A 45,759-nucleotide genomic window follows, 5' to 3' on the forward strand; every position below is an offset into this window, starting at 1 on the left:
GGTCTCACCTCGGTCCTCTATCTCTTCTCCGGTTTCAACCGAGGCGGATGTCGGGCTGTCTTGCAACGTGCGATCCTGCAATTCGCCTTGTAGAACAAGTGTTCCGAGATCGAACGGATCATCTGCCGCTTGCGCAAGCGCACCGGCGGCCAGGAATGCCAATGAAGAGACGGAAACTGAGAGAGTGATGAGAGAGCGCATATCTGACTTGCCAAAAAGTTCGTGGGTTTGGCTGGTCTTGGAAACCTCATGTTGAGGGTTTTTCACTAGCTCGTTGTTATGTGATACAGGTCTGGTTGGAATGCAAGCGACCCCGCCGATGGCAGTTGGTGGCGGAAAGTGACGTTGGTGCGCCTGACCAGACTATTCAGAATGACTTGGCATAACTCTGACTGGTGATCTTCTCCCCGGTGGGCTATGCATTAGCCAGCACGCGGAACAGCAAGCCACAGACCCTAAGAAAAGACGACGGCGTGATCTGGTGCATTTTCAACCTATCGAATTGCGTTTTCAGACAGTGACGGGTGTAGCGGTGGCACCTGCGCGCGCATCATCTCAAATCAACTTATTCTGAGGATCGGCCATGAAAGTGAGCACTGAAATAGACGGATTAGCCTTTGCGGCGATGCATGGTATGATGCTGCATGAGGCGCAAGAACACGGTTTGCCGGTACTGGAACAGACCGACAGCCACCTAAAAATCCAATCCGACTATGGTGCATTTGCAATTACTGATTTGGCTAAGAACGGTTTGCGACTTGAGGTTGAAGCAACGCGCACCAATGACTTACACGTTCTGCGCGATAGCCTGGTCGAACATATCGCACATTACCTGCCCGAAATCGCGACAAAGATAGCATGGTCCGATACGATCACCGATGGTGCCACACCACCAAATTTTCAGTTTGCCGAGGTGCTTTCTTCATTCCAGTTAAGCGCATGTTTTCAACGCCTGACATTGCGGTTGGAAACGGCAGAGCATTTTGATGATCGCGGCATTCACTTTCGATTTATCTTACCAGATCCAGCCAACACAAAGCCTGAATGGCCAAAGTTGGCTGCCAATGGCGCAACCCGCTGGCCGGTTGGCGATAAGGAGCTGCATCGGCCAATCTACACGGTCCGGGCGCAACGCGATGCGGAGATTGATGTTGATGTCTTTCAGCACAAAGGCGGTCTGGCATCTGAGTGGTCCAGAAACGTGAAGCGCGGTGAAAAGGTCGCGCTGATCGGACCCGGCGGTGGTGGTGTACTGACACAGAGCGTTGTTGTCCTGGCGGGTGATGAAACAGCCTATCCGGCGATATCGCGTATTTTGGACAGCCTGGATCAGGATGCCACTGCCAATGTCGTGTTGTTGTCGCAGCAAGGCTATAACGACTATCCGATACCCGAACGACCCAACACAATGCTGCGTTGGGTGGCACCTATTAGCTTTGTCAGACATGTGGAGCAGGCGATTACCGCAGCACCGGATTGCTATGCCTGGATTGCAGCGGAAAGTAATCCCGTAACGCAGATTCGCGAAAGCGAGGCCTTTCGCAGCCTGCCGAAAACCCATCGTTTGGCTGCCGTCTACTGGACGGCCGGGAAGGGGTCGCCATAGATCGTCGCTGGTGAAAATCCAAAGTCTGCCAACTCTTTCCCTTGCTCTGCAGCGATATGGATTCTCCGCTAGTATTCGGCGCGTTCGCTGCCATGTACCTCAAACAAAACAATTTTCTTCCTGATAAGTGTTTTCAGTTTTACCCATCATGAAATAGTGGTACCCGCAACGTGCCAGGTTCAGAGCACCGCCCAGCTTTCACAATAATTCTTTTTGGGAGCTGCCGATGCATACCTTTCGTGCGCGCCTTTTGTGCGCGACGTCCCTTTTTGCGTTAAACAGTTTTGCAACACTGACGTTTGCGCAAACAGCGGACGAAGATACAACCTTCCTCGGGACCTTGATCTTTGGTGAATTACTGACCCGCACGACGCAGGACAGCCCAACATCCGCAATTGTAGAGACCGGCGAAGACCTCGAAGAGCGCGGTGATGTTGATCTTTATAATGCAATCGAACGGGCCCCGAATGTTAGCACGACTTTTGGCAATAAAGGATTTGTGCTTCGCGGAATCCAGGCAAATGGCGCTGTCAGCAATGTGCAGTTGAACGGGACGCTTGTGTCAGTTCAGGTGGATGGTGTTGCACTGAACAATTACCAATCCACGTTCTTTGGTCCTTATTCTACGTGGGATCTTGACCAGTACGAAATCCTGCGCGGGCCACAATCGACCCAACAGGGCCGCAATGCGCTTGCAGGCGCCATTATCATTGAAACCCGCGACCCGGCATTCTTTCCCGAATACCGTTTGCGTGTTGAAGGCGGATCGCGCGACACCCAACGCCTTGCTCTGGCACTAAACCAACCATTAGGGGATACGGTTGCCGTCCGGGTGACGGGTGAGACGAAGGCGACAGATGGCTATGTGACAAGTAGGCCACTTGATGACGATGAATATGACGCTCGTGAATACGAGGCATATCGCGCCAAACTGCGGTGGCAACCATCTGAAAATTTTGACTCCGTAATTGAATACAGTTTCACCGACTCAAGCGGAGGCGAGGATTATGTTCTTGATAGCGAATTCCCCGATCAGCGTGTGACCGATCAGACAGCGGATGCCTTCGAAGGCTCAGTGCATCAATCCTTGGGATTTTCAACGACCTATCAGATTGGCGCTGGCTTGACGCTTGAGACTGAAACATCGCTTTACGAACAGGATTATGAACGGGTTGAGGGGTTTGCCCTTCCACTGGGTGCTGGAGAATCGCTGATTGAGATCGACGGCGGCAGCGAAACTTTTGAGCAGGACATTCAGCTGAAGTTTGAAAGTGGCCGATATCAGGGTGTCGTGGGGCTGTTCTACACCGAAACCAGCGACCGCCGACCGGTGTTTAGCACATTCGATCTGGGTGGTTTGAACCCGATGCTTGCGGGCGTATCTGATACAGTTGACGATCAGTTTGATACTGAGGTTACGAACATTGCCATCTATGGAGAAACTGATGTCGACATCGGCAGCATCGCCTCCGGTTTTACGATCACCGCAGGCGTACGTCTGGATGCAGAAGAGTTTACGTATACCCAAGCGGTGGATTTCGGACCTACCTTAAATACGGTCGCCATGATCCCGGATGTGCCTGAAAACAGCGACAGTGAGCAGTTTCGCGCTTTCCTGCCAAAACTGGGCGTGACCTATGACTTTACCGAAGATCAAGCTGTGAGCGCCACCGTCCAGCGCGGCTACCGCGCGGGTGGCGTGTCTTCAAATTTTGTCACCGCGGAGCTATCGGAATATGATCCTGAATTCGCAACGAACTACGAAGTTGCCTATCGTGGATCATTTCAAAATGATCGCGTCAGCATCGCCGGGAATGTTTTCTTCACACAATGGGAGGACATGCAGATCTCGGTGCCTGGGACGCCAACAGGAACGGCGCTGGACCCACTTTTCAATTTTGATACCGCCAATGCCGCCGAGTCAGAGCTTTATGGTTTTGAATTGAGCGTCGAGGCTGACCCGAGTGATCGTTTATCTGTCTTTGGCAGTGTTGGTTACACCCAGACGGAGTTCATCACCTTCGTCAGTGGTACGGATGATTTCAGCGGCAACGCGTTTCCTTTCGCGCCTGATTGGTCAGCAACACTTGGTGGGCGCTACACATGGGCAAATGGCTTTGCGTTGGGGTTGGACACCTCTTACAAAGCAGCGTCTTTTCAGGATAATGCAAACAGCTACAAAGATGACGACCGCTGGTTGGTGAATGTCCAGGCGGCATATGATGTGACCGACAGCATCACGGCGGGTGTCTATGTGCGCAACCTTTTTGACGAGGATTATGCCACGTCAAGGTTCGAACAGGCCGGCGCCCCCACGATCATCCGAACTGGAGAACCACAAACGATAGGGGCCTATCTGCAAGCTGAATTCTGATCCGTTCCGCAAGAAAGCTGCGGCGTGATTGGCACCGCAGCTTTCCGTTTCTTCAATCAAACAAAGCTGAACATATCGGCGTCCAGATCAGACACATGCGTTCGGTTGAGCGTGAGGCTATCATCATCTGAGAACTGGAAAACGACATTCCGGCCGTCCTGATTGGCGATTGCCATGAGGTCATCGAAGGTTTCGACACCTGTAACATCAATCGCGATCTGGTCGGAAGGCAGGCTGAAGAACCAGAAGTCAAAACCAGTGTCAAAGTCCTGGATTGTGTCGTTGCCCTCGGCGAAGACAAAAGTATCCACACCGAAGCCGCCACGCATCACGTCATTGCCCGCGCCGCCATCCAGAAGGTCGTTGCCAAAGCCACCGCTTAGCCGATCACTTCCGGCTCCACCCAGTAGATCATCGTTACCGAAGCCACCGCGCAGATGGTCATCTCCACCACCGCCAGAGACGATGTCGTCACCGAAACGTCCACTGATCCGATCATCATCGGCACCGCCACGCAGGAGATCATCGTCGAACGTCCCACGGTAGCGATCCTCCGACGCGGCAGGGTCATCAGCAACCGTGAAATTGAATGTCGATGTATCGCCCTCTGCGAACCCTTCGAAGCCTTGAGCTTCCTGATCCACAAAGGCGCCATCGGAGATTTCAATCGCATAGCGCGCGTCTGGCTCCAGATGCTCCGGTGGTGTGACGATGACGGTGTCCCCATCAAAGCTGACAAGGCGTTCGTCGGTCACATCGATCTGCGTCCGAGCGCCGCTGTCGCGGTTGACGAGTGTGATGAAGCCCTCGCCAGCCTCCACGACTTCGGTGAATGTGAGCGTCAGCGCTGCATCATTGCTCACATCCCGCCCGTTATCCGACGGAACGGCACTTTTGAGGAACGGCGCGGGGTCCGCGTCGAAATTCACCTGCTGCGGGAAATAGACCGACCCGTCAGAGGCATAGCCCAAGCGCCCGTCGGAGTTTGAGCCCCAGGTGAACACCTCGTCCGTATCGGAGACCGCGATGATCGAGTTGGGTCCCGTCTGAATTTCCACGATGTTGATATCGTCGAGTTCAGCGATCTTGGTTGGCAGGAAGCTGATGTCGCTTTCCACTGCCGGATCACCGTCGAGGCCACCGGTTGGCCCCTCATCATTCGGACCCCAGGCATAGACATCGCCGTCTTCGGTCAGGGCAATGGCCCAACGGGCTCCGCCTTTGACATCGATCACGTTGTCGGGCAAGCCCGTCAGTTCGACTGGGGTGGCGACATCTGCTGGATCGGGCGTGAACGTCCCGTCGCCATTGTCGGTCCCTTGCAAAAGTTGCCCCTTGTCGCTTTGGCCCCAGCCAAAGACACGCCCATCTTCGGTGACTGCGAAGGAGGTTTTGCCATCCGCCGTTACGGCGAGGATGTTTTCAGGCAGACCTTCCACAAGCACGGGGTCGATCACCCGGCGGTCATCGGAGGGGCTGACCTGGTTGTCGGTGTTGCTGCCGAAGGCAAAAACCTCCCCATCGGCGGTCAGGGCCAGCGTATGGGAGGTGCCTGAAGACACTGCGACCACGGTTTCATTGGCAAGCGCTTCGACGGCAGTTGGGACAAGACGCTCCTCTTGATCGCCGGTCCCAATCTGCCCGTTGGTATTGCTGCCCCAGGCGTAAAGCGTGCCATCGGCTCCAAGCGCATAGGACACGCCGTTCCCATTCTCGATCCCGATGACTTCAACATCATCCAAGGCGTCGATCTTGACCGCCGATTGGCGGCTTTCCTCATCGCCCAGCCCCAGCGGCCCGCGATTGTTGAAACCAAAGGCGTAGACGTCACCTTCATCCGTCAGGAAAGTCGTGTGCAGCATACCCGCAGAAACGGACGTGATCGTCGCGTCGAAACCCTCCGGCAGTTCAACCGGTAAAGGTGCTTTGACGTCGAACCCGACGCTGCCGTTGCCCAACTGGCTCACGATGTTTTCGCCAGAGCTGTAAAGCACGCCATCTTGCAGAAAGACCGAGAAGTGGTTGCCCGCGCCAACCGTGCTGGGCACGACTTGGGCCATGCCCTCATAGTCCTCCACGGAGCGCGGGCGGATCAGTTGACCGTCGAACTGATCAGACCCGAAAATGACAGTCTCGCCCGCGTCAAAGAAATCGCCATCGCCATTCAGGTTGGTCAGCTTCAGAACGCTCGCGTCACCGTCAAAGCTGTTGGCGGTCAGGATCAGATCGCCATCGCCGTCCGTTGCGATTGAAAACCCGATATCGGCAGGGATGTCGTCCGGCATCAAACTGGCATTCCACACCTCGACAGCCTCAAAAACGCTGTCGATCTGACCGGACCCATCCAGATCGTTAAGACGGTAAATCTTCAAAAGCTCATCGCCATCGGGAAACCAGGTCAGTGTATAGAGTGAGCCGTCGACTGCGACAGCACTTGAGATATCGACAGGCGCGCCAAAGCTCATCTCATCGGAGATAAACTCCGTCACTTCATCGGCCTGAATGCTGCCGTCACCGTTGATATCCTCGATCCGATAGATCACGTCCGTTGCCGTACCCGCCAGATCGTTTAGATAGGCGACATTCCCATCAAAACTGAGGTCAAACGGCACTGCAGTCTCGACAATGCTCTGGACATCCAGCCAAACGGTGGCTTCACCAGAGTCATTGGCATCGCCGTCGCCGTTCAGATCAACGGTGCGATAGATCGCGTCCTGCGGTGCCGAACTCGTTCCGGCATTGGAAATATAGATCGCGCCATCGGCACCTTCGGCGATCCCGTTCGGTGTGACGGTGGAGAGGCCCGCCGCATTGTCGGCGGAGAACCAGATCGCGGCCTCGCCCGCGTCTTGTGCGTCGCCATCGGCGTTCAGGTCGGTGAGCCGGTAAACACTGTCAGTGCTGCCATCGCCGATATACACCGATTTGTCCTGCGCCTGATGGACGGTGAAGACGTTGTTTGTTGGATCTACAAGGCCGCTTTCATTCGCGGCGTCGAAGAAAACACGTGCCTCCTCGGCCCCGGCGGCGTTGCCATCACCATCAAGATCCTGCAGCAGTAGAACCTGATCCCTGCGTTGATCGGCAACAAGAATGCCGTTTATTGTGCGTTCAGATATACGTGCCATTTGGCCCCCCAATTCACCTGAAAGAGAGAGCCTGGCGCGCCGCTGGGGACTCAAGAAATGCGATTATCGATGCGATGCATCTGGCGGTCTTTTGGCGGATGTTTAGGCGAAGGTGAAGCCCAATTCAGCGCTATGCACCGATTTGGGTTTCCAAACAGCTGACTGTTCCATAAATGGTGGACTTCGCTTAACATCAGATCAGGTTAAAGGCCTGATCTATCCGTCAAAAATTCACTCCAAGCCGTAGATGCGCGCGATATCTTCCAGCATCAGATTGGCCGCGATGATCCCGCCGGCCGTGTTCCAGATCGGATCGCTGACCTCGTGCACGCGCCCGGCCTTGACTGCGGATAGTGACTGCCACAGGGGATCGGACATCGCATCATCGCGTGCCGCGACACCTTCGCCATCGCCGGTGTCCCAGGTGAAGTGGAAAATCCGGTCGCCATCCATATCGGGAATACTCTCCTTGCCGGTCCGAATGGCGAATTCATCGACGTTCTGGATATCGGGGCGATCAAAGCCAACGGCGCCGAGGATGAAGCCCGAGAAGCTATCAAGCTGGTAGATACGGATCTGCGTCGGCAGGAAGCGGATCACACTGACCTTTTCGTCTGTAATATCGCCCAGTTTCTCTGCCAATGCCGCCACATTGTCCTCAAAGGCCGAAAGTGCGGCGGTGCCTTCCTCGTCGCGACCAAGCGCGCTGGCGTAGAGCTCAAAGTTCCGGCGCCAATCCCCGCGCAGCCGCTCGGATACGACCGTCGGCGCAATGGCAGACAATTGCGGATAGATATCCTCGTGCCGTTGCTTGTTGGCCAGGATCAGGTCAGGTTCCAGCGCCGCGACAAGCTCAAGATTGATTGCGCTCTCCTTGCCCACATTCATGGCGTCGCCCATCGCGTCCGTGATGTGCGGATACCACGGGTCACCCAGCCAGGATTGCGACGCACCGACCGGTGTGACGCCAATGGCCAGAACAGCCTCCGTCCCCTCGTTGGTGAGAACAACGACCCGTTGCGGGTCATCGGGGACATCTGTTTCACCCATCGCGTGGGAAATCGTGTCTGCAAACAGGGTGGTTGGCACAAGCAATAATGCGGCCAAGATCGAGCGCAACATCGCGGTCTCCTTTCAAAACTATCGAATGATGGAAGGCGGTGGCGGCGGCTGCGCAATCCTGCTAGCTAAACTTGAGTGAAATTGTAAGGAACGTCAATTGCCACCCTTTCGGCTGATGCTTTTATTGAGTTTCACGCTCATCGTAGCGATGATTGCTAGCCTCCACCTTGGTCTGCGGCTCTATTCACCTGCGCAGGTCTGGGGAGCCCTTCTTTCACCTGATGAAGGTGAGGTTGCTCTGATTGTCAGCGGTTTGCGTCTCCCAAGAACACTGGCCGCATGTGGCGTTGGTGCGGCTTTGGCTGTCTGCGGGTTGCTAATGCAATCGATCCTGCGCAATCCGCTGGCCGATCCCGGACTGCTGGGCGTGAATGCGGGGGCAAGCTTTGCCGTTGTTCTGGGCTTTGGTGTCTTCGGGGTGACATCTTTCGGTATCCTGTCCGCACTGGCCCTTGTCGGGGCAGCGATGGCAACAGGTGTTCTTTATCTCATTTTGGCGTTGGCGGGGGGGCGTATGACCCCGGTGACACTGGTGCTCGCCGGGGTGACGCTGGCCGCGCTCCTCTCCGCATTGACGCAAGTGTTGATCGTCACCGACGAAGGCACGATGGAGGCTTTGTTGTTCTGGCTCGCGGGCGGCTTTGCAGATCGGGACCAACAGACATTGTGGTACGCGCTGCCCGTGATTTGCGTGGGCCTATTGATGGCGGCCCCCATGGCGCAAGGGCTGCAGGCGCTACAGATTGGCGACAGCGCAGCACAAGCCATCGGCGTGAATGTCGCCCGCCTGCGGATCGGTGCCCTCGCAGTGGCAACCCTTCTTGCGGCCATCTGCGTCACAGTCGCGGGACCCGTTGGCTTTGTCGGGCTGGTGGCCCCGCACCTTGCGCGCCTGACGGGAGTGCCGGGTTATGGTTGGCAGATCAGCTTTGCGGCACTGATTGGTGGTACCCTTGCCGTCTCAGCCGATATCGCGGCCCGCCTGATTGTGGCACCGCAGGAGGCACCGGTCACTGCCTTGTTGGCACTGGTCGGAGCGCCGATCCTGATTGGGCTTGTCAGGCGCCAGGGCGCGCGGTTCGCATGATCTTGCGGACAGCAGGCCCCTTTGCATTTCTGGCCTTGCTCAGCATTGCCGCTATCGGCGTCGGCTCTTCCTGGATGCCACCCGACCGTGTGATCGCCGCGCTTTTCGGCCAGGGCGCGCGGATGGATGAGGTGATCATCTGGACCCTGCGCATGCCGCGTGTGTTGCTTGCCATGCTCGCCGGGGCGGCCTTGGCGCTGGCGGGCCTCTTGTTGCAACGTATCGTGCGGAATCCCATCGCATCGCCGTCGGTTCTTGGCCTCGTCGACGGGGCAGCGGTTGGAGTTGTCCTGTTCCTCTTTATCTTCTCGAATGAAGCGAATGCACTTGTGGTTTCAATCCACTGGCTGCCTTTGGCTGCGACGCTGGGAGCATTCGGCTTTGCGACCCTTGTAGCTGCCGTTGCGGCCAGGGATCTGACACAACCCGCGCGGCTGATCCTCTATGGTATTGCAGCGGCGGCACTTGCAAAAGCACTTGTCACCGTTCTGATCGTTCTTGGCCCCGTCTACCGCGCGAGCCAGGCGCTGATCTGGCTTGCCGGATCGGTCCATGCCGCACATTGGGAGGATGTGGCGATCCTTGCCGCCTTATTCTGCCTGACGATCCCGCTGCTCATCGCTATCGCCCGCCCGATGGATCAGATGCTGCTGGATGACCAAAGCGCAGGTTCTACCGGGCTGGCGCTGAATCGGACAAAACTGCTGGCCCTTGCTTTGACGGTCATCCTGACGGCGGCGGCCGTGTCATTTGCCGGGGGCCTCGCGTTTGTCGGGCTCTTGTCACCGCATATTGCCCGCGCGCTGGTTGGGCTCAGGATGGCGGCCCTGCTGGTTGTGACCCCGGTGATCGGCAGCGCCATCGTGCTCGGCGCGGACATTCTGGCGCGAACAATTGCCGCACCGCTTGAACTGCCCACAGGCGCGATCACCGCGCTGGTCGGCGCGCCTTACTTCTTTTGGTTATTACTTAAGGAGGTTCGCAATGGCTGACGACAACCTGTCGCTCTCGGATATCTCATTTGCCTATGCCAAAACACCCGTTCTGCATGGCATATCAACAACGTTTACCAAAGGCCGTTTGACAGCGATCTGCGGGCCAAATGGCTGCGGGAAATCGACGCTTTTGAATATTGCTGCGGCCCAGATGACGCCATTGCAGGGGCAAGTTCAGTTGGGTCAGCAACCGTTGAATCGCATGCCGCCCAAGGTGAGGGCACGACATATAGCGATGCTGCCGCAAACACCGCATGCACCATCGGAAATGAACGTCCGTGATCTGGCCGCATTGGGTCGTTATGCCTATCGGGGCGCCTTGTCTGGCTTGTCGGTTGAGGATCAAAACGCCGTCGACTGTGCGTTGCAGGCCACGAACATGGCTGCGTTGGCAGATCAACCGCTTGCCGCCCTGTCAGGTGGGCAGAAACAGCGGGCTTGGATATCCATGACGCTGGCCCAATCGGCCCCGTGGTTGCTCCTAGATGAGCCGACCAACCACCTGGACGTTACACATGCGGTCGAGGTGATGGAACTTCTGAGCGACTTGGTCGCGCGGGAAGGAAAGACGGTCGTAGTTGTCATGCATGACCTCAACCTGATGGCGCGGTTTTCCGATGATGTCGTGCTGATGGATCAGGGACGCATTGTTGCCGAGGGTTGCTTTGCAGCAGCAGTAGACGAAGAGCGCCTATCGAATATCTATTGCCGCCCAATTACGTTTGGGCAGCTAGAAGGAAGAGAGCGGCCATTCATCGTCGTCGAATAGCGTTCGACACCGCCGTGAATGCTGCCACCAACCTTGAATTAATGATGCCTGAAACTGATCGACAAAGCTTTGATCTGGCTAAATCTTGCTGGCTCAGACCAAGCTGACTTCGCATATGCGGCTGCGATCCGGACGACGGCGGATCCCGGAGACCAAGATTTCGATCTACGCAAGTACGATGCCGCTGTGCTGGCCAAAAACTGTCGTAACCTTAAGATCGATCTGAGAGAGTTCAGGTCGCCAATTCTTTCGCAGCTTGTTGGAACCAAACGACAGTTTGCGCATGATGTGCCTCGCCCCAACGATCTATGAACTGTTGTGTTTGGAAGTGCCGATGATCGTTCAAGGCTTCAAGCCGTTCGGCCACATAGGTCTGCGTCAGTAGAATGTCGCATTTCACTATGATGCAGTGCTTCCACTCTTCATATGTTTTTGGGATGAAAGACATGTCTGTCCCTTTCGTCATTTTTTCGAACAAGGAGCAATTGTTTGAGTGCCGTTAAGAGCGGAATTTCGACCAGCATACCTGAGACGATGACCGCTAGAACCAAAGGCTGATCCGGCATCGCTAGCGCCGTAAAGGCAAGCTTAAAGGCCGAATTGCTCACCTTGCTGGACGCATCAGATCAAGAGCACGCACGCTTGATCAGATTGATCGAAGCGCACGACGAAGAACTGAAAGCGCAGCGGGCCTTTATCGAAGAACTCTCGGAACAGCTCAAAAATTTGCAAAGCGCGTTCGCTCAGCTGTCGCGGATTTGAAAGGATGGTTGCACGACGGACCAGGCCTTTAGACGGCTGACGGCTTCCAAAAGCCTCAGCAAACACGATAAAGCTGTTCGAACTGCGATCCAGGCGCCAAGCCTGCGGAGTTAATAACCATGACGCTCATGCAATGAACGGTCCGTCATTTGGTTGCGATGTGATGGTGCAGCAGTCTAGGTCACTACGCTCATACGCTCGCCGTCCAAAACCTGTACCGCCCCTGTCCCGTGATCTCGCGGATGATCCCGGCCTGCGTCATCCTGTTGAGGTTGCGCTGGATAGCAGCGCGGCTGGCGCCGGTTTGCTTTTCGGCCATGGGCGCGCTGATCAGGGGCCAGTCGCGCAACAGCCGGATCAGTTGCGGTGGCGTCCGCCCCGTCAGGTCGGCGCAGGCTGCTTGTACTTGCATCTCCCAGGCCCGGACCCCATCCAGCACGCGCAGGGCCGCCCGTGTCGCATGATCAGCCCCGGCGATCCAGCGCCGCAAGCGTTCCTGTGGTGTGCCGGTGCCGCGCAGGCCCCCTGCCCCGCCAAGCGCCAGCGGCAAGAACAGCGCATCCTCGGTGCCACCCTCCTGCAAGGCAAACCGCGCCGCCACCACCGCCGCCTCCATCAGCGGCAAGGGTGCGGCGCCCCCCAATGCGTGCCCCGTTGACAACCCCACGATCGGCCAAAGGTGGAACCCAAGCGCCGCCCGGCTGATCGGATGCAGCTTGGCGCCCTGCCCCATCACCTCATGCCAATCGGCGATCTGATCGGCGAGACGCGCGTCATCGGATTGCCGTCCCAGAAACGCGGCCAGATCATCTTGCGGGGCCAAGCCGCCTTGCAGGCGCCGCGCGGCCCAGCCGGCACGTGCCAGGGCCTGGGCATCCTCCGTATCGCCCGCCAACCGTAATGCGAGCCACAAAGCCAGCCGCTCCGCCGGCACCCGGTCACCAGCGAGCCAGCTCAGATCCGCCGCCTCAATGAGCGCCAGCCGATGCCGCCACCCCGCTGGTCCGGCCTGCAGCCGCGCCGCCAGCATGCCAACGCGCAATGCCAGATCTGCCAGCGGTCGCGCTAACGCCGCCTCGGCCGCTATCCATGCATCCACATCCACCAGCGGCGTCTGATCCGCGCGCGGCCCCGGCGGATCATGCGACTGCAGCACCGCATGATCCGGCCCGGGCAGAAACCACAGATCCTCCTCATCCACCGGATCAGGGTCGAACACATCCCGATCCGGCGGTTGCGCGCTTTCATCTTCGATGAAAGAAATTTTGCGTGGATCTGCCATAATGTGCATTATGAGGCGATTTTGCAAATTACCCAAGTGATTTCACCTTTAGGATAAGTACACGTGATAAGTTCCAGTTATCATGTCTCTTGATTTTGGTGCTAAATCCGACGAAAAATGGCGTCATGTATCGCTCAGCACATCCCACGGTTCCTACCAAAAGGACGATCAAGCACATCTGGTGGGGCATGCCATGACCGCCCCACTCGCCGCGTACATACCCGGCCAAACCGGCCTCTCGGACGCGGATCAGGACGCGCTGACCGATCTCTATATCCGCGGCACACCCGCCAATACACTGCGCGCCTATGAACGCGATCTGATCTATCTGACCGCCTGGAAGGCCGCTGCCTTCGCTGCACCGCTCAACTGGCCCGAAGGTGAGGCCGTCGCGCTCCGCTTCATTATTGATCACAGCCGCGACCTGACCGAGGCAGATCCGCAGGACCCCGCCCTGACCGCGGCTGATGCTCTCATCACGCAAGGCTTGCGCAAAAGCCATGCCTGCCCTGCCCCATCGACGCTTGATCGCCGCATTGCCTCCTGGCGGGCCTTTCACCGTATGAAGAACCTCGCGTCCCCCTTTGACGCGCCGCTGGTCCGACAGGCCCGCGCCAAGGCACGGCGGGCCGCCGCGAAACCCAAAGCGCCCAAATCCGCCAACCCGATCACGCGTGAGGTGCTGGAGGCGGTGCTCGCCACTTGCGACCACTCCCTGCGCGGTCTCCGCGACCGCGCCATCCTGATGCTCGGCTGGGCCTCAGGCGGGCGCCGCCGATCCGAGATTGCGGGACTGATGCGCCAGGATATCGACCTGAAGGATTACGCCAAGGACGGGATCATCTGGATCAACCTGGTTGAGACCAAAACCACGCAGAGCGGCAAGACACCTAAGCTGGTGTTGAAAGGCCGCGCCGCCCAGGCGCTCGCTTTCTGGGTCGAGATGGGCGACATCAATGACGGCCCCCTCTTCCGCCCCATCACCCGGAACGACGATCCGTTGGAGCGCGCCCTCTCGCCAGATGGCATCTATCAGATCGTGCAAAAGCGCGTCACGCAGGCAGGCTTCCCAAAAGGCTTTGCCACACCCCACGGCCTACGCTCCGGCTTCCTGACCCAGGCGGCGCTCGACGGCGCGCCAATCCAGGCCGCCATGCGCCTGTCTCTCCACCGCTCGCTCGCCCAGGCGCAGCAATACTACGACGACGTCGAAATCACCGAGAATCCAGCGACGGATCTGCTGGGGTGACGCTCATGTTCAACGAAATTGACTTTTGTTGAACACGTGGTTATGTTCAACAAAATATAAAACTGTTGAACAACCATGCTCGACCGCCACTCGTCCACCGCACATGCGGCCTATCACGACCTGTTGGCCTCGCTTAAAAACGAGGTAGCGACAGAGGTGCGCGGCACGCCGACCAAGGCGATCCGGGGCGGCAAAGCCTATTGGTACGACACATTTCGGGTCGGGACGGATGTGCGCAAGACCTATATCGGTGAGGACACGCCGGAACTTGCCACACGATTGGGTCAACTGCTGCATCTGAAAGCGCAGGCGGGGACCAGGCAGGAGAATCGCACGCGCCTGATCCGTATCCTGCGAGCCGAAGGCTTTATGCGGATCGATGCCGCCACAGGCAGTCTGATAGCAGCGATGGCGAAAGCATGTGTCTTTCGGCTGGGCGGGACAATTGTCGGCACACATGCATTCCGGCTGTATGAGGGTGAACTGGGCCTGCGCTATCGTTTTGACGATGCCGCCCAGACTCGCGACATGGACATCGCGGGTTTTGAGCGCCTGTCACTGGCGCTGGAGGATGTGGTGTCTCCGCGTTTGCAGGATGTCTTTCGCGACTTTTCCTTTGAACCTGTGCCCGACCTGAAACCTGGCAATGTCTGGCGCTGGAAACAGACACGGAACGAGCTGATGGTGGAGTTTCTGACACCGTCGTTTGACGCCGATGAAACGATCAGACCTCTTGCCGCACTGGGTGTCGATGCGCAATCGCTGCATCATATGAACTATCTGATCCAGCAACCAATCCTTGCAGCTGTGCCCTACCGCAGCGGCGTGCTGGTGCAGATCCCACAGCCCGAACGCTTTGCCATTCACAAACTGATCGTGGCGGATCGCAGGAAAGGCGGGCCAGATGCGATCAAGTCGACGAAGGACCGCGCGCAAGCCGCGTTTCTGATCAGGGCGCTGGCCGAGGACCGTCCCGATGAATTGCGTGAGGCCTATCAGATCGCACGCGAGACCGGCCCGCGTTGGACGATGCGGCTGGACAATACACTGGAAAAAATGCCAGCGACGCGCGCGATCTTGGCGGGGCTTTAGACCACCCAAAACCCATGGGTTACCCTCAATCCTTGAGCGCGGCGCGGTAACCCGCGGGTTACCGCGATACGAGGGTCAAAGTGCGGTAACCCGCGGGTTACCGTCGCGCAAAGTCCGTTGAAACGCCTTAATCGCCTCTTCCAGCTGCGCCTTTGGAATGCCCGCAAAATCGTCCTCGCACATGATGCGGCACTCACCCTTCCGTGCCGTGATCTTCATATCGCCCACATGGAATTCGCGCTTTTCCTTGCGTTCCTTTGTGACCTTTGGCGCCGCCTTCTTTGTGGTGCCAGACAGAAACGCGGACAGCACTGCGTTCTGTTCATCCGCACTTGATGTCTCGCGCAGCCGCGCCCGCAATTCCGCCGCATCGCCCAGAGATTTCAGGCTACGTGCCACATCCACACCCAGGTTGCGCGACACGGACTTGGGCCATTTCAAATCATCTTCAAGCGCGGTCAACAGGAACACGAAATTGCGGATATAAGACCGCTTCATCTTGTGCAGCGCATTGTAAAGACGCGCGACCATCTGATCAGGATCAATCTCATCCGTGCCCTGATCCTGTGCGGCCAGAATGGCGACCTGCGCCATCTCCGCAAAGCTCAAATCCTCGCGCACCACGTTTTCTTCGACCATATCGATGTAACGGGCCAGCCGGTCACCCTGCCCTTCATCAATACGTGCAATCGCCACGGCGAAGCGCGCATCACCTGTTTCCGCATAAAGCTGCGTCAGCGCGGTAAAGCGCCGCCAGCCTTTCTTAAGCTGCAATTGCCCCGCCGCATCGCGGTAAAGCTCAATCGGCTCTTTCTGACCACGTTCCTTGATCGACGCTTTCAGCTCTTCCATCTCGGTCGATGCTGCAACAGCCTCCAGGTCCAGACGATCGCGCGGCAGATCAGTGGTCGCGATATCTGCCAGCGGCACCGATGTCAGTACCCTGCCCTCGGCCTGTGCGGCGCGATACGCCTTTGCATCTGTCGCGTTCTGCCGACGCTGTTCCACCTTGGCCTCTGTCGCCTCTTGCAGATTCTCGGCGGCATCCCGGACGGCAGCCCCCATCGGCCCCACGCTGCGTTCGCGTTTCTTTGGCGTTGGGGCCGCATCAAGCGCGTCAAATCCAAACTTGTTCTTCGATGTCATTGCGCTGCCTCCATCTGTTGATCAGCTTCAACCCAAGACTTCAGCACGGTTGTTATGAATTCATTATAGGCCCGGTCGAAACTTTGCCGCGCCCGTTTCCATGTCTCGCGGGTCATCTGGCGGTAATCCTGCTCATAGACGCTCATCTGAAAGCGGCCCGATTGTTCGATGGCGCGGGTCATTTCAACCGGGTTCAGGCAGACATCCGCACCAAAGACATTGCGAAACGCCTCCATCATCGCGACGTGGAGCGGGTTGGTCGTTTCAAACCTTGTCATCAGCAGCCGCACATCCATAAAGGTCTTGGGCAGTTTCAGCCCGGCATCCGCAGCCAGACTGCCGAATCCTTCAGAGATATCAGCCATCGCATCGCCAAGCTGGCCCAGATAGCTGGTCGTGCTGTCATATTCCCAATAGCCGGGGCCTGACGGGATATAAAGGATATCAGATGCAAAGGCCGCGTTCAGCGACTGGTAACCGATGGCGGGCGGACAATCGAAGATAATCAGGTCGTATTGATCGTCGGGTAATTCGTCCAGATAACGCGCAACACAGCCGAAAAAGCTCCAAGCTTTGTGCAGGCTGCGATACTGGGCGCTTGCGAATTCGACAAAGGCCGCGTTGGCGCAGGACGGGATGATGTCGATGGTCGGCCAGCAGGTGGGTTGGATGAAATCCTGGAACCGCTGCGCGCCGATGGATTGGACATCCTCGGGAAGTTCGTTTGAGGAAGGGTAGGGGCAGTCATCGGGGTCATCATAGCTTTCGGTGATCCGATCCGCCTCGCGACATAAATCACGGCACATGATGCCCCAGACCGTGTTCCATTCCTTGACTTCGACCAAACCCATCGAATGGGTCAGCGTCGCCTGCGGATCGAAGTCGATGCAAAGCACGCGGTATCCGTCAAGCGCGGCCGCGTTGGCGAGATGCTGGGCGACGACGGTCTTGCCAACGCCACCTTTGAAGTTGCTGACTGCCACACGGACGGCCCGGCCTTTGGGCCGTTGTGGCAGTAAGGATTTGCCCCGGAACCGGATACGGCGGCGGAGTTCATTGATCTCCTCCAGCGTGAACCACCGCTGGCGCCCGTCATCTTCTGTCTCACCCTGGGGCAGGGAAGGGTCGTCGGCTAGCTTCTTGCGCAGGGTGTCCGCAGGGACATCGAACATGAACTGGCTGATCTCCCAGATCGAGAAGGGGCGCAGGGTTTTGACCTCACCCGGTGAAAACGTGGCCCGGCGCACGGCGGCCTGCTGTGACAGGCTGCGTTCATTCATGGATTGGAGGTCGGAATGGGTTCTCATGTCATCGCTCTTGTTTTTTGCCATTGCATCGTCAATAACGGGATTTAAGAAAACTGCAAAACTGAATTTTCGAAAATCGTGTTTCTGGTGGAATAACAGCCATCGCCGCGAAAATCATCCGGGAACTAGAGTATATTTGGTGACACCAATTGGCGCTACCGCAGCTTTTGGTGACATGAACGCCCAAATATGGTGACATGCTACATGTCCCCCTTATCCAATTAAACCATTTTCTTTTTAAAATTGATGTTTTAGCGATTTTTCGTGTTTTTACGGATTAGTTGACAGAAAACGGGATTTCGTGTCTTGCTTGATCATAAGCAGAATCGGCAACAATAGCCGACAGTTGAGGCAAGACAGTGAGAGTTCCGGGATGGAAGTAAAGCGGCTAACTGGCGTGAAAGCCAGTTCTATGAAGTATGATATACTCACGGCATTATCGGTCGCCGGGTTGCATCTTGGCGTCAGACATCAGATTTCGATCGCACGCCTCGTTTTGCTGATCACCGCGCGTTACAATTGGCGGCAGGACGAGTTTTGTGTGGGTCAGCGTGATCTGGCGCGGATGTGGAATGTGACCGAGCGCACGGTCAAGCGCGAGATCAAGTTCTGGCAGGATCAACAATGGCTCATTTGTAAACGACAAGGGGTGCGGGGCAGGGTAGGGGCCTACCGACTGAACTATCCTGAAATCTACCAAATGTCAGAGCCTTATTGGTCACGGGTCGGATCAGATTTCAACGAGCGCATGGCCGCGACGCATCCGGTCAAGACTACAACAATTGTGTCCGTGGATTTTCGAAAGGATGATAAACGAACACAAGCATCATCTGTCTTGCCGGACGGCCCCGAGAAGTGGCGTGCAGCATGTCAAAGAATGCGTAACCTGCACCCGGCGCATTATCAAAACTGGATTGCAGGATTGGCGTTCCAGTCCGATGAAGAGGGTACACTGACTCTGGCATCCGCCAATCGATTTGTCGCTCACTATGTTCAAAATCACCTCATGCCGCTTCTTACAGAAGCGGTTGAGGCCTGTCTCGGCCCCCGCCGGCGGATCATCATTGAGGTATGCCGGTGACGCCGTTTGCGAAAAGAAGTAAAGGGAACATTCGATTTGCAGTAGTGTGAGAAACGGCGCAGCGACGTAGCCCGACTCTTAGGAAATGGATTCCTTTTTATGTCCGATAATGCAAACTTATTGGACATAACATGAAGCGGCAAGGTGGGGCGGTTTGCACATGATATTGTGGACTAAAGCGCCGTGAGAGACTAGTGTTGTGGCATGACATATCAGTCGACAGTCATCCAAGACGACCTGAACAGCCTACCGCAGCTACCAGCATGGGTCACCTCCAGACGTGCGGAAACCCTTGAAACTGTGGCCTTTCGGTCAGGGGCAGCGCTGACAGTGCTGGACCAGATGATCGGTGATCCCAGGGATGGTGTCCCCGTGAAACTGCTCGCCAACCGGCTGGCGCTGAGCGCGGCGACGTCGATCTCGAAATTGGAAGGACGGCTGGCGCGAGAGGCGGATATCCGGGACGCCTATCATCTGACTCCTCCGGGGGAGGCCAGAGGGCCGGATGGCGATCTGCTGACCTTCTGGCGCGACGCTGTGGGCCTCCGGGCGAGCGGGATGGGTGACATCAACGATCTGGTTGGCAATGACTTTGCGGGGGAGGTGGGCGTCTGGATCGATGCGGGTTTGGAGCGTGCAAGGACCCATGGGCCGCTGGCGGGTTGCGTGGCCGTCCTATGCGCTGTGCTCGACGCTCAAGATCGGGCGGAGCGGATCGCCTGCCTGCTCTCGGACATCGTCCTGGCGCGGGCGCTGAACTGGAAGATGGCGCAACCGGTCACTGCGCAGCGGCTCACCAAGGGAATGCTGCGCGACCTGACCACAGAAGGGCAGGGGGCCGAACTGGCGGTCCAAGTGCGGATTCTGGACAGCATTAAAGAGACGATCCGATTGGCGCGGGACCTGGCCCGCCGCGCCGAAGCGCTTCGCTCCGTCGCCCCAAAACTGCGCGCGAAAGGATCGGACGCCGCGGTCAATCTGTTTCTAACCGAGGACGCGGTAGCCCCGGCCTCGATGCTGTCACCACTTATCTGGGGCACTTCGATCCCTATGACCTCACGCGCCGCGCGGCGGTTCTGCGATCGGCTGGTCGAGTTGGGTGTCGCTCGGGAACTGACCGGGCGGCCGACCTTCCGACTGTATGGGATTGTGCCATGAGTGTCGCCACCAGGAAACGGATACCAGCAGACGAGGGCGACACAGACTTCGATCGGGAGCTGGACGACCTGCCACAAGCGCTGCGCTGGCGCGAGTGGATGGGGCGGATCGAGGCCGTGCTCTTTGCTAGTGCGACGCCGGTTGGTCGCGAGGACCTGGCCCGCGTGGTGGGGCAGGGGGCCTCGATGGAGATGCTAATTGACGACATCCAGGCAGAGTTAACGGGGCGTCCCTATGAGCTGGCACATGTTGCCGGCGGATGGATGTTCCGAACGAAGGCCCAGTTCGCTGACGCCATTAAGGCGGCGGCCGATCTTGGCGAGCAGTCGCTGGCCTTCACCGAGATGGAGATGGGTGTGCTTTGCGCCATCGCCTATCACCAGCCGATCGACCGGGCCGGCCTCGCCGATATCTTCGGCAAGGAAGTCAGCCGCGATCTGCTGTCCCGACTGCGCTACAAGGACCTGATCGCCTCTGGGCCACGCTCGCCGCGGCCGGGTGCGCCGCATACCTTCGTGACAACGGAGACCTTTCTTGTGACGTTTGATCTACGGAGCTTACGGGACTTGCCGGAGCTTGAGCTCAGGGTTGACGAGATGGGCAATTAGCGTCGGGCAGGGCAGGAAGAAGACGTACCCACGGTGTTGAGTCCAGCTAAGAATTCAGGCGGAGAAAAACTGCTATGTGCGACGTCACATCTCTAAGACCTCCTGTGTTTACCAATCCCAAAGACAGAGCGTGAACGCCTTGCGTGGGTCTTGCTCCTACCCCTCGCCCCAGCTGCGATTGCTCCTTCACTCGGTTGCGCATATTGGTCTCTTGCACGCGCGGGACCCGGACCTCGATATCGGAACTATTGAGCTCGTCGTTTCAGCAGGTGCCAAACCGAACGCAGCTGCCCGACTTTCGGGAGGCCGTCGCACGGTCATAGTCAGTCTGGGTCTGCTCCGGACGCTCTGGCAGTTTCTCACGGCTGCCGCGCATCACCCCGATGTGCTTTCGCGCGCGCATCCGCTGCACGACACGGAAATTCAGTGGCGAGACGTCCTTCGGGATCAGCTTTTGCCCTTTGAAGACTGGTCGATGACCGAGGATCGGGCGGAGTATTTCGTCGACATATTGATGCAGATGTTCGACTACGTGATTTGTCATGAGCTCGCCCACCTTCTGAGGGGCCACATCGACCTTCTCTTCCCGGGCCAGAACTTCGGCTTCGTCGACGAGGCCGCGATGTACCTCGACGCAAGTCCCGCTCATGCCTCCGAGGTCTTGCAAGACATCGAATTCGACGCGGACGCGAACGGTCTCAATCAGATGCTCCTCAGCATGGATGAGAAATTTCCCTTTGCCGTCGACTGGACGGCCGAGGATGGTCTCGAATACGCCTTCCAGCTCGCGTTCGGGCCTATGCCCAAAGACCTGAGTGCACGGCATTGGCACCTATCACCGGTTGATCATAGCCCAAACCGCACATCGACACGCGAGTGCACTTAATTCACTTGTTGCATTTATTGCATTTATGCCTATATTGCACGTTGTAGGATAGGAGACCACTCATGAACATGATGGCACATCGACAATTGCCGCCGAGCGCTCAGGAGGCCGCAGTCGCGCGCGCATCTGGACAGCTGTTGTCGCGCTACGCACGCGACAAGGCACCGCTCAAACTGCGCGTTACGGATGGAGAGCAGGCCGAACCTATCGAACTACCGGCTGGTGCAGTTGCTCTTCTCATGGACATCCTGGAAGCTATGGCAGCGGGGCAAGGCATCACGATTATGCCCGAGAATGCCGAACTAACGACCGTTCAGGCCGCGGAAGTGTTGAATGTGTCTCGTCCGTTCCTGATCAAGCTTCTGGACGAACAAAAAATTCCGCACCGGAAGGTGGGAAAGCATCGTCGTATCCGCATGGAAGATATGATGGCTTACAAAGCTTCTATTGATGCTGAACGTGAAAGCGTACTCGACCAACTGGCCGCCGAGGCTCAAGAACAAGATATGGGTTACAACACCCCATGAGCCATTACACGGCTCTGCTTGATGCCAATATCCTTTACCCGGCTCCGTTGCGCGACGTAGTCATGCAACTCGCAGTGACAGATATCTTCAAGGCTAAGTGGTCTGCGGATATCCATCGCGAATGGATCGATGCACTAATGCGCAATGAACCTCATCGTGACCTTGCCGCACTTGAGCGCACAAGGGACCTAATGAACCAGGCGACGCGAGATTGCCTCGTGACCGGTTACCAAACCCTAGTCGCATCACTTGACCTTCCTGACCCAGATGATCGACACGTGCTAGCCGCTGCCATTGTCGGCCGATGTGATGTGATCGTCACGCAGAACTTAAAGGACTTTCCTAACGCTGCTATAGAACCATTCGGTATCGAGGCCCAGCATCCAGATGACTTCCTGAGCAACCATCTTGCCCTTGCGCCTGGTCTGTTTTGCTCAGCGCTACGGAAGGTTCGAGCTCGCCTTCAGAACCCACCATACTCAGCTGAGGATTACCTCGCGATACTCACGCAACAGGGATTGGTCGCAACGGCTGCGGAGTTGGAGCAATTCAGTGAGCTGCTTTGATCCTAGGCCAAATTCTGGCAACGCAGGACCATGCAAGGGCAAGAGACGTATCGCTCGATTTCATTTCACGAGCGTTGCCTATGTCACAGCAGTAGGAATACAGTGTCCGCAGAAACGCTCACAGAACTTTATTGAGCAAATAGAAGTATATAAGTCGCTCGTTTAAGGAGCTAAAATGTCGTCAGGGAGTTTTGAGAACCTGCCAATCAATAACGTACAATTGGACACGAGCAATCCAAGAATTCGCAGATTTCTTGAAATCTACGATCAGAACAAAATTGGCGAAAGCCAAATAGGTCTCGCTTTGAATGCACCTTCAAGCGATGCGCCTTCTGCACTAGCGGACACAACCACTCCACAGCGCTTGCGGGAGTCCATCATCGCGAACAGAGGCATAAGGCAGCCTGTCATTGTCAATGTCATGGTAAAGTTATTCGTGAGACGATTGGTATTGTGGATAAGTTCTGACGATTGAAGAATGAGCGAAGAGGCTAAAACAGCTGCTCTGAGACGCGCTGAGATTCTCCGACCGTTGTTGGCGCGAGAGTCTGAGGGGCTGGAGATTGGTAAAGCAGTTGGATCCGCTGCTGAGCTACTTGGTGTCTCAAGAAGTACCGCATGGCGCCTATTGGCGTTGCTACGGGAGAACGACGGGCGCGCTAGTGCGTTGGTGCCAAAGCGGAGTGGACCCAAACAAGGTTTGCTTCGATTGAATGAGCAGGTCGAGAGCATCATCGATCAGGGTTTGCGGCATCGTTACCTTGTATCTGAGCGGCCAAGTTTGAGGAGGATTGTTGAAGAGATACGTGCAGAATGTTCTGCAAAAGGCTTCCAACCTCCGGCTCGCCAAACCATCAAGGCTCGGCTAGATGCTATGGATCAGCGTCACGTAGTTCTGAAGCGGAGAGGGGCCAAAGCCGCAGACCAACAGTTTGCAGCGCGGGCAGGCGCGCTTGACGTGACCAAGCCGCTCAATATCGTTCAGATTGACCATACCCTCGCCGACATTATCCTTGTCGATCACGCTGAACGCAGACCTTTGGCACGGCCATGGTTGACGCTTGCCATTGACGTTGCGACCCGCATTGTTCTTGGCGTCTATGTTAGTTTCGATGCTCCTTCGGTCCTTTCAATAGGTCTATGCCTTGCACATTGCGTCCGGCCAAAATCACTTCGAACACCTGACCAACTTGAGGAGCTGTATTGGCCGTCGGCGGGTATTCCGCATGCAATTCATGTTGACAATGGACAGGATTTTCGAAGCGAAGCTTTTCAGGATGCCTGTGCAGAATGGGGCATTTCGATCGAGTATCGACCACGTGGCAAAGCGCATTATGGGGGTCATATTGAACGGCTGATAGGCACGACTATGGGTGCAGTTCACGTACTTCCTGGTACGACGCAATCGTCACCAAAGGACAGAGGCACTTACGATAGCGTCGGTAAGTCTGCTATGACGCTAGACGAGTTTCAAGATTGGTTGAACCTTGAGATCTGTCGCTACAATAACACACGACATAGCGGTCTCGGACGAACGCCAATGGCCGCATGGGCCGATTTGAGTGGCGATGACGCCGGTCGTCAAGTTGTCGATTTTGACGCATTCCAAGTCAGTTTCCTTCCCACCGAACAGCGTCAGTTACGACGAACAGGGATTAGCCTCTTTTCCATAGGCTACTGGAGTGACGCGTTCGGGCCGTTGATCGGCCGGGGAACCGGAAAGGTTAAGGTCAAATATGACCCGCGCGATATGTCTCAGATTTGGGTCATCACAGACGATGGGCGTACAATCTCGGCCCGCTACAGAGATTTGTCGCGGCCGGTAACTTCACTATGGGAACTGCGGCGGGCTCGAGCGCTCTACCATGAGCGACATGGCGGGACCCTTTCTGAGACAATGCTGTTTCGGATTGTGGAAGAGCAGCGTCGCATTGCTTTTGCAGCCAAACAGCAAACTTTAACCGCGCGATTAGAAGGCGAGCGTCAGGCACGGTTGCCAAGTGATAAACCAAAACGCGACCCTTCACGGGAGATGTTCGCCATTGATACGAGTAACCCTGACCTTCCAACTTACCCAATAGATGATTTTGATGGATTGCGACGAAAGAATTGACCTTATACGCAGCGATCGTTGGATCGCTTTTGACCGCGCGACGATTGTCCTCAACAGACTGATATCTTTGATGGAAATGCCAAGACAATCCCGCATGCCTGGCCTCATGATTTATGGAAGTTCTGGGATCGGGAAGACGATGATCGCAAAACGAATGGCGGGGCTGTATCCTTTCCAATATGCCTCAGATGTTGGCGTAACCAAAACTCCGATTCTTCTCTTGCAAGCCCCGCCAGCACCTGATGAACGGCGCTTCTATCAGCATATTTTGGCTTCAATAGGGGCGCCTGTATGGGGTCGGAACACTGTTTCTGAGCTAGAGGTCCGGGTCCTCAATCATTTGCGTGATATGGATCTAAAGATGATCATGATCGACGAGGTTCACAACTTGTTGGCTGGCAGTTATCGGGAGCAAAGACGTTTCCTCAACATGTTGCGGTTTCTGGCCAACGATCTTTGTGCATCGCTCGTTGTCTTTGGTGTCAATGAAGCTGTGGATGCCATTAGGGGTGACGAGCAGCTGGCCCGAAGACTCGATGAGCACTTCCTTCCGCTTTGGGAAGATGATGTTGAGTTCTCACGCTTGGTTCAGACCTTGATTTCAGCCATGCAATTGGAACGAGGTTCCGGCCTAAGTGTTCAGTCACTGAGATCTATCTTGGGAGTGTCCGGTGGTGTTACGTCGCGCGTATTTACGATGGTGAAGGCCTTGGCAATCGATGCGATCGAGACGGGTGAAGAACGGATTACTGATGAAGCAATACAGACTTGGCAGCCGACCTGGGCCAAACATAGCTGGAATATCCGCCGTCAGCCGCTTCCGGCATTCTCGTGAATCTCCAACCGCTTCCCCGGCGGCCAGTTCGCCGCCCAGATGAGTTACTATCGAGTTGGATCATTCGCCTTGCGAAGGCCAATCATTGCTCGGTCGTTGAACTTTGCGGTTATCTTGGGCTCGGGCGAGATCAACCGCCAGAAACACATCAAGAGTTGGCTAGCGCAGATATCGCGAGGTTTTGTGCGATTGCCCGGCTTTCACCGGATGAATTGAATGACATGGTGTTAGTGCGACAGCACGATTTTCCCATAGAATGTATCTCTTATGAGAATTTTCAGCAGTGCCCAACCTGTACAAATACAGATCCCGGGCTTGCCTTGCGTCATTGGCGTCTTGCTTGGTCTATGGAATGTGAAGCGTGTGGCTCTGAGCTTTTGCCTGTATGGAAAACATCAGAAGACGATGTTCAAATTTCCGCTGCCCTTTCGCGCCGTGCGCATTTAGGTGCGCGACGGTTGAAATTTGCATATTGTCATCTAAATCGTCGGCTTAGCCGGCGAGTGGGCTTAGCGGCTGATGTTCTAGGAGTCATGGCACCGCAATTTAAGCGCTATGCGCTTTTTTCACACAGTCGAGTTCAAAGATACTCCACGCTTGCATCTCTGTATCTTGGAACGACCCGGCCATTCCTGTTTGCAGCGATTGCACTGCGGAATGACTGGTCTGCTGTAACGAGATTAGGGGCCGCATATCCTCACAGAAAGAAGATGTTGGAGCGTCTAGTGGGCTTGGCTGAAATGCCGCCAGCACAAAAGATGAAGAAAAAAGATGTGCTAAGTTCCGGTGCCTTTGGATGTCGGTTTCCGACATCTTCTAATCCGGTGTTCCTGTCGGCGGCAAAAGACGCCATTGAGCAACTTGGTGAAGGCGCTGATCCCCGTGAGCTGCTTCTGCTTGCTGACGAAGTGATAAAGCGCCGCCGCCTTGCGCCTGTGGATATCTCGTAGTTAACTTTACCAAAAACTCAAAAAGTGACCTAAGGCCAAATGAGTCCGAAGGTTTAGTTTACCACGACAATGTCGATGAACTGTTGGCCACTTTGCCAAGGCGATCTTTGTCGATCGCGGAAGCTTTTGATAGTCTGGATAACGACCCGCCGACCGATAAATCCGATAGCTGAATTGTACGCTACTTGGTGTCCACATCCTCAAATACTGACCTGGACTCATCGTCTTTCCGCTGCTTACGCGTGGGTGACGGAGACTGGTTTTCAGAGAAGATATCCCAGTCACCGGATTCTTCCTGTCCGGCCCAGTGCTCTTCCTGTTCCTGGAGGACGTCACTTATCTCTGCACGAAGACGGTCGCCAGCTTCCGCAAGAACTGCCTTAACGTCGCCACCTGCTCCTTCCTCAAGGAGTGTGTCTAGTGTCTGCAAGCCGGAGGATATAACATCGTACTGATCCTCGATATCTGCATCGATATCGATATCGCTGCGTTTGTCCCCAAGCAGATCGTCAAAGTCATTCACCACTCTTGAAGACAACAATGCTCCCAGCGAAAGGAGCGCTCTGGGTTCTACCAAAGCCAGTAGTCCATCCTCTTCAACCCACGAAAGATCAAAATAGTCTATGGCGCCGGCAACAAATTCGCGCGACAATTGTTCTCGTTGAAGATCATCCAGTGCTCCAAGGGCGAACGCTCTGGCGGCCGCTCTATTCTTTGCGCTGTAGCTCGCTCTACTTAGAGTAACCACGTTACGATCCATCAGACCATCATGGTTCTCGAATTGATACAGGACAACATCGTCGCTTGCGCGAGATGCTAGGAATTCGAATAGCAAACCGTTGGTCCGCCAGTGGTTGGGCACCTCGAGTAGACGCTTGTTCAATACACCTTCCAACGAGGTCGGGATTTTGGGCGCGTTTTGGGTGTCTGCCCCATCCTCGCAGACGAACTGGGACATCACCTTTTCTATTGGTCCACCGCGAACGATCGCTGAGGTCATGTTCGGCCGTGCATCGAGAATTCCAGTGATCGCATCCGCTATCGTGGGATGCTCAAATCCCCAGACTTGTTCTGAGGCCTCAGACATGTCCCGAGTGAATGAACCAGCCAGCTCTGGCAATCGCGGAAGCACAGCTTGCGCACCATGCCCCGTGGTTTCTTCAATGGCCTTTACGGCGTCCTCGTCTAGGTCGCTAAAGACCAATCGATTGCGATGCACATAAATCAACGCCAAAGCCGCGAATTGCTCCGGCTCCAATTCATTGATCACCTCAATAAGATGTTCCTGCGGATTGGACATAAAACCACAAAGGTCATCTTCTGTCAGCGCCAGCTGCTTTGTAAGGTCCGGGTTGCCGAGGCGTTCCGAGATGCCGGGCAGGAAGCCTTCGACGTTGGCCACCGCCTCAAGATGCTCCTTCGCTTTCCTCTTCCAAGTTTCGGTCTGTTGTCCATGTTTGATGTGGTTGTAGAGGATCTGTCGTTTCTCGCTGATTGAAAGAGCGCCAACATTAACGACAGCTGCATCTGATTTAAACAATGACAGGTTGCGTGAGCCCAGTTTATTGGCTGCGCTTAGATAGATGTAGTTACGTGAAGTGAACAGAAAACGATTGCCGCCGTTGATAGCGGCGGAAACCTTGGGGAACGCTCGTGCCCAACCTTGAATGTGGTCCGTATCCACGACGTTGGAGCCGAATGCGTCATCAATCCAGAAGAAGCGATTTTTGAAGTCAGGATTCCAATGCTCCACGAACTCTTCAGGCGAAGAAATCTGAATGACAGAGTGATCCTCTTCTTCGACCGCCATCGTTGACAAAATTGCGCCAATGGTGGACTTGCCGCTGGCGGGGTTCCCGAGCAGCAAGACAACCTTATGTTTATCTAGTACCCGGACAGCCCGGTCATGCGATGTGGTCGGGACGTAGGCTTTCAGTTTCGGCAGCCAAGCCTTCAGGATTGCCTTGGTTTGCTCAATCGCGCGCGCATCTAGAATGGTGCTCAGGTCACCCAAACCATAGACTTGCGGAACGAGTGCGCGGAGTTTGGAACTCTCCTTGATGGTAAGCGTTATCTGCTGCTTGCCCCAGACATCCGGTTTATTGACGCCAAGTTTGCGCAATTTGTTCCGGATTACCTTTGCATTGGGCGCTGAAACAGACATGTTGGTTACGACAATGTAACTATCTGCTTCACCTTCGGCGACAAGCTCCTCTAGTTTCTTGAGCTCTTGAGTAAGGTCTGAAAGTGTAAGGCTACCCCTTGGATCAGACGAGTGTTTGACTTGAACTGTTCCACGCGGAGGTGCCTTCTTGCGCGATCCTGGGATAAGGAAGATAGCATCTTGTCCACCATCTTTGGCCTCGTGGTGGATAGTAACTGACGTACTCAAGCGCTCTTCGCAAATCTGGGCAGCCATGTCTTGGAACGCTTTCCAGCCAATCGTGTGGAGGGCAAGGTCGGCGTAAGGCCCTTGGGCTTGGCTTCTTTTGAGCCTTGGTTTCCGCTTAATGGTTTTCATATGAGAGCTCGCTGCGCAAAATGTGTGTTTCTCATCCGCTACTTCGGCGTTTCTTGAGATCTTCAATGAAATCGTGGATGGCCGTCACTTCTGCCGAAAGCTCGTCATGTGTTACCTCCGCCGGGTTCAGTGCGCCTGCGGCATTGTGTAGATCGTCGGACAAACGACCCCTGGCCTTTGTGATGATGTCCACATCAGCCTCTGTCAAAATCAAGAGCTTGAACAGACTGTTCCCTTTGATCTGATTGTCGAAGCGGCCGAGCACAGGCGCTATCAAATCGGCAATGACCTGATCCCAGGCCTCACGAAGCTGCTCGATGATGCCTTTCACAAGAATGACCCGCCGTGTTTCGCTGACGGTGTCCAACTGACCTTTCAGTTCCTTCAGCTCAGTTCGCAACGCAGCGACGAGCGCTGGCGCGGTTTTGGCCTTAAGCGGCAGGTCTGCAGTGATATAGCCGGGCGTTTTGCCACGCCGTTTCACGTGCTGGAAATGAAGCGATATGTCGATGGCTTCGGCCTCGCGGATCACCTCAAACAGGAACCCCAAATCATGGGTGAAAATCACAACCTGGCGGTGCTGAGCTTCCTCAGCCAGCCGCTTCGCAACCCGTTCTCGATAGATATGATCCAACGATGACATCGGATCGTCAAAGACGATGCCCGAGTAGTCTCGCGATGTGACCAGCTCGGCCAGAAAGGCAGCGAGTGCCACGCACCGATGCTCGCCTTCGCTCAGAATCTCGCCAAGGGGCTGCCCAGGATATCCAACAAACTCGACCCTGAAGAACGACTGCGCTTTTCGATCGCGAGTCTTGTTCAACTCCATTGGGATTGTATTGAGATCGAGCTTGGTAATCTCGCGGGCAAACCTGCTGCGCAGGGCGCCTGTGACCAGAAGCTCCGATAGTTCTTTGTTCTTATTGGTCACGGAGGTGCGCGCCGTGGTTTTCGCCTTTGCTTTCAGCGCATCAATTTGTTTGAGTCGATCGATCTCGGCTTCAACATCAGCTGCAATGTTGCCAAGCATAACTCGGTCTTCCAATTCCTTTTGGTCAGCGAGCAGTTTCGTGCGATCGTCGGGATCCAGGACAGCCTCAGCCTGAGCGATACGATTGGCAAACTCTTGGGATAGAGCATCTAGCGCCGCCTTCGGATGTTCAGAATCTACGGATGCTGGTGGGCCGTTTTCAAGGAACCCCATGAGTTTGGTATTCGCAGCAGACAGCCAGTCGGTGAGTTTTACCGAAAGCTCGGGGAGAGAAAGTTCATCGTTCAAAAAGGCTCGAGCTGTGGCCACTGCCTCTTCGGAAACAAGCGTTGCGGTGAGCTCTCTCTTTCTTTCTTCCAGAGCTACGACGGCCCTTTGCTCATTGGCCTTGGTTGTGCTCTTGATGAAGGTCTCGAACGTCTCAAAGCGTTTTACAGCGTCTTCTCCGAGAGGTTGCTGGCATAGGACACAAAGGTCGTCGTCCGCCTTGGCTTCGGGAAACCGCTTCTCTGGCGCGACAACGTTGTCGGAGAATGCTCGGGCAGCCTCCCATAGCGCTCGCCAAGTATCGGACCCGATTTCGGGTAGCGGAGAAGCGTCAAACAGATTTTTGGAGGCGAGTTCGGCCGCTGCCGCAGCCTCACGATGGGCGCTCATGAGTTCGCTCAGCTGCGCAATGCTGTCGGCCGATAGGCTCGTTGTCAGGGTCCGAACCTGGTCAATAATTGCATCGACGCGTTGCTTTTGAGCTTTCAGTGCGCTGATGAGTTTTTGGGGGTCTTGAGAGAGATCGGTGCGCAGCGTCTCGAGCTTCCGCCGCTCGTCATCCTTCAGTTCACACAAAAGCTGCAGCGTAGAAAGATCCGATCTTGCGGTGAGCCCGTTGAGGAACTTTCCGGCCGCCGTCCCATCGGACAGTTGATGATTGGCGATAGCGAGAGGTGTCTTTTCTTGGATTTGGCCAATCCGCGTTTCAAGCCTGTCTTTGAGCACATCACACAAGTCACCCAGTCGCTCCAAAACCCGCATGGGGAACGGCGTATAGGCGACGTTGTTTTCGGCCTGCACATGTGTGTTCGCGCTGCGGGCGTCGAAAATACTCACCTGTGCGAGTGGTGGGACTTGCTCGGCATCAGGATACCACGTGAAGGTTGCTGACGTCGCTCCGACCCGATAGTGGATGTCTGCCGACTGGGGTGTCTCATCGGTCTCGTCGATGTTGGGATGGATCTCAAACTTGCTGTCACGGGTTCGACAGGCGTGCTTTAAGACTCGGCAGTAGCCTGACTTCCCCGAGCCATTGTCGCCATAGACGATCGTGATGCCTTGGTCCGAAAAAGCCATCTCCTGACCACCGGCTAGGGCGTTCACACCGTGAACAGAGCGCACGCTGCAGATTTTGACCGCTTGCCCTTCCGACCCCTCCACTGTGTCATCCACCTCATGTGGGAACAAGAAATCGTCGCGCTCTCCGACGCACAGAGCTTCGAGCCGATCGAGATCAATCTCATCCGTAGCCGCACCGCCAATGATTTGTCGCAGCGCGTCTCTCTGCCAGTCAGGTCGGCTCGCGGACCAGGTGACGATGTCCCGTAAGGCCCTCGATTGGGTGTAGCGTCCGGCCTCTTCAGTCTTACTCTCTTCGGTCATGATCATACTCTTGCTTCAGCCAAAAGCCTCGCAAAAGGCCGAATGTCACCCTCAACACTCGCGGCTTCCAGCGCCCGCATGTAATCGGCCCGCTGTTCGATCCGGATCACGGTCCAAGGATAGCCCGCCGCCGCCATCATCACGTTCATCAGGAAGCGCGCGATACGCCCGTTGCCGTCCAGGAACGGGTGGATGAAGACGAAGATGAAATGCCCCAGCACGATCCGGACAATGGGATCATCCTCGTCTTTGAGCAGATCGAAGAAGACCGGCATGCAGTCCCGCACCGCGTCCGCGCTCATCGGCACATGCTGGGATTGCCGGATATAGACAGGGGAAGACCGGTAGCCCGCCAGTTGTGACGCCTTTAGGATACCGGCCGTGACCGACGGAGCGAACAGCGCGCGATACCAGTCGCTCAGTTCTTGCTCGGCAACCTCACCGGCGTCCGCACCTTCGAGCACCACGCGGATGCTCTCCTTCACCCTTTGAAACGCTTCCCAATACCCCCGCGCCGCCAGGGCGTCCTTTAAGGCGCGGTCTTCTTCATCGTCCGCCGGGTTCCAGCTCCCCGAGCGGACCTTCTCAATCAGCTCTGGAGAGACACGGTACCCCTCGATCGAGAGCGAGTGATAGGCGTCGGTGACATAGAGCTCATCGATCTTCTTCAGATACGCTTCGATATCGTTGGCAATCGGTTGCGCCTTGGGAAAAACCTCGATCACGTCCGTGCGCATGCTGGCCCATTTCAAGCGGATACGATGCACGTGGGGTGATAGGATCCGACCGGCGTTTGGCACGACGATGGAATGCTCGAACGGATTGAGCTCGCGGACGTCGTGCGAGGCTGCCTTCATCGCCGAAAGGATCTCATCGGCGCCTCTCTCGGAGCCGATGCTGCGGAACGCTCCGGCAAGACGCCCAGCAGCGCGGGTATGTCCGCCCTCCAAAAGTTTGCCCAGCAGCCGTGACGCGTCCGGCATCGTGGCAAGCACAGTACGCGCCTCGGTTGGATGATTTCGAAAGAAGACCTCGGGAACGAGGATAAGGGCATCTTCTGGTGAGAACAGCCGCAGGCCGTCAACGAGGTCGAGCGTCTCGCCCGTTGCGATCGTCGCACGTGTTTCGAAAAGCGAAGTGTTGTGCGGCAGGTCCGTCTTTGAGTTTCCCCCTTTGATCGCTCTGACAAGGAGCTGCGTCGGAATTGTCGTGTCTCCGGCGTGCAGGATGAGCGATTGCTCTGGAGACAACGACCAGTCTTCCCCAAACCGATCGGTGAGATATTGCGCGCAAAATCCCCAGTAGGATGTGTACCAGGCCGTGCTTTCACCGATGTTTTCGTCGGGTCGTGACGGGATGTACCAGCCCTTCATGACTTCCTTCAGAAATCCGGCCTTCACCAGCCGCTCTCGGTGCGTGCGAGAGATGTCCTTGGAGCGAATGGCAATCGCTCCACTGGCCTGCAGGGCTTCAAGCGCCGCAAGCGAGTCTGCAAGCTTTTCTTCGGCACTCGGCATGATGCCTGGCTCCGTTCGAAGATTAGGTTATGGAGTTGTACGAGATTTAGGTATATGTGTCGAGCAACACTTAGGTTTTTGTGATGCGCGAAGTCTCGGGTACTGTGATCTGGCCGGTCTTGGCTCGATATGATGCGGGTTGATCCCATCCGTCGTGACGAAACCGACGGCCACACCCGGCGAGGCTCTCGCCCAATGGAAATATATGCATGCGAGCACAGTTCAGTGAGTTCACCTTCGGTTTTTCCCTCGTCTCGGAGTTGGCCAACACTCTGGAATGCAGGGCGGCCCCAATCTTTCCAAGCCTGATCGAGGAGGGACAACCGGGTTGCGGGTATGACGTTGTCATGGACCTCGCCGCCGTCCCCTTCTTCCTACAGTTCAAGCTTTCAGAGCATCTAAAGACCAACGCCGCCAAAGAGGCCAAGCACCCAAGCGGGCTGATCTCCGCGCCTTACAGGCGTTTCCACATCACGAGCCCCATGAAGTCCAATCAACACGCCTCACTCCTGGGTTTGGCGAGCACGGCAGAGCACGTTTATTACTGCGCCCCGGACTTCTATCGCACCGACGACCTGAACTACCTTTGGGGCAGCGGTGGCGTTGCCCACGGATCGGTCTTTGTCCGCCCCGAAGACATCGGCCCCATCCATGACGACGAACGGCATGCCGTTTGCTTTAACGGCACAACGCTCAGCAACGACGAATGCGTTCTCTTCTCAAAGCCCAAAGCTCTGACGCCGTTTTCGATCGCTAAGGCACGTGACTCGGTTCATGCGTCCCTTGCTGAGACAAAGCTGCCACTTCGCAAGCTGCTTGACCGATGGGAAGAGGATTTCGAAAAGGCCGGCCAAGTCGCGCGAAGTGTTCAAGACGAACAGGAGACGACGATCCAGAAATTGCTGGAAGAAAGGCGTCGCGCGGCTCTCGAAGACCAGGCTATCGACCAATCTGACCGCCAACTCACATTCAGAATCCAGACCTTCTACGAAGATCCCGAACCCATGGCCCTTCGAACGCGCGTTCCGGTGCCGACCGAGGCAGAAGCGGATCCAATGACAAGAAGACTACATGAGCTCAGCCGACGGGCTGCTACCGAGTTTGGATCGCAGATGTTTGTCCTGCAGCCTCAGTCTTCTTGACCCCAGTGCCGGCTATGCGGATCTACCCCTGCCACTTGCTCTTCCGCGGCATTTCCCGGCAACCATGCGAGGCACCGAGCCTGGGTCATCGCTCGTGCAAGGCTGAACTGAGTGCTACCGTTTGCGGCTTGGACGTTGCGTCAAGGCAGACCCTGCCGCTGACTTGGCTGCTTTAGATGCCCTTGGGTTCCGGAGTGTTTTTGAGGCCGCGCTCGCAGCCTTCTTGCTCGTTACCTCCTTGCTCCGCACCTGCGTCAAGGCGGATCCCGCCGCCGATTTCGCGGCACTGTTGGCGGTTCGGCTCCTCAGCGTCTTGCTTGCCGCAGATGCAGCGCGTTTGCCGGTGGATTCTGATCGCGTTCTTCTGGGCATTGCTCAAGTTCCTCGTGGTTGTTGGTGAGCGGGAGTACATTTGATGGCTTCTCTCGATGCTGAAGCATCTATTTTTGGGACCAATTCTTCATTCGTTGATATAGGCGCAGTAGCCAATTGCCTTGAGGGACGGAGCGCGTGGTGGGTTCCGCCGACGATGGTAGGGCCTCCTTATGCCAAGAGGACTTCCGGCGCGCATCGCGCCGACGACCTGCTGCGATCTGATCGTCAGTCCAGTCGCCCGCCCATTCGATGCGGTTATCCGTGATCAGATAGTGTGATCGGCATGGGAAGCCCCAGTTCCCCACGGACGGCCGTATCGTGATGGCCTTTCCATCGAACCGCAGCCTCCAATCCGTCGGATGGAGCGGAAGCACGACCTTCTCGCCGCATCCGCAGGCGCAGCGATGCGCAGTCGTCGCGTATTCGCCTGAAATGTAGAGTACGCCTTCCTCCAAGTCCTTTGGGATGAACTCAACAAACCTCGGCGTGATTTCCTTCTCTACCGACTTCATGCCGCACTTCTTATCATTTGACGCGTCTCGATCTGATAGTGCCAAATCGGTTCGGCAAAATTGGCGTAGAAGCCTCGAAAACCCTTCCACAGCTGAACCGCCATGTCGGCATTCAGAGAGTTCAAATCCGAAATCTGGATGTTGTTCTCGTAGATGTTTTCTCGGCCGCCGGGATCGAGGGGAATATGGGGCCTGACCGAATCCCTATTTTCCTTCGTGCTCAAGACGGCCCGAAGAGTTCCGCCGATGCCATTGCTGCTGAGGTGCAAACCCATTCCGACATCGACGAAGGGCAGGCCTCTGCGCTCGAGCTCAGAAACGATCTCGGCCTTTTCGGGACACGCGTCGATTGCCAGGAAAGCGAATGTCGCCCCCTCGAGAAGTTCCAGGTTTGCAGCAGTAAGCTTCGTGGGATGTGGCACGATGTTCCGCTTCATCCGTCCGTAACGTGCAGCGTGGTAGTGCACTTTGAATGGTGGCGGTTGCATTTCTTCAAGTGACGGCGTGCCGGGTGAACGATAGGCATTGTGGGGATACTGTCGGTCGCCATCGATCAGATGGTTCCTGAGCACAGGTGTCTTCGTCGCGTGGTCCAGAATGTATGCGCCGGTGCCACCCAAGCCGATGTGGGCAATAACCTCTCGCTTGAAAACACTCGCCAACTTCGTTGTACCCGCTCGGGCTGATGCGCTGTCGGGGAAGACGAACGGGTCATCCTCCGAGGCAGTTGGCGGCATCGCCCCAACCCTTGCTGTCGCCGTCGGATCCAGAGCGTGGACCTCGCTGAGGATAATGTCCTCGTAAGTCCGCACTTTTTCATAGAAGTCCGCATAGCCCCTGTGTCCTCCACTGGTATCACGAAGCTTGTTCGAGAAGCCGTGCTGGAACGTAATAGATCCGACCGTGGTGCATCTCGGACTCGTCTTTCCGAGCGCAGAAAGTGGGTTGCCGTTTCTGTCGTGCGGTTCGCCGCCCGAGAACGACATGACGTGATCCCTGGGTGCAACGGTGCATTCCGAAGTAGCATCGAGCGCACAACCGAAGACGCCACGGCGAACGGCCCCATGTCGATCGAGGTAGGGGATCTCCTCGACCAACAGGTGACCGTCGGCAACGCTAACCGCATAGCCCTCCGAGACAAGGCGCTGAAGATCGGGGCTACGATTTATCAGTTGCTGAGACATTGAAGACCATCCCCTCGACAACGCGAACTTTGCCTCCTTCGAGGAGGACACCTTCGCGACGTCGCTTCGGCCCCCTCGAAAATGAGACCGTGAAGCAGATCAGAGCCCCTCCGAAGAGTTTCGGAAATGCGAGTTTTGCCAGATCCGAGAAGGAAAGACGCCCCTTATCAACGGTGATGACTTCGCCATTCAGGACCACATCGACGGTCTGATCCTTCGGATCGCCCGATCGGAACCTCTCAACACCCTTCGGCTTCAATGAAAGGATCTCGTCGTCCTCGATCACGCGATCACCTTTGGAGTCAAAATACAGATCCTCATCATCTGGGATGTCACCGATCAAGCGGAGTTCCAGTGCGGAAATCTGCCCTTCTCCCCATACGATTTCCCGTTCGTTCAGAATTGCGCGGAAGAGCCTGTCGCCTTCGAACAATCGGAAGCGCTGCGAAGCGGTTTCGCGCAAATCGACCTGTTCATCGAGGCCGATGGACTGCGTGCCTCGATCCATGATCGAGACTACAATGTATCCCGATGCCGGGCTGCGAGACGCAATCGCGAGAATGTCGCGACCGGTGATGACAGGGTCGTATGTCCGAAAATTCTGATCGTCGATTGTCAGGTCATATTCGACTTCTTGAGCGGCTTCTGACATGCCGTAGCTCCTTGTTTTACTGCCCCTACGCCGCGTTTCAAAAAGCTTGACGGCAAGCATTTTCAGTGATTCAAGTGTCTCACGAAAGAGACGCGTTACACAAAAGAGACGATTAACGTCTTACTAACGAAACACTTAGGAGCGCAGCCATGGCCCGTCAAGAGGAATCTTGTGCGTTACAAGCACTATGACTCTAAGCATCGAGAATCTCGGGAAAATGATCATCGAACACCGCGGAACACTTGGAGTACGAGCGGCGGCTAAAGAGATCGGGATTAGCCCTGCGACGCTCTCCCGTGTCGAGAACGGGAACGTTCCCGACCTAGCCACCTTCGCGAAAATCTGTGAATGGCTGGGTGAAGACCCTAATCGGTTCCTTGGGATGCAACCTACACGAAAGCCGACAGAAACCGCATCCGTGCAATTCCGTAAGAAAGATGCCACGCACATCGATACCGCGACGGCGCTTGGCGGCATGATCTTGAAAGCGCAAGAAGCCCTTCGTGACAGAGAGAACCTCTAAGGATGCGGCGCGGGTTCAAAACTCAAGCTGAAAAACTCGCGCTGAAACATAGGGCAGCGGCTGGCCTCAGCCCGCGTGACCGCCTGGACCCAAGAGCTTTCTTGCAGAGGATTGGGATCCTGGTGTGGGAACCTGCCGATGTCCCGGACATCGATTTGGGACATCTTCACCAGCTCACCGTCGTGGACCCTGATAGCTGGTCAGGCGTCACCATTAAGGTCGATCAGAAGACGCTGATTATCGTAAACTCTAGCCACCCGGTTGGGAGGCAGGCAAACACCTTGATGCACGAATGGTCACACATTGAGTTAAGGCATAAGCCCAACCGCGCAGATCGCTCTGACGGTGGACTGCTTCTCCTGAGTGACTACCCGAAGGAATTTGAAGAAGAGGCCGACTGGCTTGCGGGGTGTATGCTCCTACCCCGCGACGGCTTGCTATTTCACTGTGGCGCTGGCTTGGACGCTCAAGGAGTAGCTGATCACTACGGCGTGAGCCGACAGCTAGCCACATGGAGGATCGGTAAGACGGGCGTAAAGAGACAACTCGGAGCCCGCCAATACTAGGACCCGCCAGCCAGGGTTTTGCGTCCTTGACGGGGTGGTCGACGTGGTAATGCCGTTCAATCGACAGCTATGCCCAAGAAGCTCTATTGCAAAGCGAACTGGTGATCTTGGTCGAAGCGTTTTTGCGTGCTCCGTTCACTTGCGTTTGTAGTCTCGACTGGCTTTAGCACAGCGAGTCCGGCAGTTGCCAATTGCGGGAAATCGGGCCCGAAGAGCGGTAACGATAATGGGACCCAATATAAATCGGATCAATAAACTGTTTTGGTTTAGGGCGCATCCTACGCCGACTACACTCAGACGTTGAGGTGTGGCGCAGAATGCCATTTTCCCAGGTGTAAGATCGAACTGTGTCTGGGCCACTTATAATGGCGTTTGGCGGTACTCTTTGACTCCCTCGATCTGCAGTTTAGTGGCCAGGGTTCTGAGTAGTGGGAAGGATTCATCAATCTTCTGCGCTTCGCGAACGATCGACCGAGCATCGTCAAGATGGCCAAGATTTGCTGAGCAGCTGGCCAGGTTGCAAAGTGTGCGCACATCAACACCATCCAGTGTCAAAGACTTGCTGTAGTAGTGTATCGCGCGTTCGTATTCTCCCATGGAGTGAAAAACGGTGCCGATCTCAAAACACAGATCAGGATAGTCTTCCTCGCCGAATGCGTCCTGCCAAACGGACTCCAACTCTTCGCAAAATTTGGATCGCCGGTCCTCTGGCAGGGCCTCAGCAGCATAACGCCTCAAGCCTGATGACAATTGCCGAAAGGCAGCCGGGTCGCAATGAGACAGTCGCAGCGCATGTGGCAGAAGTCCGCCTGCGTTTTCGTGCGCTTCGACCGTCTGCACAAGTCTGTCGATTTCCACGTAGCTAAGGTCGCGCAGGTCCGAGACGATGGCGCCACAAATTGCCTCCATGGCTTCGTCATTCGCACCGCGCCCTGCGACGACCAAGGACAGGGGATCGCTTGAAAAGAGTCTCGCGGTGCGACAACCGAAGCGTTCCAGAGTGGCGACCATACCCGGCAGGAACACCGGAGCTGACACAGTTTGATGGCCCTCGACCGACACCTTGCCCGAGGCGCGAAACGCCTCGGCCTCCAGGAACTTGTCCGCAATGAGCCAGTAGCTCGGGTCAGATGATGCCGTGAAAAGTGACTCCAACACCTCGAAGGACACGAGCGACATTGGAAGCTTGGAAAGATCGTGCTCGTTTGAGACCCGATATAGGATCTCGGCCAGCTGATCCGGAATTTCAGAAGCCTGAGCATCCCTGAATGCATATCGCCACGTTGTCTCGTCCAGGCTCTCCAGGTCAATGTGCCCGAGCTTCAGGGACGGGCCCGAAATCTCGAATATGTCGAATGGAAGTGAATCGAAAAAGTAATTGGCCACGTAGATTGTGAGACGACCATCGGTCCTGGACGAAATGGACGCTCGAACATCCTCGTCCGTGATATCGCCGGCAATGAATTTTATGTCACTGATACTTATTGATGAGTCTGTGCCGAGGTTCTCCGAAAGCCTTTCCAGCGCGCGCTCGGAACAATCATGCGCGACATAGCGGACCGACCCTGTGAGGGGCGCCTGGCTCAATGCCGACAGAAGCTTCTTCGTGAACTTTCCGGACCCAATCCCGAGCTCGACGACCGAGATATCTTCACCGGGGTGCAGCTTGGAGATTTGCGCGATGGCATTTGCATAGGAAAACGCCACCGAGCGGGAGCACGTGACCCTGTGGGGAACACCTTTCCCATTCCAGAGGCTGCCGGGGTTGTCCTTGTAGATGTTGAGTGCGTTGCGCCAAAGCGGCGCTTTCCCGATACGACAGGGTTGTTCGACAGTGAGTGCCGAATTATCCATCTCTTCGAGAATGATCGTGCCGGCGATCGCCGTGTCGAGGGGTCTGGAGGCAGCTGCCGTGGTCGTGCTCGCCCGAACCTTAGCTGGTCCCTCTTCTCGAATGGCAAAGACATGGCCGATCAGCCAGCGATAAGCTTCGCCGTCTTGCCCCGGCTTCGCCAACAAAGGCGTCGTCTGGTGCCAGAATGGCTGTCGAAACACAGAGATTCCGCCGCTCGCGGATATGTCCCAGGATTGCGAGAAGTCGCCATCTTTCTCATGAAGGAAATATTGCGCCTCCACGGCAGGGCTCGACAGCATAAACTGGATGTCAACGTAACCATCACGTGCCCACTCGTATTCCGGATGATGGTCATTGTGTGGGCCGACATAGTCTCCAACCTTGTACCGGATGATCTGGGTTCCATGACCTCCGGATAACTTCAATCCCGTTGCCGCTTCTGCAAACGCCGTGAAACCACTGCTCGCAAGCATCTCGAAGAGACCAAGCGCTTCTACAGCCCGCATGGCGTCAGGGTCGCGTCCGTCCAGAATGACCGAATCCACTCGCATCGACTTCCCGAAGCTCTCGGAAAAATTCCGTTGCATGGATGATATCCAGCCCGGGTCGACCCCGGCGTGGATGGGCTTCAGTCTTGGCTTAAGGTGCAACTCAAGGGCTTGCAGGCATTCGTCGCAAGCTCGCGCCGGAATGACGTCTGGCTCGATGAAGAAGAAGCTACCAAACGGGTTGATCGGTGCGCGTTTCTCCCGGCTTCGCTCACCGACAGCGCGGATCTGGTCTGCCGAACACCAGTCATGGAAATCGCTTGGGAAGACCGGGGCAATCCGGTCCTCAGTCATGCGTTCTTATCTTCACCGTGTCCGGGTTGACAGATTTCACCGCGAGGCTGTCGCCCTGGATGCTCTTGACGGCAATCTCCTGGTTCTCCACGGACTTAATTGCCACGGAATTTCCGTCGGCAACAGACTTGATGGCCACATCGACGTCGCCAACCGACTTGATGGCAACCTGATCACGGTCGACCGGCCGGACCGTCAGGCCTTCTTCAACGGACTTGATTGCCAATCCGCCTTCCGAGATCGCCTTCAAAGCAAGTTCTTTGTCGCCGACTGATTTTACAGCGATACCCGCATCGGTGATCGACTTAACTGCAATCTCGCCGCTAACAGACTTGATCGCGACATATTGCTCCGGCCCGACATCCTTGACCGCAATCTCTTCGAAGTTCTCCCCGGTGTCGTCGATCGACATGATGTTTTCAGCCGAATGCTTGATGTCAGTGTTGCCGCCATCAACCACAGTGCCGTCCGTTCTGTAATAGTAGAAACGGCCGTCCTCCATGATATAGACGGGCGTTGCCGAAAAGAACTTGTATTGAATGGAATCTTCTTCGGCATAATATCCCGCGTGGCGCTGACCTGCAGGGATGATATCAAACGTTCCGGGCTCAATGATCCGATCCCGGTTGTCGTCCCTGATCCTACCGCTGAGGAGAAAAAGTGTCTGCACCGTTGGATGGTAGTGGACCGGGAACGTCGCACCCTCGTCAATTCGCGCCAGTTCGATCGTGGTCCCCATCACGGGGTCGCAGTAGAGAACTTTGTTGTAGACCCCTTTCCACGGCATCGGCTTCCAAGGGTGATCGTCGTGCTGGCCGACTTGCGCAAAATACCTAGCCATATCAATTGGATGCATCAAATAGCCCTCCCTGAAAATTCAACTGTCAGTAAATCATTGAGTTTTCATGCTACCATAGATTGGGTCATAATTCCAGTTGCTCGGTGGCATTTCAGATACTGGTCACTGGTATTTAGCCCAAGCGTGCGTATCGATGCGGTTACAACACCCTGCCAGTACAACGCTTGAAGTAGGTCATTGCTTAAGTGAAACCGGTAACGCTCGTTCGTTGTAACCCCACAGTGGTAAGTGGCTGCACGTCAGCGCGGTCACGATGGTATCCAGTTTTCGGTTTCGAAAGCGTGACTTTGGAAGCTCGCCCGACCGGCAACGATAACAGGACCCATTTTCGGACATGGGTAGATGGACCTTTATTCACGATCTGGAAATTCGAAACAGGAAATCGTAGTGGGCCTGTTCGGCGAGTTTTCGGCCTGCTGCCCAATTCTCAAGCCCTAATGATCATTTTGTCCGTCAAAATCCTGTTTGCCACGGTCAATTCAAAGTCGTTTGGGTTTGGCAACCTGTCATCTTAAGGTAGTATGTTTTCAGTAATACCTTTCTAGATTTTATTTTGGAGTGACATACCTTGTTCCCGCGCCTTGCCTTATTGACCGTTTTTTATGTTTCCACTTCGCTTGCGTTCCTTTCCGATGCATCCGGCCAGACGTTCGATAGCTCTGCTCTGCGCGCGGATATCCACGACAGGTTGCGCTCCGGCCATGTCGATATCCCGTACATTCAGACCGACGAAGCGATGGCAAGGATTCATGCTGACGAGACAACGACTGGCAGCCTAGTGTTGTTCTATACAAGAAGGTCTCAGGACATCGACGATTGGGTGAACAGCAACCCTCAAGATGGTTGGAATCGGGAACACCTCTGGCCCCAATCACGTGGAACGCGTGGTCGTCCCATGAAATCAGACCTCTTTCATCTGATGCCGACCGACGCGAGCGTGAACCAGAACCGAGGCAACCTCAACTTTGACGAAGGCGGCGACCCTGAGGGAGAGGCTGCAGACACTTTCCTCGATGGTGACAGTTTTGAGCCAGCAGATGAGGTCAAGGGCGATGTGGCTCGTGCCCTCTTCTATATGGATGTCCGGTACGAAGGCACGAACGGCGAGCCGGACCTAAAGCTTCTGGACGAGATGACAACATCCGGCGATGTCACGATCGGTAGTCTTTGTACGCTTCTGGCGTGGCACACGGTCGATCCTGTTGATGATGCAGAGCGCAAGCGAAACGATGATACGGAAGTCGAGCAGGGAAATCGGAACGCGTTCATCGACGAGCCCGAACTCGCTGAATTGCTCTACGTCGCCGAATGTGGGGCGCCTGCGGTATTGACGCTCGCTGATCGAACGGCATTCTCGACACTCGAGGATACCCTCCGCATCGGCACGTGGAATATCGCCAATCTGCATCACGAGACGGGCGTCGGCCTACGTGGTTCGGCCCTGCCGCGTGATGACGAAGACTACGCTCGTCTCGCCGAAGTCGTAGTATCAATGGACCTCGACATTGCTGCGCTGCAGGAAATTGGATCCCCAACCGCCTTGGCACGGGTCTTTCCCCCAGAGGACTACCACCTGGTTTTGTCAGATCGTTATGTTGCTGGCGCCGAGAACGCCCCCGCAGAAGACCGTGACATTTATACTGCGATGGCGTTCGCGAAAGACAGATTTCCGGAGTTGCCGCCTGTGAGCACGTTCGAGGCTCTCGGAATTGGCCACGTGGGATTTGATCGGGATGGAACGCCGAGCATTCGGCCTACAAGGGCTGGTATGATCACGGAAATCCAGCTTGGAGGCGAATCGGTCAAAATCCTGAACGTGCATCTGAAGTCGTCGTGCCACAGGTTCGCGTTGTTCCCCATCCAGGATCAGAACGCGTCTGGAGAACCCTATAGGTCTCGTTTCGACTGTAGAACGCTTGGGGCACAACTCAACATCCTGGAGAGCTGGCTCGAACAGCAGGCGGCGCAAGGCACTGCCACCATTGTTCTGGGTGATTTCAACCGTGACATGAATGCGGAAACTGAGGAGGGCGAACCCCTTGATGCATTCTGGCGTGCCCTAAACGATGGCACACCGAACGCTCTCGAGTTTGAAAAAGGTCCCCTTGGAATTGACGAGGTGTGTTGGCCCGATCACGGCGACCGATTTGAGGACCACATCGATTTTGTCGTTTGGGACACACGTGTGAGCGATCTGGCAAGTGTCTCGGCCCCCGTTAAACTGACCATGGGGCATGAGAATGATCCAAAGTACGCCACGATCCCGGATCCCGAAAACCCTGGGCGTACTATCAGGCAAAGGCAAAAGTTGTCTGACCATTGCCCGGTCGTGATCGAAATTGGCAATTGAGGAGACAGATTATGAGTACACCACACCCGCTTTATGACGCGAAACTCTCCGATTTGAACATCGCGGTCTTCGACCTTGAGACCACCGGGCTTTATGCCTCGCGTGACGCCATTATCCAGGTTGCCGTCGTTCGAGTTAACGCTAGCGCAATCGGTGACGACTGGATGACGCTCGTCGATCCCGGCGATGGCCATCGCCCAATTCCCGAATTTATCGAGGATTTCACGGGCATCGAAGACGGCCAACTTGACGGTCAGCCCGACCTGAAATCAATGATGACCAGCTTCGATGGTTTTGTTGAGACGCGGGTTGTTGCCGGACACAATGTTGCGCGCTTCGATCTTGGCTTCATTCGGCGCGCGGAGATCCGCACAGGTGTCGATGTTCAGTCTGACTACTTCATCGACACACTGAAAATCATGCGGCGGCTGCATCCTGAATTGGAGAGTAAATCGCTATCCGCCTGTGCGACGCACTATGGCATCCCCTACGACCCCAACAATTTGCATGACGCGCTCGTCGACACGCGTTTAGGTGCGGAAGTTATGTTGAAGCAGATCGCGGAACTCGCCGACCGCGATGTCCATACTTTTTCCGATATGTTGCAGTTCTTGAGCTGATATCGCTCGCATTTTTCGGGCTTCATTGTTCGGTACATCACGCGGCCAAAGATCTCAGACCCATGCCCATAGTAGCACGTGGGTGCTGGAAACGCCCGTACATGCCTCATGCGATGATGAACGTGCACCGGTTGGCTCCGGCGAGTTTCCCGCTTCAGAAGGACGTGGCTTTGATCACGTATCGCGTGTCATCGTCGCGGATGATCCGTTCCAAAAGCACAAAATCACTTGGTTGGCACCCCAAAACTTCGGCAGAGATGCGCCCGTCTACCGCGGCTAGCGCCTCGGGTTCAGAAATGTCCATACACATCGGGCTGTCGCCACCGCTGTAGATGATCGAATGGCGTTTCTCGCTTGGTAATCGCGCCATAAAGGTTGCTGCAATTTCTCCTTCCATGAATCCCGAGAGTTTTAGCATCAGAGTGTTCGTATGCGTGAACGGTACGCCATCTCGGGCCTTGCTGTTATGCCAAGAGCAAAGTGGCATCAGATAGCTGTCCGCGCCGAACTCGACCCTACCGTCGGGGTTCGGAGTCATGTGTCCACCAACGCTGAACTTAGGATGGGAGTTACCTTCCGGGGTCTCGTTCGTGACGTAGCACGGGGCGTTAATGCCATTGGCGATGAGCAGCCCCTTCCAGCTCTCTCCATTGATCTGAGGATCGTCCGAGCTTCCATCAACGTTGTACAGAACACCGGGATAATTGATCAGTTGGGATCCGGTCGAATAGAGTTCGGCCTGGCCCCAGCGATCGGCGAAAGCTGCTAGCACGTCTCTTTGTTCTGCCAGGTTCATTGAAGTACCGTAGCGGCGAAGAGGTATTCAGGCAAATCTTGCTCATGGCCTTGATCAAAGCCGGTCAGTCAGCAATGGTCGAATGGAATTGAAGTAACGATAACTAGGAATTATGGATTCTATACAGTCATTTGGGACCGAGCTTGCGATAGCCGCTCTAA

The 45,759-nt window shown here is 55.9% G+C and carries 40 protein-coding genes (1 of these 40 cut by a window edge); 22 read left to right on the forward strand and 18 right to left on the reverse strand.

What is annotated here, in order from left to right; genetic code table 11:
* On the reverse strand, positions 1 to 201 hold the beginning of the coding sequence (locus tag SLH47_RS20825; RefSeq protein ID WP_320242325.1) for a TonB-dependent receptor. The gene continues 2,004 nt to the left of window position 1, outside the view; the window shows 201 of its 2,205 coding nt (coding positions 1-201); its start codon is at positions 199 to 201; its stop codon lies off the left edge, out of view.
* 382 nt (positions 202 to 583) lie between these two features.
* On the opposite strand from SLH47_RS20825, the gene SLH47_RS20830 reads away from it, so the two are divergent.
* Together SLH47_RS20830 and SLH47_RS20835 are read left to right on the forward strand one after the other, a co-directional pair.
* Complete coding sequence (locus SLH47_RS20830; protein WP_320242326.1) at positions 584 to 1,606, forward strand: siderophore-interacting protein; 1,023 nt, start codon at positions 584 to 586, stop codon at positions 1,604 to 1,606.
* Positions 1,607 to 1,832: 226 nt separating this feature from the next.
* Positions 1,833 to 3,980, forward strand: a complete 2,148-nt coding sequence (locus SLH47_RS20835) for a TonB-dependent receptor (protein WP_320242327.1) — start codon at positions 1,833 to 1,835, stop codon at positions 3,978 to 3,980.
* A 56-nt stretch (positions 3,981 to 4,036) separates the two neighbouring features.
* Here the strand turns inward: SLH47_RS20835 and SLH47_RS20840 are convergent, their stop codons facing one another.
* Both SLH47_RS20840 and SLH47_RS20845 read right to left on the reverse strand, forming a co-directional pair.
* Positions 4,037 to 7,108, reverse strand: coding sequence for an Ig-like domain-containing protein (locus SLH47_RS20840; protein ID WP_320242329.1), 3,072 nt, complete (start codon positions 7,106 to 7,108; stop codon positions 4,037 to 4,039).
* A gap of 231 nt (positions 7,109 to 7,339) precedes the next feature.
* Positions 7,340 to 8,230, reverse strand: a complete 891-nt coding sequence (locus SLH47_RS20845; protein ID WP_320242331.1) for an iron-siderophore ABC transporter substrate-binding protein — start codon at positions 8,228 to 8,230, stop codon at positions 7,340 to 7,342.
* A 115-nt stretch (positions 8,231 to 8,345) separates the two neighbouring features.
* Here SLH47_RS20845 and SLH47_RS20850 point away from each other — a divergent pair, with 115 nt between their 5' ends.
* From SLH47_RS20850 to SLH47_RS20860, 3 genes are read left to right on the forward strand one after another with little or no spacing between them, the layout of a single operon-like run.
* Positions 8,346 to 9,317: an iron ABC transporter permease gene (locus SLH47_RS20850; RefSeq protein WP_320242333.1), complete on the forward strand. Its 972-nt coding sequence runs from the start codon at positions 8,346 to 8,348 to the stop codon at positions 9,315 to 9,317.
* Positions 9,314 to 10,309: an iron ABC transporter permease gene (locus SLH47_RS20855; protein ID WP_320242335.1), complete on the forward strand. Its 996-nt coding sequence runs from the start codon at positions 9,314 to 9,316 to the stop codon at positions 10,307 to 10,309. Before SLH47_RS20850 ends, SLH47_RS20855 begins: the two co-directional genes overlap by 4 nt.
* Positions 10,302 to 11,081, forward strand: coding sequence for an ABC transporter ATP-binding protein (locus SLH47_RS20860; RefSeq protein ID WP_320242336.1), 780 nt, complete (start codon positions 10,302 to 10,304; stop codon positions 11,079 to 11,081). Before SLH47_RS20855 ends, SLH47_RS20860 begins: the two co-directional genes overlap by 8 nt.
* A gap of 232 nt (positions 11,082 to 11,313) precedes the next feature.
* Here SLH47_RS20860 and SLH47_RS20865 read toward each other — a convergent pair whose 3' ends face one another.
* From SLH47_RS20865 to SLH47_RS20875, 3 genes are all read right to left on the reverse strand, one after another.
* Positions 11,314 to 11,529 carry a hypothetical protein gene (locus SLH47_RS20865; RefSeq protein WP_320242338.1) on the reverse strand — a complete coding sequence of 72 codons (216 nt, stop codon included), beginning with the start codon at positions 11,527 to 11,529 and terminating at the stop codon, positions 11,314 to 11,316.
* A 173-nt stretch (positions 11,530 to 11,702) separates the two neighbouring features.
* Complete coding sequence (locus SLH47_RS20870; protein ID WP_320242340.1) at positions 11,703 to 11,909, reverse strand: hypothetical protein; 207 nt, start codon at positions 11,907 to 11,909, stop codon at positions 11,703 to 11,705.
* Positions 11,910 to 12,033: 124 nt separating this feature from the next.
* Positions 12,034 to 13,125 carry a helix-turn-helix domain-containing protein gene (locus SLH47_RS20875; protein ID WP_320242342.1) on the reverse strand — a complete coding sequence of 364 codons (1,092 nt, stop codon included), beginning with the start codon at positions 13,123 to 13,125 and terminating at the stop codon, positions 12,034 to 12,036.
* Positions 13,126 to 13,207: 82 nt separating this feature from the next.
* Between SLH47_RS20875 and SLH47_RS20880 the strand changes: the two genes are divergently transcribed.
* Entirely contained in the window at positions 13,208 to 14,374 is a 1,167-nt protein-coding gene (locus SLH47_RS20880) for a tyrosine-type recombinase/integrase (RefSeq protein WP_320242344.1), read from the forward strand.
* Between the two features lie 75 nt (positions 14,375 to 14,449).
* Positions 14,450 to 15,466, forward strand: coding sequence for a GSU2403 family nucleotidyltransferase fold protein (locus SLH47_RS20885; protein WP_320242345.1), 1,017 nt, complete (start codon positions 14,450 to 14,452; stop codon positions 15,464 to 15,466).
* 75 nt (positions 15,467 to 15,541) lie between these two features.
* Here the strand turns inward: SLH47_RS20885 and SLH47_RS20890 are convergent, their stop codons facing one another.
* Positions 15,542 to 16,612, reverse strand: coding sequence for a ParB/RepB/Spo0J family partition protein (locus SLH47_RS20890; protein WP_320242347.1), 1,071 nt, complete (start codon positions 16,610 to 16,612; stop codon positions 15,542 to 15,544).
* A complete protein-coding gene (locus tag SLH47_RS20895) occupies positions 16,609 to 17,919 on the reverse strand; it encodes an AAA family ATPase (protein ID WP_320242386.1) in 1,311 nt (436 codons plus the stop codon). Before SLH47_RS20895 ends, SLH47_RS20890 begins: the two co-directional genes overlap by 4 nt.
* Positions 17,920 to 18,292: 373 nt before the next feature.
* Here SLH47_RS20895 and SLH47_RS20900 point away from each other — a divergent pair, with 373 nt between their 5' ends.
* The 9 genes from SLH47_RS20900 (at position 18,293) to SLH47_RS20940 (ending at position 26,643) form a co-directional block, all read left to right on the forward strand.
* The gene (locus tag SLH47_RS20900; RefSeq protein WP_320242349.1) at positions 18,293 to 19,000 is read left to right on the forward strand and encodes a DnaA N-terminal domain-containing protein; all 708 of its coding nucleotides are present in this window, start codon (positions 18,293 to 18,295) and stop codon (positions 18,998 to 19,000) included.
* A 204-nt stretch (positions 19,001 to 19,204) separates the two neighbouring features.
* Positions 19,205 to 20,158: a DUF1403 family protein gene (locus SLH47_RS20905; RefSeq protein WP_320242350.1), complete on the forward strand. Its 954-nt coding sequence runs from the start codon at positions 19,205 to 19,207 to the stop codon at positions 20,156 to 20,158.
* Positions 20,155 to 20,766 carry an SMC-Scp complex subunit ScpB gene (gene scpB / locus SLH47_RS20910; RefSeq protein WP_320242351.1) on the forward strand — a complete coding sequence of 204 codons (612 nt, stop codon included), beginning with the start codon at positions 20,155 to 20,157 and terminating at the stop codon, positions 20,764 to 20,766. The genes SLH47_RS20905 and scpB overlap by 4 nt, the downstream gene beginning before the upstream one ends.
* A 178-nt stretch (positions 20,767 to 20,944) precedes the next feature.
* Complete coding sequence (locus tag SLH47_RS20915) at positions 20,945 to 21,652, forward strand: hypothetical protein (RefSeq protein ID WP_320242353.1); 708 nt, start codon at positions 20,945 to 20,947, stop codon at positions 21,650 to 21,652.
* A 62-nt stretch (positions 21,653 to 21,714) separates the two neighbouring features.
* Positions 21,715 to 22,179: a helix-turn-helix domain-containing protein gene (locus SLH47_RS20920; RefSeq protein ID WP_320242355.1), complete on the forward strand. Its 465-nt coding sequence runs from the start codon at positions 21,715 to 21,717 to the stop codon at positions 22,177 to 22,179.
* Complete coding sequence (locus SLH47_RS20925) at positions 22,176 to 22,745, forward strand: PIN domain-containing protein (protein WP_320242357.1); 570 nt, start codon at positions 22,176 to 22,178, stop codon at positions 22,743 to 22,745. The genes SLH47_RS20920 and SLH47_RS20925 overlap by 4 nt, the downstream gene beginning before the upstream one ends.
* A 478-nt stretch (positions 22,746 to 23,223) precedes the next feature.
* The gene (locus SLH47_RS20930) at positions 23,224 to 24,858 is read left to right on the forward strand and encodes a Mu transposase C-terminal domain-containing protein (protein ID WP_320242359.1); all 1,635 of its coding nucleotides are present in this window, start codon (positions 23,224 to 23,226) and stop codon (positions 24,856 to 24,858) included.
* The gene (locus tag SLH47_RS20935; RefSeq protein ID WP_320242361.1) at positions 24,827 to 25,693 is read left to right on the forward strand and encodes a TniB family NTP-binding protein; all 867 of its coding nucleotides are present in this window, start codon (positions 24,827 to 24,829) and stop codon (positions 25,691 to 25,693) included. Before SLH47_RS20930 ends, SLH47_RS20935 begins: the two co-directional genes overlap by 32 nt.
* Positions 25,690 to 26,643, forward strand: a complete 954-nt coding sequence (locus tag SLH47_RS20940; protein ID WP_320242363.1) for a TniQ family protein — start codon at positions 25,690 to 25,692, stop codon at positions 26,641 to 26,643. Before SLH47_RS20935 ends, SLH47_RS20940 begins: the two co-directional genes overlap by 4 nt.
* Positions 26,644 to 26,824: 181 nt before the next feature.
* Here the strand turns inward: SLH47_RS20940 and SLH47_RS20945 are convergent, their stop codons facing one another.
* Together SLH47_RS20945 and SLH47_RS20950 are read right to left on the reverse strand one after the other, a co-directional pair.
* On the reverse strand, positions 26,825 to 29,164 hold the full coding sequence (locus SLH47_RS20945; RefSeq protein ID WP_320242365.1) for a restriction endonuclease: 2,340 nt from the start codon (positions 29,162 to 29,164) through the stop codon (positions 26,825 to 26,827).
* A 31-nt stretch (positions 29,165 to 29,195) separates the two neighbouring features.
* Entirely contained in the window at positions 29,196 to 31,595 is a 2,400-nt protein-coding gene (locus SLH47_RS20950) for an AAA family ATPase (protein WP_320242367.1), read from the reverse strand.
* A 3-nt stretch (positions 31,596 to 31,598) separates the two neighbouring features.
* Between SLH47_RS20950 and SLH47_RS20955 the strand changes: the two genes are divergently transcribed.
* Positions 31,599 to 31,751 (forward strand): hypothetical protein, encoded by a 153-nt coding sequence (locus tag SLH47_RS20955; RefSeq protein ID WP_320242369.1) that lies wholly within the window; start codon positions 31,599 to 31,601, stop codon positions 31,749 to 31,751.
* A 56-nt stretch (positions 31,752 to 31,807) separates the two neighbouring features.
* Here the strand turns inward: SLH47_RS20955 and SLH47_RS20960 are convergent, their stop codons facing one another.
* A complete protein-coding gene (locus tag SLH47_RS20960; RefSeq protein WP_320242371.1) occupies positions 31,808 to 33,322 on the reverse strand; it encodes a Fic family protein in 1,515 nt (504 codons plus the stop codon).
* Positions 33,323 to 33,531: 209 nt separating this feature from the next.
* Between SLH47_RS20960 and SLH47_RS20965 the strand changes: the two genes are divergently transcribed.
* Positions 33,532 to 34,464 carry a hypothetical protein gene (locus SLH47_RS20965; RefSeq protein WP_320242372.1) on the forward strand — a complete coding sequence of 311 codons (933 nt, stop codon included), beginning with the start codon at positions 33,532 to 33,534 and terminating at the stop codon, positions 34,462 to 34,464.
* Between the two features lie 172 nt (positions 34,465 to 34,636).
* Here SLH47_RS20965 and SLH47_RS20970 read toward each other — a convergent pair whose 3' ends face one another.
* From SLH47_RS20970 to SLH47_RS20980, 4 genes are all read right to left on the reverse strand, one after another.
* Complete coding sequence (locus tag SLH47_RS20970; RefSeq protein WP_320242373.1) at positions 34,637 to 34,843, reverse strand: hypothetical protein; 207 nt, start codon at positions 34,841 to 34,843, stop codon at positions 34,637 to 34,639.
* Positions 34,844 to 34,904: 61 nt separating this feature from the next.
* Complete coding sequence (locus SLH47_RS26410; protein ID WP_413785663.1) at positions 34,905 to 35,351, reverse strand: DUF6527 family protein; 447 nt, start codon at positions 35,349 to 35,351, stop codon at positions 34,905 to 34,907.
* Positions 35,348 to 36,535, reverse strand: coding sequence for a ThiF family adenylyltransferase (locus SLH47_RS20975; RefSeq protein WP_320242374.1), 1,188 nt, complete (start codon positions 36,533 to 36,535; stop codon positions 35,348 to 35,350). The genes SLH47_RS26410 and SLH47_RS20975 overlap by 4 nt, the downstream gene beginning before the upstream one ends.
* Complete coding sequence (locus SLH47_RS20980; RefSeq protein ID WP_320242375.1) at positions 36,510 to 37,187, reverse strand: multiubiquitin domain-containing protein; 678 nt, start codon at positions 37,185 to 37,187, stop codon at positions 36,510 to 36,512. Before SLH47_RS20980 ends, SLH47_RS20975 begins: the two co-directional genes overlap by 26 nt.
* Before the next feature lie 187 nt (positions 37,188 to 37,374).
* Between SLH47_RS20980 and SLH47_RS20985 the strand changes: the two genes are divergently transcribed.
* Both SLH47_RS20985 and SLH47_RS26415 read left to right on the forward strand, forming a co-directional pair.
* Positions 37,375 to 37,710 (forward strand): helix-turn-helix transcriptional regulator, encoded by a 336-nt coding sequence (locus SLH47_RS20985; protein WP_320242377.1) that lies wholly within the window; start codon positions 37,375 to 37,377, stop codon positions 37,708 to 37,710.
* A gap of 2 nt (positions 37,711 to 37,712) precedes the next feature.
* Entirely contained in the window at positions 37,713 to 38,276 is a 564-nt protein-coding gene (locus tag SLH47_RS26415) for an ImmA/IrrE family metallo-endopeptidase (protein WP_413785664.1), read from the forward strand.
* Positions 38,277 to 38,636: 360 nt separating this feature from the next.
* Here the strand turns inward: SLH47_RS26415 and SLH47_RS20990 are convergent, their stop codons facing one another.
* Both SLH47_RS20990 and SLH47_RS20995 read right to left on the reverse strand, forming a co-directional pair.
* On the reverse strand, positions 38,637 to 40,973 hold the full coding sequence (locus SLH47_RS20990; RefSeq protein WP_320242378.1) for an SAM-dependent methyltransferase: 2,337 nt from the start codon (positions 40,971 to 40,973) through the stop codon (positions 38,637 to 38,639).
* Positions 40,966 to 41,829, reverse strand: coding sequence for a cupin domain-containing protein (locus tag SLH47_RS20995; protein WP_320242379.1), 864 nt, complete (start codon positions 41,827 to 41,829; stop codon positions 40,966 to 40,968). Before SLH47_RS20995 ends, SLH47_RS20990 begins: the two co-directional genes overlap by 8 nt.
* A gap of 691 nt (positions 41,830 to 42,520) precedes the next feature.
* On the opposite strand from SLH47_RS20995, the gene SLH47_RS21000 reads away from it, so the two are divergent.
* Together SLH47_RS21000 and SLH47_RS21005 are read left to right on the forward strand one after the other, a co-directional pair.
* A complete protein-coding gene (locus SLH47_RS21000; RefSeq protein WP_320242387.1) occupies positions 42,521 to 44,182 on the forward strand; it encodes an endonuclease in 1,662 nt (553 codons plus the stop codon).
* An 11-nt stretch (positions 44,183 to 44,193) separates the two neighbouring features.
* Positions 44,194 to 44,802: a 3'-5' exonuclease gene (locus SLH47_RS21005; RefSeq protein WP_320242380.1), complete on the forward strand. Its 609-nt coding sequence runs from the start codon at positions 44,194 to 44,196 to the stop codon at positions 44,800 to 44,802.
* A gap of 154 nt (positions 44,803 to 44,956) precedes the next feature.
* Here the strand turns inward: SLH47_RS21005 and SLH47_RS21010 are convergent, their stop codons facing one another.
* Positions 44,957 to 45,598, reverse strand: a complete 642-nt coding sequence (locus SLH47_RS21010; protein ID WP_320242381.1) for a hypothetical protein — start codon at positions 45,596 to 45,598, stop codon at positions 44,957 to 44,959.
* Positions 45,599 to 45,759 lie beyond the last annotated feature (161 nt).

It is taken from the genome of Cognatiyoonia sp. IB215182, from assembly GCF_033963905.1.
GTDB lineage: Bacteria > Pseudomonadota > Alphaproteobacteria > Rhodobacterales > Rhodobacteraceae > Yoonia.

Excerpts from the sequence above, each read along its gene's own strand:
- SLH47_RS20955 (WP_320242369.1), top strand. The coding sequence starts at position 31,599 with ATGTGGGAACAAGAAATCGTCGCGCTCTCCGACGCACAGAGCTTCGAG.
- SLH47_RS20845 (WP_320242331.1), bottom strand. The coding sequence starts at position 8,230 with ATGTTGCGCTCGATCTTGGCCGCATTATTGCTTGTGCCAACCACCCTG.
- SLH47_RS26415 (WP_413785664.1), top strand. The coding sequence starts at position 37,713 with ATGCGGCGCGGGTTCAAAACTCAAGCTGAAAAACTCGCGCTGAAACAT.
- SLH47_RS21010 (WP_320242381.1), bottom strand. The coding sequence starts at position 45,598 with ATGAACCTGGCAGAACAAAGAGACGTGCTAGCAGCTTTCGCCGATCGC.
- SLH47_RS20980 (WP_320242375.1), bottom strand. The coding sequence starts at position 37,187 with ATGTCAGAAGCCGCTCAAGAAGTCGAATATGACCTGACAATCGACGAT.
- SLH47_RS20895 (WP_320242386.1), bottom strand. The coding sequence starts at position 17,919 with ATGAGAACCCATTCCGACCTCCAATCCATGAATGAACGCAGCCTGTCA.
- SLH47_RS20835 (WP_320242327.1), top strand. The coding sequence starts at position 1,833 with ATGCATACCTTTCGTGCGCGCCTTTTGTGCGCGACGTCCCTTTTTGCG.
- SLH47_RS20965 (WP_320242372.1), top strand. The coding sequence starts at position 33,532 with ATGCGAGCACAGTTCAGTGAGTTCACCTTCGGTTTTTCCCTCGTCTCG.
- SLH47_RS20960 (WP_320242371.1), bottom strand. The coding sequence starts at position 33,322 with ATGCCGAGTGCCGAAGAAAAGCTTGCAGACTCGCTTGCGGCGCTTGAA.
- SLH47_RS20905 (WP_320242350.1), top strand. The coding sequence starts at position 19,205 with ATGACATATCAGTCGACAGTCATCCAAGACGACCTGAACAGCCTACCG.
- SLH47_RS20885 (WP_320242345.1), top strand. The coding sequence starts at position 14,450 with ATGCTCGACCGCCACTCGTCCACCGCACATGCGGCCTATCACGACCTG.
- SLH47_RS20930 (WP_320242359.1), top strand. The coding sequence starts at position 23,224 with ATGAGCGAAGAGGCTAAAACAGCTGCTCTGAGACGCGCTGAGATTCTC.
- SLH47_RS20985 (WP_320242377.1), top strand. The coding sequence starts at position 37,375 with ATGACTCTAAGCATCGAGAATCTCGGGAAAATGATCATCGAACACCGC.
- SLH47_RS20850 (WP_320242333.1), top strand. The coding sequence starts at position 8,346 with ATGCTTTTATTGAGTTTCACGCTCATCGTAGCGATGATTGCTAGCCTC.
- SLH47_RS20890 (WP_320242347.1), bottom strand. The coding sequence starts at position 16,612 with ATGACATCGAAGAACAAGTTTGGATTTGACGCGCTTGATGCGGCCCCA.
- SLH47_RS20875 (WP_320242342.1), bottom strand. The coding sequence starts at position 13,125 with ATGGCAGATCCACGCAAAATTTCTTTCATCGAAGATGAAAGCGCGCAA.
- SLH47_RS21005 (WP_320242380.1), top strand. The coding sequence starts at position 44,194 with ATGAGTACACCACACCCGCTTTATGACGCGAAACTCTCCGATTTGAAC.
- SLH47_RS20995 (WP_320242379.1), bottom strand. The coding sequence starts at position 41,829 with ATGCATCCAATTGATATGGCTAGGTATTTTGCGCAAGTCGGCCAGCAC.
- SLH47_RS20945 (WP_320242365.1), bottom strand. The coding sequence starts at position 29,164 with ATGAAAACCATTAAGCGGAAACCAAGGCTCAAAAGAAGCCAAGCCCAA.
- SLH47_RS26410 (WP_413785663.1), bottom strand. The coding sequence starts at position 35,351 with ATGAAGTCGGTAGAGAAGGAAATCACGCCGAGGTTTGTTGAGTTCATC.
- SLH47_RS20860 (WP_320242336.1), top strand. The coding sequence starts at position 10,302 with ATGGCTGACGACAACCTGTCGCTCTCGGATATCTCATTTGCCTATGCC.
- SLH47_RS20920 (WP_320242355.1), top strand. The coding sequence starts at position 21,715 with ATGAACATGATGGCACATCGACAATTGCCGCCGAGCGCTCAGGAGGCC.
- SLH47_RS20840 (WP_320242329.1), bottom strand. The coding sequence starts at position 7,108 with ATGGCACGTATATCTGAACGCACAATAAACGGCATTCTTGTTGCCGAT.
- SLH47_RS20830 (WP_320242326.1), top strand. The coding sequence starts at position 584 with ATGAAAGTGAGCACTGAAATAGACGGATTAGCCTTTGCGGCGATGCAT.
- SLH47_RS20925 (WP_320242357.1), top strand. The coding sequence starts at position 22,176 with ATGAGCCATTACACGGCTCTGCTTGATGCCAATATCCTTTACCCGGCT.
- SLH47_RS20900 (WP_320242349.1), top strand. The coding sequence starts at position 18,293 with ATGGAAGTAAAGCGGCTAACTGGCGTGAAAGCCAGTTCTATGAAGTAT.
- SLH47_RS20975 (WP_320242374.1), bottom strand. The coding sequence starts at position 36,535 with ATGTCTCAGCAACTGATAAATCGTAGCCCCGATCTTCAGCGCCTTGTC.
- SLH47_RS20855 (WP_320242335.1), top strand. The coding sequence starts at position 9,314 with ATGATCTTGCGGACAGCAGGCCCCTTTGCATTTCTGGCCTTGCTCAGC.
- SLH47_RS20935 (WP_320242361.1), top strand. The coding sequence starts at position 24,827 with ATGATTTTGATGGATTGCGACGAAAGAATTGACCTTATACGCAGCGAT.
- SLH47_RS20865 (WP_320242338.1), bottom strand. The coding sequence starts at position 11,529 with ATGTCTTTCATCCCAAAAACATATGAAGAGTGGAAGCACTGCATCATA.
- SLH47_RS20880 (WP_320242344.1), top strand. The coding sequence starts at position 13,208 with ATGTCTCTTGATTTTGGTGCTAAATCCGACGAAAAATGGCGTCATGTA.
- scpB (WP_320242351.1), top strand. The coding sequence starts at position 20,155 with ATGAGTGTCGCCACCAGGAAACGGATACCAGCAGACGAGGGCGACACA.
- SLH47_RS20990 (WP_320242378.1), bottom strand. The coding sequence starts at position 40,973 with ATGACTGAGGACCGGATTGCCCCGGTCTTCCCAAGCGATTTCCATGAC.